The sequence below is a fragment of the Serinicoccus sediminis genome (assembly GCF_004153545.1).
Lineage (GTDB): Bacteria > Actinomycetota > Actinomycetes > Actinomycetales > Dermatophilaceae > Ornithinicoccus > Ornithinicoccus sediminis_A.
In genome coordinates this window covers 1-56,127 of record NZ_SDVA01000009.1, presented here as the reverse complement: position 1 = coordinate 56,127, position 56,127 = coordinate 1, and the positions used below count along the sequence as shown (strand labels likewise).

At 73.5% G+C, this 56,127-nt stretch carries 52 protein-coding genes, 2 tRNA genes and 1 other RNA gene (1 of these 55 only partly in view); 34 read left to right on the top strand and 21 right to left on the bottom strand.

Going from position 1 to position 56,127, the window contains the following annotated elements; all coding sequences use genetic code 11:
- The 4 genes from EUS26_RS09915 to EUS26_RS09900 all read right to left on the bottom strand — a co-directional run.
- Positions 1–778, bottom strand: partial view of a glutamate ABC transporter substrate-binding protein gene (locus EUS26_RS09915; RefSeq protein ID WP_130013656.1) — the 5' portion only. 98 nt of this gene lie to the left of the window's left edge; 778 of the gene's 876 nt are visible here — the first part of the coding sequence; it begins with the start codon at positions 776–778; its stop codon lies off the left edge, out of view.
- Between the two features lie 25 nt (positions 779–803).
- Positions 804–1,577: an amino acid ABC transporter ATP-binding protein gene (locus tag EUS26_RS09910; protein WP_130013654.1), complete on the bottom strand. Its 774-nt coding sequence runs from the start codon at positions 1,575–1,577 to the stop codon at positions 804–806.
- 115 nt (positions 1,578–1,692) lie between these two features.
- Positions 1,693–1,766: transfer RNA gene (locus EUS26_RS09905), tRNA-Ile, on the bottom strand.
- A gap of 33 nt (positions 1,767–1,799) precedes the next feature.
- Positions 1,800–2,219, bottom strand: a complete 420-nt coding sequence (locus EUS26_RS09900) for a CBS domain-containing protein (protein ID WP_130013652.1) — start codon at positions 2,217–2,219, stop codon at positions 1,800–1,802.
- A 226-nt stretch (positions 2,220–2,445) separates the two neighbouring features.
- Here EUS26_RS09900 and EUS26_RS09895 point away from each other — a divergent pair, with 226 nt between their 5' ends.
- Positions 2,446–2,961: a DUF3145 domain-containing protein gene (locus EUS26_RS09895; RefSeq protein WP_202865108.1), complete on the top strand. Its 516-nt coding sequence runs from the start codon at positions 2,446–2,448 to the stop codon at positions 2,959–2,961.
- A 46-nt stretch (positions 2,962–3,007) separates the two neighbouring features.
- Here the strand turns inward: EUS26_RS09895 and EUS26_RS09890 are convergent, their stop codons facing one another.
- The 6 genes from EUS26_RS09890 to EUS26_RS09865 form a co-directional block, all read right to left on the bottom strand.
- Entirely contained in the window at positions 3,008–4,129 is a 1,122-nt protein-coding gene (locus tag EUS26_RS09890) for a glycosyltransferase (RefSeq protein WP_130013650.1), read from the bottom strand.
- 73 nt (positions 4,130–4,202) lie between these two features.
- Positions 4,203–5,462, bottom strand: coding sequence for a beta-ketoacyl-ACP synthase II (gene fabF, locus EUS26_RS09885; RefSeq protein ID WP_130013648.1), 1,260 nt, complete (start codon positions 5,460–5,462; stop codon positions 4,203–4,205).
- Between the two features lie 118 nt (positions 5,463–5,580).
- Positions 5,581–5,829, bottom strand: a complete 249-nt coding sequence (locus tag EUS26_RS09880; protein WP_130013646.1) for an acyl carrier protein — start codon at positions 5,827–5,829, stop codon at positions 5,581–5,583.
- Between the two features lie 86 nt (positions 5,830–5,915).
- The gene (locus EUS26_RS09875; RefSeq protein ID WP_130013644.1) at positions 5,916–6,947 is read right to left on the bottom strand and encodes a beta-ketoacyl-ACP synthase III; all 1,032 of its coding nucleotides are present in this window, start codon (positions 6,945–6,947) and stop codon (positions 5,916–5,918) included.
- Between the two features lie 58 nt (positions 6,948–7,005).
- Positions 7,006–7,935, bottom strand: a complete 930-nt coding sequence (locus tag EUS26_RS09870) for an ACP S-malonyltransferase (RefSeq protein WP_130013642.1) — start codon at positions 7,933–7,935, stop codon at positions 7,006–7,008.
- Positions 7,936–8,069: 134 nt separating this feature from the next.
- Positions 8,070–9,233 carry a PucR family transcriptional regulator gene (locus EUS26_RS09865; protein ID WP_238148902.1) on the bottom strand — a complete coding sequence of 388 codons (1,164 nt, stop codon included), beginning with the start codon at positions 9,231–9,233 and terminating at the stop codon, positions 8,070–8,072.
- 37 nt (positions 9,234–9,270) lie between these two features.
- On the opposite strand from EUS26_RS09865, the gene EUS26_RS09860 reads away from it, so the two are divergent.
- Entirely contained in the window at positions 9,271–10,326 is a 1,056-nt protein-coding gene (locus EUS26_RS09860; protein WP_130013640.1) for a glycerophosphodiester phosphodiesterase family protein, read from the top strand.
- A gap of 3 nt (positions 10,327–10,329) precedes the next feature.
- Here the strand turns inward: EUS26_RS09860 and aceE are convergent, their stop codons facing one another.
- Entirely contained in the window at positions 10,330–13,083 is a 2,754-nt protein-coding gene (aceE, locus tag EUS26_RS09855) for a pyruvate dehydrogenase (acetyl-transferring), homodimeric type (RefSeq protein ID WP_130013638.1), read from the bottom strand.
- A 124-nt stretch (positions 13,084–13,207) separates the two neighbouring features.
- Here aceE and EUS26_RS09850 point away from each other — a divergent pair, with 124 nt between their 5' ends.
- From EUS26_RS09850 to EUS26_RS09820, 7 genes are all read left to right on the top strand, one after another.
- Positions 13,208–13,657: a DUF3052 family protein gene (locus EUS26_RS09850; protein WP_238148901.1), complete on the top strand. Its 450-nt coding sequence runs from the start codon at positions 13,208–13,210 to the stop codon at positions 13,655–13,657.
- Positions 13,654–14,136: a peroxiredoxin gene (locus EUS26_RS09845; protein WP_130013636.1), complete on the top strand. Its 483-nt coding sequence runs from the start codon at positions 13,654–13,656 to the stop codon at positions 14,134–14,136. The genes EUS26_RS09850 and EUS26_RS09845 overlap by 4 nt, the downstream gene beginning before the upstream one ends.
- Positions 14,137–14,155: 19 nt before the next feature.
- Positions 14,156–14,228, top strand: a tRNA-Val gene (locus tag EUS26_RS09840).
- 1 nt (position 14,229) lies between these two features.
- Positions 14,230–15,129: a Nif3-like dinuclear metal center hexameric protein gene (locus EUS26_RS09835; protein ID WP_130013634.1), complete on the top strand. Its 900-nt coding sequence runs from the start codon at positions 14,230–14,232 to the stop codon at positions 15,127–15,129.
- Positions 15,126–15,863: a zinc ribbon domain-containing protein gene (locus EUS26_RS09830; protein WP_130013632.1), complete on the top strand. Its 738-nt coding sequence runs from the start codon at positions 15,126–15,128 to the stop codon at positions 15,861–15,863. The genes EUS26_RS09835 and EUS26_RS09830 overlap by 4 nt, the downstream gene beginning before the upstream one ends.
- Positions 15,860–16,603 (top strand): histidine phosphatase family protein, encoded by a 744-nt coding sequence (locus EUS26_RS09825; protein WP_165368575.1) that lies wholly within the window; start codon positions 15,860–15,862, stop codon positions 16,601–16,603. The genes EUS26_RS09830 and EUS26_RS09825 overlap by 4 nt, the downstream gene beginning before the upstream one ends.
- Positions 16,604–16,613: 10 nt before the next feature.
- Positions 16,614–17,540: a class I SAM-dependent methyltransferase gene (locus EUS26_RS09820; RefSeq protein WP_238148900.1), complete on the top strand. Its 927-nt coding sequence runs from the start codon at positions 16,614–16,616 to the stop codon at positions 17,538–17,540.
- A 27-nt stretch (positions 17,541–17,567) separates the two neighbouring features.
- On the opposite strand, the gene EUS26_RS09815 is transcribed toward EUS26_RS09820, so the two are convergent.
- Positions 17,568–18,320, bottom strand: coding sequence for a YaaA family protein (locus tag EUS26_RS09815; RefSeq protein WP_130013628.1), 753 nt, complete (start codon positions 18,318–18,320; stop codon positions 17,568–17,570).
- Between the two features lie 48 nt (positions 18,321–18,368).
- Between EUS26_RS09815 and EUS26_RS09810 the strand changes: the two genes are divergently transcribed.
- From EUS26_RS09810 to EUS26_RS16950, 3 genes are read left to right on the top strand one after another with little or no spacing between them, the layout of a single operon-like run.
- The gene (locus tag EUS26_RS09810; protein ID WP_130013626.1) at positions 18,369–19,835 is read left to right on the top strand and encodes an RNB domain-containing ribonuclease; all 1,467 of its coding nucleotides are present in this window, start codon (positions 18,369–18,371) and stop codon (positions 19,833–19,835) included.
- Positions 19,832–20,659, top strand: a complete 828-nt coding sequence (locus EUS26_RS09805) for an HAD family hydrolase (RefSeq protein ID WP_130013624.1) — start codon at positions 19,832–19,834, stop codon at positions 20,657–20,659. The genes EUS26_RS09810 and EUS26_RS09805 overlap by 4 nt, the downstream gene beginning before the upstream one ends.
- Positions 20,660–20,671: 12 nt before the next feature.
- The gene (locus EUS26_RS16950) at positions 20,672–20,815 is read left to right on the top strand and encodes a hypothetical protein (RefSeq protein ID WP_165368574.1); all 144 of its coding nucleotides are present in this window, start codon (positions 20,672–20,674) and stop codon (positions 20,813–20,815) included.
- Positions 20,816–20,861: 46 nt separating this feature from the next.
- Here EUS26_RS16950 and rnpB read toward each other — a convergent pair.
- Positions 20,862–21,246: RNase P RNA component class A (gene rnpB / locus EUS26_RS09800), an RNA gene on the bottom strand.
- 52 nt (positions 21,247–21,298) lie between these two features.
- On the opposite strand from rnpB, the gene EUS26_RS09795 reads away from it, so the two are divergent.
- Positions 21,299–22,393, top strand: coding sequence for a VIT1/CCC1 transporter family protein (locus tag EUS26_RS09795; protein WP_130013622.1), 1,095 nt, complete (start codon positions 21,299–21,301; stop codon positions 22,391–22,393).
- Between the two features lie 106 nt (positions 22,394–22,499).
- Here the strand turns inward: EUS26_RS09795 and EUS26_RS09790 are convergent, their stop codons facing one another.
- Complete coding sequence (locus tag EUS26_RS09790) at positions 22,500–23,171, bottom strand: MBL fold metallo-hydrolase (RefSeq protein WP_130013620.1); 672 nt, start codon at positions 23,169–23,171, stop codon at positions 22,500–22,502.
- Between the two features lie 38 nt (positions 23,172–23,209).
- Here EUS26_RS09790 and EUS26_RS09785 point away from each other — a divergent pair, with 38 nt between their 5' ends.
- Positions 23,210–24,667: a GuaB1 family IMP dehydrogenase-related protein gene (locus EUS26_RS09785; RefSeq protein WP_130013618.1), complete on the top strand. Its 1,458-nt coding sequence runs from the start codon at positions 23,210–23,212 to the stop codon at positions 24,665–24,667.
- Positions 24,668–24,883: 216 nt separating this feature from the next.
- Here EUS26_RS09785 and EUS26_RS16945 read toward each other — a convergent pair whose 3' ends face one another.
- From EUS26_RS16945 to map, 3 genes are all read right to left on the bottom strand, one after another.
- The gene (locus tag EUS26_RS16945; protein ID WP_165368573.1) at positions 24,884–25,837 is read right to left on the bottom strand and encodes a type IV toxin-antitoxin system AbiEi family antitoxin domain-containing protein; all 954 of its coding nucleotides are present in this window, start codon (positions 25,835–25,837) and stop codon (positions 24,884–24,886) included.
- Between the two features lie 256 nt (positions 25,838–26,093).
- Positions 26,094–26,855, bottom strand: coding sequence for a polyphosphate--glucose phosphotransferase (gene ppgK / locus EUS26_RS09770; protein WP_130013612.1), 762 nt, complete (start codon positions 26,853–26,855; stop codon positions 26,094–26,096).
- 79 nt (positions 26,856–26,934) lie between these two features.
- Positions 26,935–27,795, bottom strand: coding sequence for a type I methionyl aminopeptidase (gene map / locus EUS26_RS09765; RefSeq protein ID WP_130013610.1), 861 nt, complete (start codon positions 27,793–27,795; stop codon positions 26,935–26,937).
- Positions 27,796–27,861: 66 nt separating this feature from the next.
- Between map and EUS26_RS09760 the strand changes: the two genes are divergently transcribed.
- Positions 27,862–28,071, top strand: coding sequence for a methionine aminopeptidase (locus tag EUS26_RS09760; protein ID WP_130013608.1), 210 nt, complete (start codon positions 27,862–27,864; stop codon positions 28,069–28,071).
- 58 nt (positions 28,072–28,129) lie between these two features.
- Here the strand turns inward: EUS26_RS09760 and EUS26_RS09755 are convergent, their stop codons facing one another.
- Complete coding sequence (locus tag EUS26_RS09755) at positions 28,130–29,131, bottom strand: TIGR03557 family F420-dependent LLM class oxidoreductase (protein WP_130013606.1); 1,002 nt, start codon at positions 29,129–29,131, stop codon at positions 28,130–28,132.
- 57 nt (positions 29,132–29,188) lie between these two features.
- Between EUS26_RS09755 and EUS26_RS09750 the strand changes: the two genes are divergently transcribed.
- Genes EUS26_RS09750 through EUS26_RS09730 form a run of 6 tightly spaced genes read left to right on the top strand, consistent with a single transcriptional unit; the run spans position 29,189 to position 36,407 of the window.
- Entirely contained in the window at positions 29,189–29,536 is a 348-nt protein-coding gene (locus EUS26_RS09750) for an MGMT family protein (protein ID WP_130013604.1), read from the top strand.
- 4 nt (positions 29,537–29,540) lie between these two features.
- Positions 29,541–30,869 carry a glutamine synthetase family protein gene (locus EUS26_RS09745; protein ID WP_130013602.1) on the top strand — a complete coding sequence of 443 codons (1,329 nt, stop codon included), beginning with the start codon at positions 29,541–29,543 and terminating at the stop codon, positions 30,867–30,869.
- A 13-nt stretch (positions 30,870–30,882) separates the two neighbouring features.
- A complete protein-coding gene (locus EUS26_RS09740) occupies positions 30,883–34,290 on the top strand; it encodes a bifunctional [glutamine synthetase] adenylyltransferase/[glutamine synthetase]-adenylyl-L-tyrosine phosphorylase (RefSeq protein ID WP_272947959.1) in 3,408 nt (1,135 codons plus the stop codon).
- A gap of 10 nt (positions 34,291–34,300) precedes the next feature.
- The gene (locus EUS26_RS16940) at positions 34,301–34,945 is read left to right on the top strand and encodes a hypothetical protein (protein WP_165368572.1); all 645 of its coding nucleotides are present in this window, start codon (positions 34,301–34,303) and stop codon (positions 34,943–34,945) included.
- Positions 34,946–34,971: 26 nt separating this feature from the next.
- Positions 34,972–35,649 (top strand): 1-(5-phosphoribosyl)-5-[(5-phosphoribosylamino)methylideneamino]imidazole-4-carboxamide isomerase, encoded by a 678-nt coding sequence (locus EUS26_RS16935; RefSeq protein WP_238148899.1) that lies wholly within the window; start codon positions 34,972–34,974, stop codon positions 35,647–35,649.
- Positions 35,646–36,407, top strand: coding sequence for an SseB family protein (locus EUS26_RS09730; RefSeq protein WP_130013773.1), 762 nt, complete (start codon positions 35,646–35,648; stop codon positions 36,405–36,407). The genes EUS26_RS16935 and EUS26_RS09730 overlap by 4 nt, the downstream gene beginning before the upstream one ends.
- Positions 36,408–36,533: 126 nt before the next feature.
- Here EUS26_RS09730 and EUS26_RS09725 read toward each other — a convergent pair whose 3' ends face one another.
- The gene (locus EUS26_RS09725; protein ID WP_130013598.1) at positions 36,534–38,102 is read right to left on the bottom strand and encodes a catalase; all 1,569 of its coding nucleotides are present in this window, start codon (positions 38,100–38,102) and stop codon (positions 36,534–36,536) included.
- Positions 38,099–38,578 carry a Fur family transcriptional regulator gene (locus tag EUS26_RS09720; protein ID WP_130013596.1) on the bottom strand — a complete coding sequence of 160 codons (480 nt, stop codon included), beginning with the start codon at positions 38,576–38,578 and terminating at the stop codon, positions 38,099–38,101. Before EUS26_RS09720 ends, EUS26_RS09725 begins: the two co-directional genes overlap by 4 nt.
- A gap of 282 nt (positions 38,579–38,860) precedes the next feature.
- On the opposite strand from EUS26_RS09720, the gene EUS26_RS09715 reads away from it, so the two are divergent.
- The 9 genes from EUS26_RS09715 (at position 38,861) to EUS26_RS09675 (ending at position 51,255) form a co-directional block, all read left to right on the top strand.
- A complete protein-coding gene (locus EUS26_RS09715; RefSeq protein ID WP_130013772.1) occupies positions 38,861–43,240 on the top strand; it encodes a S8 family serine peptidase in 4,380 nt (1,459 codons plus the stop codon).
- 293 nt (positions 43,241–43,533) lie between these two features.
- Complete coding sequence (infC, locus tag EUS26_RS09710; RefSeq protein ID WP_202865107.1) at positions 43,534–44,187, top strand: translation initiation factor IF-3; 654 nt, start codon at positions 43,534–43,536, stop codon at positions 44,185–44,187.
- Between the two features lie 102 nt (positions 44,188–44,289).
- Complete coding sequence (rpmI, locus tag EUS26_RS09705) at positions 44,290–44,484, top strand: 50S ribosomal protein L35 (protein ID WP_022925542.1); 195 nt, start codon at positions 44,290–44,292, stop codon at positions 44,482–44,484.
- Positions 44,485–44,537: 53 nt separating this feature from the next.
- Positions 44,538–44,924 carry a 50S ribosomal protein L20 gene (gene rplT, locus EUS26_RS09700; RefSeq protein WP_130013595.1) on the top strand — a complete coding sequence of 129 codons (387 nt, stop codon included), beginning with the start codon at positions 44,538–44,540 and terminating at the stop codon, positions 44,922–44,924.
- Between the two features lie 35 nt (positions 44,925–44,959).
- Positions 44,960–45,784 carry a TrmH family RNA methyltransferase gene (locus EUS26_RS09695; RefSeq protein WP_130013593.1) on the top strand — a complete coding sequence of 275 codons (825 nt, stop codon included), beginning with the start codon at positions 44,960–44,962 and terminating at the stop codon, positions 45,782–45,784.
- A 60-nt stretch (positions 45,785–45,844) separates the two neighbouring features.
- Entirely contained in the window at positions 45,845–47,011 is a 1,167-nt protein-coding gene (pheS, locus tag EUS26_RS09690) for a phenylalanine--tRNA ligase subunit alpha (protein WP_238148898.1), read from the top strand.
- Entirely contained in the window at positions 47,011–49,548 is a 2,538-nt protein-coding gene (pheT, locus tag EUS26_RS09685) for a phenylalanine--tRNA ligase subunit beta (protein ID WP_130013591.1), read from the top strand. The genes pheS and pheT overlap by 1 nt, the downstream gene beginning before the upstream one ends.
- Before the next feature lie 8 nt (positions 49,549–49,556).
- The gene (locus EUS26_RS09680) at positions 49,557–50,315 is read left to right on the top strand and encodes an SDR family oxidoreductase (RefSeq protein ID WP_238148897.1); all 759 of its coding nucleotides are present in this window, start codon (positions 49,557–49,559) and stop codon (positions 50,313–50,315) included.
- A gap of 1 nt (position 50,316) precedes the next feature.
- Positions 50,317–51,255 (top strand): aminoglycoside phosphotransferase family protein, encoded by a 939-nt coding sequence (locus tag EUS26_RS09675; protein WP_130013587.1) that lies wholly within the window; start codon positions 50,317–50,319, stop codon positions 51,253–51,255.
- A 25-nt stretch (positions 51,256–51,280) separates the two neighbouring features.
- Here EUS26_RS09675 and EUS26_RS09670 read toward each other — a convergent pair whose 3' ends face one another.
- Positions 51,281–51,679, bottom strand: coding sequence for an MmcQ/YjbR family DNA-binding protein (locus EUS26_RS09670; protein WP_130013585.1), 399 nt, complete (start codon positions 51,677–51,679; stop codon positions 51,281–51,283).
- Positions 51,680–51,768: 89 nt separating this feature from the next.
- On the opposite strand from EUS26_RS09670, the gene EUS26_RS09665 reads away from it, so the two are divergent.
- Genes EUS26_RS09665 through tyrS form a run of 4 tightly spaced genes read left to right on the top strand, consistent with a single transcriptional unit; the run spans position 51,769 to position 55,785 of the window.
- On the top strand, positions 51,769–52,272 hold the full coding sequence (locus tag EUS26_RS09665) for an arginine repressor (RefSeq protein ID WP_130013769.1): 504 nt from the start codon (positions 51,769–51,771) through the stop codon (positions 52,270–52,272).
- Between the two features lie 13 nt (positions 52,273–52,285).
- Entirely contained in the window at positions 52,286–53,707 is a 1,422-nt protein-coding gene (gene argH / locus EUS26_RS09660) for an argininosuccinate lyase (protein WP_130013583.1), read from the top strand.
- Positions 53,708–53,731: 24 nt separating this feature from the next.
- Positions 53,732–54,463, top strand: coding sequence for a DNA-3-methyladenine glycosylase (locus EUS26_RS09655; RefSeq protein WP_130013581.1), 732 nt, complete (start codon positions 53,732–53,734; stop codon positions 54,461–54,463).
- A 59-nt stretch (positions 54,464–54,522) separates the two neighbouring features.
- Entirely contained in the window at positions 54,523–55,785 is a 1,263-nt protein-coding gene (gene tyrS / locus EUS26_RS09650; RefSeq protein WP_130013579.1) for a tyrosine--tRNA ligase, read from the top strand.
- The last annotated feature ends 342 nt before the right edge of the window (positions 55,786–56,127 follow it).

Genomic DNA, 56,127 nt, shown 5'->3' with positions numbered 1-56,127 from the left:
CGTCCTCCCACAGCCCGTTGAGGATCTCGTTGATCTCCTCGCACTGGTCGGAGTCCTGCGGCAGACCGACGCCGTAGTTCTCCTCGGAGAAGGTGTTGCCGACGACCCGGAACTGGCCGGCGTACTCGTCCTGCGCGGCGAAGCCGGCGAGGATCGTGTCGTCGGTCGTGAGGGCGCCGATCTGGCCGGAGGCCATGGCCTCCATGCACTCGGAGTAGCTGCCGTACTCCTGCAGCGCCACGCCGTACTCCTCGTTGACCCGGGCGGCCGAGGTCGACCCGGTCACCGAGCACAGGATGGCGTCGCCCATGGAGTCCGGGCCCTCGATGTCGCTGTCGGTCGGCACCAGGAGGTCCTGGCCGGCGACGAAGTACGGACCGGCGAACTGCACCCGCTCCTTGCGCTCGTCGGTGATCGAGTAGGTGGCGAAGATCATGTCGACCTGGTCGGACTCCAGCAGGTCCTCGCGCTGCGCGGAGATCGCCTCCTTCCACTCGATCTGGTTCTCGGTGTAGCCCAGCTCCTCGGCGACGGCCTTGGCGACGTCGACGTCCATACCGGTCGGGTCGCCGCCCTCGTTGAGGCCGAGGCCCGGCTGGTCGAACTTGATGCCGATGGTGACGGTCTCGCCGTCGGTGCCGCCCTCAGCCGCACTCTCCTCGCTGGACTCGCCCCCGCCGCCGGCGTCGGCCTCGCCCCCGTCGTCACCGCCGCAGGCGGCGAGGGTCAGGGTGGTGGCGGCCGCGAGCGCGACGATCCGGAAGGTGGTGGAACGCATGGGGATCTCCTTGTGTCGTTGCTGGTCAGTGGGTCAGAAGCTTGCCGAGGAAGTCCTTGGCACGGTCGGACTGCGGGTTGGTGAAGAACTCCTCCGGGGTGTTCTCCTCGACGATCGCTCCGTCGGACATGAAGACCACGCGGTCGGCGGCCTTGCGGGCGAACCCCATCTCATGGGTGACGACGATCATCGTCATCCCGCTCTTGGCCAGGCTGGTCATGACGTCGAGGACCTCGTTGATCATCTCCGGGTCCAGGGCCGAGGTCGGCTCGTCGAAGAGCATGACCGTCGGGTCCATCGCCAGGGACCGCGCGATCGCGACACGCTGCTGCTGGCCGCCGGAGAGCTGGGCGGGGTACTTCTCGGCCTGGTGGTCGACGCCCACCCGCCGGAGCAGCTCCATGGCGCGCTCCTTGGCCTCGGGCGCCTTCTTCCTGCGGACCTTGATCGGCCCCATGGTGACGTTCTCGAGGATCGTCTTGTGGCTGAAGAGGTTGAAGCTCTGGAAGACCATGCCGACGTCGGCCCGCAGCCGGGCCAGCGCCTTGCCCTCGCTGGGCAGCTCGTCGCCGTGGATGGTGATGGTCCCGGACTCGTAGGACTCGAGCCGGTTGATGGTGCGGCACAGGGTCGACTTGCCGGACCCCGACGGGCCGATGACGACGACCACCTCGCCCTCGTGCACGGTGAGGTTGATGTCCTTGAGGACGTGCAGGTCGCCGAAGTGCTTGTTGACGTCCTCCAGCACGACCAGCGGCGCGCCCAGGTCGGTGCCGGGCGACTCACGGGTGTCGGTCATGTCGCGCACCCTAGACGCGTATGCCGTGACGCGGCAGCGACTCGCGGTGGTTGTCACCGCATTGTGACCTTCGGCAGGCCACCCGTCCGCCGGGGCGCCCCGGCTGGTGGGGGAGTGGGCCAGGCGGGGCTTGAACCCGCGACCGACGGATTATGAGTCCGCTGCTCTGACCGGCTGAGCTACTGGCCCGCGGGGGCCGAGTCTAGTGAGGCCCTGCGGCGCTCACTGCCGCAGGTAGGACTCCAGGTGGTCCCGCTCGGCCTCGAGGGCGTCCAGCCTGGCCTTGACCACGTCGCCGATGGAGATGATGCCCAGCAGCCGGCCGTCCTCGACGACCGGCAGGTGGCGGAAACGGCCCTGCGTCATCGTGGTCGCCAGGTGGGTGAGGTCGTCGTCCATGGTGCAGGTCTGCACCGAGGTCGTCATGAGCTCGTGGAGCGCGGCCCCGCTCCCGGCGCCGCCGCGCAGGTGGTGGACGACGTCGCGCTCGGAGACGATGCCGGCCACGTCCTCCCCGTCGAGCACCACGACGGCACCGATCTTCTGGTCGTCGAGCACCTCGAGCAGCTCGGCGAGCGTGGCCGTGGCGGGCAGGGTGGCGACCGTGCTGCCCTTCTTCTTGATGAGGTCGGCGACGCGCATGGCGCGAAACTAGCAGACCGCCTGACGCCGCGTCACGCAGTTCGCCGGGGGTCCCGGGCGCCGACGACCGCGACCTGTGGGGCCGGTGGGACGCAGAAAGTTCACCGTGGCACTTGCTCCCTGCGGGACGAGAGAGCACAATGTGTCGCAGCACGCGGCAAACCGCGGTCGCCTGAGCGGGTCGAGGTCGTTGGGGAAGACGTCCCTCACCACACAGGAGGCCAGGATGTCCGTCGTCATGCCACGAGTCATGACTCGCGGGGTGGTGTTCATTCACTCCACCCCGACTGCGTTGTGCCCGCACATCGCCTGGGCGCTGGAGGGTGTCCTCGACACCCGGGTGTCCCTCGACTGGGTCGGTCAGCCGGCCGAGCCGGGCACGATGCGCACCGAGTTCGCCTGGACCGGCGAGGCCGGCACGGGTGCCACGATCGCCAGCGCCATGCGCGGCTGGGACGGCCTGCGGTACGAGGTCGTCGAGGAAGCCAGCCGCGGGAGCGACGGCGTCCGGTGGACGCACACGCCGGGTCTCGGGATCCACACCGCACGCCTGTCGGCGAACGGCGACGTCGTCGTCAACGAGGACCGGCTGCGGCAGATCATGGAGTCCGCGGCCGGGTCGGCCGCCACCCTGACGGTCGAGCTGGACCGCGCCCTCGGTGCGGCCTGGGACGCCGAGCTCGAGATCTACCGTCACGCCGGGGAGGGCGCCCCGGCCACCTGGTTGCACAAGGTCGGCTGACGCGGGGCCCGCCCCCGGTCGCCTGTGAGACCGGGGTGGGGCAGCGTCACGTCTCTCGTGCCTGTGCTCGTGCCGCGACGCGCTCGTGCACGTCGAGCATCCGTCGTGCGCTCACCGGCCAGCTGAACCCCTCGGCGGCGGCACGCGCCCGCGCCCGGGCCGAGCGCCGGTCGAGCAGCTCCTCCACGCCGTCGGCGAAGGCGGCCGGGGTCGAGGCGCGCACCACACCGCCGTCACCGACCACCTCCTGCAGGGCTCCCTCGTCGCAGCAGACGACCGGTATGCCGCAGGCCAGCAGCTCCAGCGCCGCCAGCCCGAAGGTCTCCAACGGGCCGGGGGAGAGGGCCAGGTCCGCGCGCCCCAGCTCGACGGCGAGCTCGTGGCGGTCGGTGACGTAGGAGTGGAAGGTCACGGGGAGGTTCTGCGCCCGCCGCACCAGGTCCTCCAGCATGGGACCGGACCCGAAGACGGTGAGCTCGACGTCGCGCCCCCGACGGACCAGCTCGCGGACCGTCTCGATGGACAGCGCCGGGTTCTTCTCCGGGGACAGGCGGCTGCAGTGCGCGATCCGCAGGGGGCCGTCCGCCCCCGGCGCGGGCCCGTCGGCCAGGTCCCGGGTCGGCACGAAGGTCTCCAGGTCGACGCCTAGCGGCACGACGTCCGCGGGGAGCCCGTTGCGGTGGAACTCCTGCGCGGCGAACGCGCTCGGGCAGACGATGGCGTCGTAGTCGGCGGCGCTGAGCCGGTTGATGAGGTCGGCCGCCCAGTGCGAGGGCCGCTCGGGGACCGGGGTGCGCCGGACCAGGATGCCCGTCATGTTCTCGTGGCTGATCATGACCGACCCGATGCCGCGCCGCCGCGCCCAGCGGCCCATCCACCGCGTCGTCGAGCGGTCGGACACCTCGATGACGTCCGGCGCGATGGCGTCCATGAGCCGGGACAGCCCGACCCGGCTCCACATGAGCGAGTAGCCGGTGCCGGGCACCGGGGTCGCGGGGACCCGGTAGACCAGGCCCTGGCTCTCCTCGGTGATCTCCTGGCCGGGACCGGGGATGATGAGCGAGGCCCGGTGGCCCGCCTCCTGGTAGAGCTCGCCCCAGTGCCGCAGCGCCGTCTTGATGCCGCCCGACGTGGGGCTGACGAAGTTGGCGACGCGCAGGATGTGCATGGGGCGCGAGCCTAACGTGGCCGGTCGTGCTCGCCGCGGACCCGCCGGGCGGCGGGCCACGGTGCGACCGGGCTCAGGAGGCCGAGGTGAAGGTCAGCGCGACGTTGACCCCGCCGAAGCCGAAGGCGTTGTTGACCGCGGCGAGCTGGCCCTCGGGGAGCGCCCGCGGGCCTCCGGTGACGACGTCGAGGTCGATCTCCGGGTCCTGCTCCTGCAGGTTGATGGTCGGCGGCACCTGACGGTGGTGCAGCGCGAGCACGGTGAGCAGCGCCTCCAGCGCGCCGGCGGCCCCGAGCAGGTGGCCGGTCATGGACTTGGTGGCGGTCACCGCGATGTCGCCGGTGTGGTCGCCGAAGGCGCGGTGGATGGCCTTGGTCTCGGCGACGTCGCCCACCGGGGTGGAGGTGGCGTGCGCGTTGATGTGCGCGATGTCGTCGGTCGCGAGCCCGGCGTCGGCGATGGCCTCCTCCATGGCCCGCGCGGCCCCCGCGCCCTCCGGCTCGCCCGCGGTGATGTGGTAGGCGTCCGAGGACATCCCGAGGCCGTCGAGGTAGGCGTAGATACGGGCCCCGCGCGCCCGTGCGTGCTCCTCGGCCTCGAGGACCATGATGCCGGCGCCCTCACCCATGACGAAGCCGTCGCGGGCCACGTCGTAGGGGCGCGAGGCCCCCTGCGGGTCGTCGTTGCGGTCCGAGAGCGCGGTCATCGCGGCGAAGGCGGCGATGCAGACCGGGTGGATGGCGGCCTCGGTGCCGCCGGCGACGACGACGTCGGCGCGGCCGTTGCGGATCATGGTGAGGGCCTGCCCCATACCCTCCGCGCCCGAGGCGCACGCGCTGACCGGGCAGTGCGCACCGGCGCGGGCGCCGAGGTCCAGCGAGACGGCGGCGGCGGGACCGTTGGGCATGAGCATCGGGACGGTGAGGGGGAAGACCCGCCGGGGGCCCTTCTCCTTGAGGGTGTCCCACTGGCTCAGCAGCGTGTGCACGCCACCGATGCCGGATCCGATGGCGACGCCCAGCCGCTCGGGCTCGACCTCCGGCGCCCCCGCGTCGGCCCAGGCCTCGCGCGCGGCGATGAGCGCGTACTGGCCCGAGGGGTCGTTGCGGCGTACCTCGACCTTCTTGAGGACCTCGAGGGGATCGGTGTGGATCGGCGCGGCGAAGGTCACCGGCAGCTCGTGCTCGGCGACCCAGTCGTGCTCCAACGTCCGGACACCGCTGCGGCCGGCCACGATCGCCTCCCACGTCTGCGGCGCCGTGCCCCCGACGGGGGTGGTGGCGCCGAGGCCGGTCACGACGACGCGGCGGGCGGTCTGGGTGGTGTCGGTCATGGGTGGCGGCCTCCTGGGACGGGACGGGCGTGGTCAGGTCGTCGACATCAGGGTATGTCGTCGGGCTGGGGCCCGGCCCGGTGCGTCACGGTCTGCGCGGCACCGGGCCGGAGCGGGGTCAGCCCTGGTGGTTGGCGATGTAGGACACCGCGTCCTTGACGTGGGTGAGGTTCTTGACCTCGTCGTCCGGGATGCGGACGCCGAACTTGTCCTCGGCGTTGACGACGATCGTCATCATCGACAGGGAGTCGATGTCGAGGTCCTCGGTGAAGGACTTGTCCATCTGGACCTCCTCGGCCTCCAGCCCGGTCTCCTCGTTGACGATCTCGGCCAGACCCTCGAGGATCTCCTGCTCGCTCAGTGCCATGGTGCGTTCTTCTCCTAGCGTGGACAACAGATGGTCGACCCGGGATCGTGCTCGCCCGCCGGGTCACGGGAGTCATGCTGCCGCAGTCAGGGCATCTCGACGACCTGGGCCGCGTAGACCAGCCCGGCCCCGAACCCGATCTGCAGCGCGAGCCCGCCGTGGGGCACCTCGCCCTCCTCGAGCATGCGGCTCATCGCCAGCGGGATCGAGGCGGCGGAGGTGTTGCCGGTCTGCGCGATGTCGCGCGCGACCGGCACGTGCTCGGGCAGCTCGAGGGCCTTCACCATCGCGTCGGTGATGCGCATGTTGGCCTGGTGGGGCACGAAGGCGTCGAGGTCGGCCGGCGTGAGGCCGGCGGCCTCGACGGCCCGGCGGGCCACCGGCGCCATCGAGAAGACGGCCCACCGGAAGACGGTCTGGCCCTGCATCGTGAAGGCCGGCCAGTCGAGCCCCTCGGTGCGGCCCGGGTCCTCCATGGCGGGGCGCAGGTCGGTCCAGGACTCACGCTGGGTGATGGCGTCGGCCCGCTCGCCCAGGCTGCCCCAGATGGTCGGGCCGATGCCCGGCCGGTCCGCGACGCCCACGACCGCGGCCCCCGCGCCGTCGCCGAAGATGAAGGCCGATCCGCGGTCGTGCTTGTCGGTGAAGTCCGAGAGCTTCTCCACACCGACGACCAGCACGGTGTCGACGCTCCCGGCGCGGATCATGTCGTTCGCCTGGGCGATGGCGTAGCAGTAGCCTGCGCACGCCGCCGAGATGTCGTAGGCCGCCGGGTCGGTCAGCCCCAGGCGGTCCGCCAGGACCGGCGCGGCGGCCGGTGTCTGGAAGGGGTGGGTGACGGTGGCCATGATGACCGCGTCGACCTGGCCGGTCTCGATCCCGGCACGCTCCAGGGCCTGCCGGGAGGCCGCCTCGGCCATGTCGACGACCGACTCGTCGTCCCGCGCGAACCGCCGGGTGACGATGCCCGAGCGCTGCTGGATCCACTCGTCGCTGGAGTCGATGAACTGGCAGATCTCCTCGTTGGTCACCACCCGTTCGGGGCGGTAGGCACCCAGGCCCAGGATCCGGGCATGGCGCAGCGTCGTGGGTGCCGAGAGGGCGGGTCGCGTGCTCACGGGCGGACCTCCTGGGGATGGGCGGGGCGGGATCGGGTCACGGGTGGTGCGGGACGGGTCAGGCGGCGCCGTGCTCACGGACCATGCGCGCGGCGGCCTCCAGGTCGCCCGGGGACCTCAGCGCCAGCGTCTCCACGCCGCGCAGCCCCCGCTTGGCGAGCCCGACGAGGGTGCCGGCCGGGGGGAGCTCGATGAGCCCGGTCACCCCCATGGACAGCAGCGCCTCCATGGTGAGGTCCCAGCGCACCGGGCCGGCGACCTGCGCGATGAGGCGGCGCAGGACCTCGCCGCCGTCGGCGACCACCTGGCCGTCGGCGTTGGACAGCAGCGGCACCCGCGGGTCCTGGGGGCGCAGCGACTCGGCGTGCCGGGTGAGTCGGTCGACCGCGGGCTGCATGTGGTGGGTGTGGAAGGCGCCGGCGACGGGCAGCGGGACGACCCGGGCGCGGGCCGGGGCGTCCTGACCGAGGGCGGACAGCTGGTCGAGGGTGCCGGCCGCCACGACCTGGCCGGAGCCGTTTATGTTGGCGGGGGTCAGGCCGTGTCGCTCCAGGGCCGCGGCGACCTCCTCGGGGTCGCCCCCCACCACGGCGGACATGCCGGTCGGGGTGAGCGCGGCCGCCTCGGCCATGCCCAGACCGCGCTCCCGCACGAAGCCCATCGCCTCGTCGGGCGCCAGCACCCCGGCGATCGCGGCCGCCGTGATCTCGCCCACCGAGTGGCCCGCGGTGGCGGACACGTGCTGCGGCACCTGGTCGTGGTCGAGCACCAGCGGGAGGGTGGCGAGGCCGGCGCTGACGATGAGCGGCTGGGCGACCGCGGTGTCCTTGATGGTGTCGGCGTCCGAGGTGGTGCCGTGCGTGACGAGGTCGAGCGAGGCGGCGGCGGCCAGTGCGTCCACCCGCTCGCGGACGGTCTCGTCCTCCAGCCAGGGGGCGAGGAAGCCGGGGGTCTGGGAGCCCTGTCCGGGCGCGACGATGACAAGCACGCCCCCTACTGTGCCGGTGAGACCCTCCAGGACGCGACTGCGCGACGCACGATAATGGCGGGTGTTCTTTGGAGGAACCCTCCAAACGGGACGGGTCGTGGACGGCGACGGACGGGGTATGTCGTGCGGTCCGGTCAGCGGCCCCCGCGCCACAGCCGGGGCCCGGTGCCCATCCGCCCCAGGGCCAGCGCGACCTGCAGCACCCAGGCGTCGCGCGGGTCGTGCGGGTCCAGCCCGACGACCTCGCCGACCCGGCGCAGGCGGTAGCGCACGGTGTTGGGGTGCAGGAAGAGCAACCGCGCGGTCGCCTCCAGCACCATGCCGTGGTCGAGATAGGCCTGGACCGTGTCGAGCAGCGCGGACGGGTGGTCGCGCAGTGGGGCGTAGACCCGGTCCACCAGCATGCGGCGCGCCGGACCCTCGCCGAGCAGGGACCGCTCGGGGAGCAGCTCGTCGGCGGCGACCGGCCGGGGCGCGTCGCCCCACGCCGGCGCGGCGTCCACCCCCGACAGCGCCGCCCGGGCCGAGCGCCCCGCGGCGAAGAGGTGGGGCACCCGGGGCCCGACGACCACCGGCCCGTCACCGAAGGAGTCGGCCAGCCGCTCGGCGTCCGCGAGCGGGTCGGTGCTGCCGCCGAGCACGCAGACGAGCCGGCGGTCGTGGGCGGCGCAGAGCGCCGCGCGGCCGAGCGTGCGGGCCACCGTCCGCAGCGCCTCGACGGCGGTGCCCGGGTCGCCCTCGGGCAGCAGCCCGGCCACGACCGTCACCTCGGTCACCTCGTCCCAACCCAGCTCCGCCGCCCGGGAGGCCATGGCGTCGTTGGCCTCGCCCCGGACGACCGCGTGCACGACGAGGGTCTCCAGGCGGGTGTCCCAGCCGCCGCGGTGGTCGGCCGAGCGGGCGTAGACGTCGGCGGCCGCGAAGGCCAGGTCGCGGGAGTAGCGCAGCACGGCCTCCCGCAGCGCCGCGGTCTCGGCCTCGTCGACGAGCTCGGGCACCGACTCCTCGACGGTCGCGATCGCCGTCCGGGTCAGGTCGAGGGTCTGCCGCAGCGTGATGGTGGCCGCCAGGCTGGGCGGGGCGGCCGCGAAGATCTGGCCGGGCGGCGGACCGGGGTGGGCGCCCGCGGCATACCAGTCGAGCAGCGCGCCGATCCCGGCCTGCGCGACCAGCCGCACCCACGCGCGGTCCGCGGCCCCCAGCTCGCGGAACCACCCGTGCTCGGCCTCCATCCGCGCGCTCGCCCGCCCCGCCAGGTCGGCGGCGTGGCGGGCGAGGCTCGGCGTGGTCTCGGGCACGCCCGCGAGCCTAGTCGCCGGCTGGCAGGATCGAGGTATGCCGACCGCGTCCCCGCTCGTCCTCGCCCACCGGGGTGCCTCCGGCTCGCTGCCCGAGCACACCCTGGCCGCCTACGCGCTCGCCGCCCGGCAGGGCGCCGACTACCTCGAGCTCGACCTCGTGGCGACCCGTGACGGCACCCTCGTCGCCCGCCACGAGAACGACATCAGGGGCACCACGGACGTGGCCCGCCACCCCGGCCTCGCCGGCCGGCGGCGCCGGGCGCTGGTCGACGGCACCACGGTGGACGGGGTCTTCACCGAGGACCTCGACCTGGGGGAGCTGCGCACCCTGCGGGCCCGGGAGCGGCTGCCCCGGCTGCGCGGGACCGACCGGGACGGGGAGTGGCCGGTCCCCACCTTCCCCGAGATCATCGCGCTGCGGGCGGAGCTGAGTGAGGAGCTGGGGCGCGAGCTCGGGCTCTACGTCGAGCTCAAGCACCCCACTCACTTCGCCGCGGCCGGGCTGCCCCTGGAGGAGCGGATGCTCGCCGACCTGGAGGCCGCCGGCCTCACCGGCCCGGAGGCGCCCGTCTGGGTGCAGTGCTTCGAGCCGGGCAGCCTGCGACGGCTGCGCGAGGAGCTCGGCTGCCGGCTGCGCCAGGTGCTGCTCGCGACGGCACCGCAGGACGTCCCGGCCGACCTCGTCGCGGCGGGTGACCCGCGGACCTACGCCGAGCTGCTCTCGCCGGAGGGGCTGGCGGGGCTGGTGGGGTATGTCGACGGGCTCGGCCCCCGCAAGCAGATGGTGCTGCCGTGGTCCCCGGACGGGACGCTGGGGGAGCCGACCCCCCTGGTCGCGGACGCCCATGCCGCCGGCCTGGTGGTGCACGCCTGGACCTTCCGGGCGGAAAACGAGTTCCTGCCCCCGGCGCTGCGTCGGGACCCGGCCGGCCGGAGCGGAGACGCCGACGGCGGGGCGCCGCCCCCGCCCGCGACCCACGGCGACCTGGCCGCCGAGGTGCGTCAGCACCTGGAGGCCGGGGTGGACGGCATCTTCACCGACCACCCCGACCTCGTGGTGCAGGCCCTGCGGGCCGCCGACGGCGGTTGAGGCTCAGGCGTCCCCGCCGGTGGTGCCGGACGTGCCGGCGGTGACGTCGAGGAGGCGGTACTTCTTCATGGCGTCCAGCGGCACCTGCGGGTCCAGCTCACCGCGGTCGGCCAGCATCTGCAGCGCCTTGACCGCCATCGACGGACCGTCGATGTGGAAGAACCGGCGGGCGGCCGCCCGGGTGTCGGCGAAGCCGAAGCCGTCGGCGCCCAGGGCGAAGTAGTCCTCCGGGACCCACGGGGCGATCTGGTCCTGGACCGCCCGCATGTAGTCGCTGGTGGCGACGATGGGCCCGTCACCCTCGGACAGCCGCCGGGTGACGTAGGGGACCCGGCGCTCCTGCTCGGGGTGCAGGAAGGCGTCGTCGTCGCAGGCCATCGCCTCGCGGCGCAGCTCCGACCACGAGGTCACCGACCACACGTCCGAGCTCACGCCCCAGTCCTCCCGGAGCAGCTCGGCGGCCTCGAGGGCCCACGGCACGCCGACGCCGGAGCCCAGCAGCCGGACGTGCCGACCGTCCTGCTGCTCGCCCGTGGCGATCCGGTGCATCCCCTGGAGGATCCCCTCGACGTCCACGTCGTCCGGCTGCGCGGGCTGGCGCATCGGCTCGTTGTAGACGGTGAGGTAGTAGATGACGTTCTCCGGGTCCTCCCCGTACATCCGCTCGAGGGCGCGGGGGAGGATGTGCGCCATCTCGTAGGCGTACGCCGGGTCGTAGGCGACGACCGCCGGGTTCGTCGAGGCCAGCAGCGGTGAGTGGCCGTCGGCGTGCTGCAGCCCCTCGCCGGTGAGCGTGGTCCGCCCCGCCGTGGCGCCGATCATGAAGCCGCGCGCGAGCTGGTCCGCCGCGGCCCAGATGCTGTCACCCGTGCGCTGGAAGCCGAACATCGAGTAGAAGATGTAGAACGGCACCATGGGGGTCTGGTGGGTGTCGTAGGACGTCCCGGCCGCGCTGAACGCCCCGACCGAGCCGGCCTCGTTGATGCCGACGTGCAGGATCTGGCCCTGCTCGGACTCCTTGTAGGCGAGCATGAGGTCGGCGTCGACCGAGGTGTAGTTCTGCCCGTGGACGTTGTAGATCTTCGCCGTCGGGAAGAAGCTGTCCATGCCGAAGGTCCGGGCCTCGTCCGGGATGATCGGCACCACGTGCTTGCCGAACTCCTTGTCGCGCATCCACTCCTTGAAGATGCGCACGAGCGCCATCGTGGTGGCGACCTCCTGCTTGCCGGAGCCCTTCTTGGCCACGTCGTAGACCTTGGTGTCCGGCAGCTTCAGCGAGGTGCCGCCCGGCTGGCGCTTGGGCAGGTAGCCACCCAGGCTGCGGCGCCGCTCCTTGAGGTACTGGATGGCCGGGTCGTCCTCGCCGGGGTGGTAGTACGGCGGGGCGTAGGGGTCGGCCTCGAGCTGCTCGTCGGTGATGGGGATCTTGAGGCTGTCGCGGAACGCCTTGAGGTCGTCCAGCGTGAGCTTCTTCATCTGGTGGGTCGCGTTGCGCCCCGCGAAGCTCTTGCCCAGCGAGTAGCCCTTGATGGTGTGCGCGAGGATGACGGTCGGCTGGCCGGTGTGGTTCATCGCGGCCTGGTAGGCCGCGAACACCTTGCGGTAGTCGTGGCCGCCACGCTTGAGCTTCCACCAGATGTCCTCGTCGCTCCAGTCCTTGACCAGCTCCTTGGTGCGCGGGTCGCGCCCGAAGAAGTGGTCCCGGATCCACGCGCCGTCGTTGGCGCGGAAGGTCTGGAAGTCGCCGTCCGGGGTGGTGTTGAAGAGGTTGACCAGCGCGCCGGAGGTGTCCTGGGCGATGAGGTCGTCCCAGCCGCGGCCCCACAGCACCTTGACGACGTTCCACCCGGCCCCGCGGAAGAAGCTCTCCAGCTCCTGCACGATCTTGCCGTTGCCGCGCACCGGGCCGTCCAGCCGCTGCAGGTTGCAGTTGACGACGAAGGTGAGGTTGTCGAGCTCCTCGTTGGCGGCCACCTGCAGCAGGCCGCGCGACTCCGGCTCGTCCATCTCGCCGTCGCCGAGGAAGGCCCACACGTGCTGCTGGCTGGTGTCCTTGAGGCCGCGGTTGTGCAGGTACTTGTTGAACGACGCCTGGTAGATGGCGTTCATCGGCCCGATGCCCATCGACACGGTCGGGAACTGCCAGAAGTCCGGCATCGACCGGGGGTGCGGGTAGGACGGGACGGCCGTCACGTCGTCCTGCAGGCCCTTGCTCTTCTCCTGCCGGAAGCCGTCGAGCTCGGTCTCGCTGAGCCGGCCCTCGAGGTAGGCGCGCGCGTAGATGCCGGGGGAGGCGTGCCCCTGGAAGAAGACCTGGTCGCCGCCGCCCTCGTGGTCACGCCCACGCCAGAAGTGGTTGAAGCCGACCTCGGTCAGGGTGGCCTGCGAGGCATACGTCGAGATGTGCCCGCCGACCGCGATGTCCGGGTGCTGGGCGCGGTGCACCATGACCGCGGCGTTCCAGCGGATCCAGGCGCGGTAGCGGCGCTCCATGTCCTCGTCGCCGGGGAACCACGCCTCCTGCTCCGGGGAGATGGTGTTGATGTAGTCCGTGGTCGTCAGCGAGGGGATGCCGACCTGCGAGTCCCTGGCCCGCTCGAGCATGCGCAGCATGAGGTACCTGGCCCGCTGCCGTCCGCCGGTGCTGATCGCGGCGTCCAGCGAGTCCAGCCACTCCTGCGTCTCCTCGGGGTCCGTGTCGGGGACCTGGCTCGGCAGACCGTTCAGGATGGGGCCGGTGGAGCGCTCCTGAGCCATCAGGGTTGATCCTTCCTAGGGGGTGTCCGGATCAGTCTGTCACGTCCCTGACGCCGCGTCCGTGGTGGTGCGCCCCGGGGTCGCCTTTACGTCACCCGCTGCACTCTGCTTGTCTAGTCCCACCATGGACGGGCAGATGAGGACGGAGCAGCAGGACGTGACCACCGACGCGCCGGGGGAGGGTCCCCTCGCGGGGATGGTGCGCAAGCTCGGGCTGCGCGAGGGCCAGGTGGTGGTCGAGTACGGCTACGACGAGGACGTCGAGGAGGCCGTGCGCCAGGCCGCCGCCGCGGTCAGCGGGGCCCCGCTCGAGGAGGACGACTACGACGGCGTCGTGGACGTCGTGCTCCTGTGGTGGCGGGACGGGGAGGGTGACCTGGCCGACGAGCTCATGGACGCGCTGACCACCATGGAGGAGGGTGGCTGCATCGTGCTGCTGACCCCGGGGGCCGGGCGCGAGGACCGCGTGCCGGCTGCGGACGTCCAGGACGCCTGCACGACCTGCTCGATGACCGCCTCCGGCGCGGTCAACCTCGGCGAGTGGCTGGGCCAGCGCCTGGTGGGGCGCAAGTGAGCGGAGCTCGTCCGGCACCGCCGCAGGTGGGGCAGCAGGCTCCCGAGCTGGTGCTGACGGACCAGTCGGGGGAGCGGCACACCCTCTCCACCGTGGTCGCCGACCGGCACGCGCTGCTCGTCTTCTACCCCTTCGCCTTCTCCTCCATCTGCACCGGGGAGCTGCTGGAGATCCAGCTCAACATCGACGAGTTCGTCAACGACCGGGTGCAGGTGCTCGGCGTCTCCTGCGACCCGCCCCCGGCGCTGCGGGCGTGGGCGGCGACCGAGGGCTACCGGTTCCCGCTGCTGTCCGACTTCTGGCCGCACGGCGAGGTGTCGCGGTCCTACGGCGTCTTCGACGAGGACTCCGGTATGGCCGTGCGCGGCACCTTCCTCGTGGACCCGGCCATGACGGTGCGGTGGTCGCTGGTGCACGGCCCGGGCGAGGCGCGGCACATCGGTGCGCTGCACGAGGCGGTGCGCGACCTGCAAGAATGACGGCACACCACCACAACAGGGGCCTGTAGCTCAGCTGGTAGAGCGCCGCGTTTACACCGCGTAGGTCGTCGGTTCGAGCCCGGCCGGGCCCACGTGAACGCCAGCACGCAGCAGACCGGTGTCGCCCTGGCCGACGTCGTCCAGGTCCTGGAGGACCTCTACCCGCCCGCGACCGCCCAGTCCTGGGACCGCGTCGGGCTCGTCGCCGGCGACCCCGAGCAGCAGGTGCGCCGGGTGCTCCTCGCCGTCGACCCCACGCTCGACGTGGTCGCCGAGGCGGTGCGCACCGGTGCGGACCTCGTCGTCACGCACCACCCGCTGCTGCTGCGCGGCATCCACTCGGTGGCCACGACCTCGGCGAAGGGGGCCACGGTCACCGAGCTCGTCGTCAACGACGTCGCCCTCTACTGCGCCCACACCAACGCCGACGTCGCCGACCCCGGGGTCGGCCAGGCACTGGCCGCGGCCTGCGGCCTGGCCGCCACGCAGGCGCTCACCCTCGCCGAGGACCAGGAGCTGGGCCGGGTGGGTGAGCTGCCGACCCCGGTGACCCTGCGCGCCCTGGCCGAGCGGCTCGCCGACGCCCTGCCGCCCACCGCCGGTGGGGTGCGGGTGAGCGGCGACCCGGACGCCCTGGTGCAGCGGGTCGCGGTGCTCGGCGGGGCCGGCGACGGCGAGTTCGCGGCGGTGCGGCGCGCCGGGGCCGATGTCTACGTCACCTCCGACCTGCGGCACCACCCGGCCCTGGAGGCCCGGGAGGAGGCGCGGGCCGCGGCCCGCGCCGGGCGCCCGGCCACGCCCTACCTGGTCGACGCCGGCCACTACGCCAGCGAGTGGCTGTGGCTGCCCGGCCTGCGCGAGCTGCTCCTCAGCCGGCTCGACGTCGAGGTCGAGATCTCCTCCGTCCGCACCGACCCCTGGGACCTCGTCGTCGGCGCCCGGCCGGACGAGGACCCCACCACCGACCACCCCGTCGAAGGAGACCGCCCGTGAAGGCAAGCCCGCAGATGCAGGCCCGGTTGCTCGAGCTGCAGGAGCTGGACACCCGCATCTCCCAGCTCGAGCACCGGCTGCGATCGGTGCCCGAGCTCATCGACATCGCCCGGATGGAGCGGGAGCAGCCGGGCCTGGAGGCCGAGGTCGTGCGGACCAGCACCGAGGTCAGCGACCTGGAGCGAGAGGTGGCCCGGGCCGAGGCCGCCGTCCAGCTCGTCCGGGACCGCGCGGCCCGCGACCGGCAGCGGCTCGAGGCCGGCACCGGCAGCGCCAAGGACCTGCAGGGCCTGCAGCACGAGCTGGAGTCCCTCGCCCGGCGCCAGGGCGTCCTGGAGGACGAGGAGCTCGAGGTGATGGAGCGGGCCGAGCAGGCCGAGGCCGCCGAGCGGGAGGCGACCACCGCGCTGGAGCAGCACGAGGCACGGCTGGCCGAGCTGCGCGTGGCCCGGGACGAGAAGGTGGCCGCCATCGGCGCCGAGCGTGACGAGGTGGCCGCCGGCCGCGACGCCATCGTCGCGGACGTGTCCGACGAGCTGGTCGCGCTCTACGAGCGGATGCGGGCCCAGACCGGCTCGGGCGCCGCCCCCCTGCAGCAGCGGCGGTGCGGCGGGTGCCGGCTCGAGCTCAACGCGGTCGACCTCGGCAGGATCAGGGCCGCCGCCGAGGACGAGGTCGTGCGCTGCGAGGAGTGCGGTCGCATCCTGGTGCGGACGGCGGAGTCCGGGCTGTGACGCCCGGGCCCCGGGTGCGGGGCAGCGGCCCCGGTCCGGGCCCGGACGACGTCGACGCCACGACGGAGACCTACCTCTCGGACGAGGCGCTGCCGGTCCTCGAGGGCGCCGCCCGGCTGGTCCTGGTCCGGCACGGGGTCACCGACTTCACCCAGGCGCGCCGGATGGACGGGCGCGGCGGGGCCGACCCCGCGCTCAACGCCACCGGGCGGGCCCAGGCGCGAGCGGCCGCGCGGGCCGTGGCCGAGCTCGTCGCGCGGTCCGACCCCGGCCCGCTCCGCGTCGTGTCCTCCTCCCTGGCCCGGGCGCAGGAGACGGGGGAGCTGCTCGCCCGGCACCTCGGGGTGCGCCGTGAGGAGGACCGGGACTGGGACGAGCAGGGCTTCGGCGACTGGGACGGCCGGTCGATGCCGGACCTCTTCAGGGAGGCGCCGGACGACCTCGCCCGGCTGCGGACCGACCGGGACTACGCTCGGCCCGGTGGGGAGTCGCGGCGCGAGCTGGACGCCCGGGTCGGTGCCGCGCTGGGCCGGGCAGTCGCCTCCGGCGGGACCGTCGTCGTCGCGACCCACCGGGTCGTCATCATGTCCGTCCTGTGCCGCGTCCTGGGGGTCGACCACGACCGGGGCTGGAGCATCGCGACCGGGCCGGCGTCGCTGAGCGCCGTCGAGATGTGGCCCGACGGCGGGGTACAGGTGAGCTTCGTCAACGACACCCATCACCTGCGGGGGCTGGCCTAGGGTCGAGGGCATGAGCACGGTGCCGGAGGACCTCACGCCCATGGAGCGCGCCCGGGTGGGTGCGGACGAGGGGTATGCCCTCAACCGCGACAACTGGGACGGCCGCGCGCAGGTGCACGCCGCCAGTGCCCACTACGACCTGGAGGGCTGGGTGGCCGACCCCACCCGGGTCGGCTCCGTCATCCGGCGCGACCTGCAGATCCTCGCCCCGCACCTGCCGGAGGCGCTGCGGGACGGGGGTGACGGCATACCCCGCCTCGACGGGCTGGACGTGTGCCACCTGCAGTGCCACCTCGGGACCGACACCCTGGGCCTGGCGCGGCGCGGCGCCACCTGCACCGGCGTCGACCTGTCGCCCGAGTCGCTGCGGGTCGCCCGGGACCTCGCGACCCGCGCCGGTGCGGACATCCGCTACGTCGAGGCCAACGTGCTGGACGCGGCGGCGGCCGTGGGGGCGACCTTCGACCACGTGCACACCTCGATCGGGACGATCTGCTGGCTGCAGGACCTCGCCACCTGGGGCCGGCAGGTCGCCGCGCTGCTGCGCCCCGGTGGCACCTTCCTCCTGCGGGACAGCCACCCCATGCTCAACGTCATGGGCGACACCGACGCGGGCACGATGACCCCGGCCTACGCCTACTTCCCGCTGCCGCCGGGGGAGAGCTTCACCTACGTCGACGGCACGACCTACACCGACGGCGATGTCGCGCCCATCACCCAGCCGCGCAACGTCGAGTGGTCGCACTCGCTGAGCGAGATCCTCGGCGCGCTGATCGACGCCGGGCTACGGCTGGAGCACGTCGGGGAGCACCAGGACCTGCCCTGGCCGGCGCACCCCTCGATGACGCCGGAGGGAGAGGACTGGGTGCTGCCCGAGCCGTGGCGCTCGCAGGTGCCGGTGGCGCTGAGCGTGGTGGCACGCCGGCCCGAGCGCTGAGCCGCCCGCCTCCCGGGAGGGGTCCGGTCAGGAGGGCAGGGCGTCCAGGACCCAGGGCGACCCGGGCCGGCGGGGCTCCTGGAGCTCGACGTCGACGGTGCCCGCCAGCACCTCCGCCAGCGCGTCCGGGCGCCGGGGGTCGGCCGGCTCCTCGCACAGGGCGCGCGCCACGAGACCGCGGGTGTGCTTGGCCATGTGCGTGGCGCCGGGCACCCGCACGTGCACCCAGCGACGGGCCAGCGCCGAGCCGGCGTCGGGGGCCCACGCCGCGGCATACGTGCTGGATCGGCAGTCGACGACGAGCCCGCGCCCGGCCGCCTCGGTGAGCACCGGGTCCAGGTGCGACCTCCAGAAGCCCCCCAGGGGCCCCACCCCGGGCAGGTTGACGGCCATGGAGAGACGGTAGGGCGCGAGCCGGTCCGTCATCCGGACGACGCCGTAGAGCGCGGAGACCACCCTCAGCCGCGACGTCGCCCGCCGCGACGCCGCGGGCCCGAGCGACGCGAGGTCGAGAGCGTCGTAGAGCACGCCGGAGTAGAGGTCGCGGGCCGGCAGGGTCGGCGCCGTGCGCAGCCGGGTGTTGCGCGCGATCTCCTCGGTCAGGGTGGGGCTGACCCCGAGGACCCGCGCGGCCTCGGGCCCGGCGCTGACCTGGGCCAACGCGGAGGCCACCTGCTCGCGCGGACCGGTCAGGGCGGGCGCGGACAGGGTTTCCGGGCGCAGGGCGGAGCCGCGGGTGCGGGTCCGCTTGGACTCGGACGGCGGGAGCAGGATGAGCACCGCGTCAGGGTAGGGCAGGTGTCGGTGCCCCGACGTAGGGTGGGCGCCATGGTGGAGCGAGCGACGAGCCTGGCCTGCGACCCGACCACGTCAGGGACCGGCCGGCTGCTCGCCCGGGCGTTCCAGCAGGCCCGCGACGAGCTCGAGGTCCGGCAGGTCTTCCCCGACGCCGCCCTGGCCGAGGTGGAGCAGGGGATCGCCGCCCCGGACCTGCCGGAGCGGGACGAGACCGGGGTCGGGTTCGTCACCGTCGACCCGCCGGGCTCGATGGACCTCGACCAGGCCCTGCACCTGGAGCGTGCCGGCTCCGGCTACCGGGTCCGCTACGCCATCGCCGACGTCCCCGCCTTCCTCGTCGAGGGCGGCGCGCTGGACGCCGAGACCCGGTTGCGCGGGCAGACGGTCTACTGCCCCGACACCCGCGTGCCGCTCCACCCGCCGGCCTTGAGCGAGGAGGCGGCGAGCCTGCTCCCGGACGCGGTGCGACCGGCATACGTCTGGGACATCCGGCTGGCCGCCGACGGCTCCCGCGAGTCGGCCGAGCTCTACCGCGCCATGGTCCGCTCCCGCCGCCGCTACACCTACGACGAGGTCCAGGACCTCGTCGACGGCGGGGACGCGGAGGAGACCCTGCAGCTGCTCAGGGAGGTCGGTGAGCTGAGGGTGGCGCGCGAGGTCGCGCGGGGCGGGGCCAGCCTGCCCATGCCCGAGCAGGAGGTGGGGGTCAGCACCGAGGGGGGCTGCGACTACACCCTGAGGCTGCGGCCGATGCTTCCGGCGGAGGACTGGAACGCGCAGATCTCACTGCTCACCGGCATGGTCGCCGCCCGGATGATGCTCGACGGCCGGGTCGGCATCCTGCGGACGATGCCGGAGCCGGGGGAGGGCGCGGTGGCACGCTTCCGGCGCGAGGTGGAGGCGCTGGGCGCCCACTGGCCGGAGGGTATGCCGTACGGCGAGTTCCTCCGCACGCTCGACCGGTCCGACACCCGGCACCTCGCGATCGTCAACGCCGCCACCTCCCTCTTCCGGGGCGCCGGCTACACCGCCTTCGACGGCGAGCCGCCGCCGGAGGACGAGCAGGTGCAGGCCGCCATCGCCGCGCCCTACGCCCACGTCACCGCGCCCCTGCGCCGCCTGGTCGACCGCTTCGGCCTGGCGGTCTGCGAGGCGCTGTGCGCCGGGCGGGAGGTGCCGGCCTGGGCCCGGGAGGCGCTGCCGGGGCTGCCGGAGGTCATGGAGGAGACCGGGCGGCGGGCCAGGGCGGTCGACCGGGCGTGCCTGACGGCGGTCGAGGCGGCGGTGCTCAGCGACCGGGTCGGTCAGGACTTCGCGGCGGTCGTCGTCGACGGCGTCGACGGCGGGCGCGTGCTGGTGCAGCTGGTCGACCCGCCCGTGAGCGACGTGGCGACCGGCACCGCCCCGCTGGGCAGCGCCGTGACCGTCCGCGTGGAGCGCGCCGACATCCTGGCGGGCGAGGTGGACCTGCGGGTCGTCGGGCAGGAGGGGCGATGAGGCCCGGAGCCGACCGGCAGCAGGTGCGGGTCGTGGCCTCGGACTGCGACGGCACCCTCCTGCGCACGGACGGCACGGTCTCCGACCGCACCCGGGCGGTGCTGGCCCGGTGCACCTCCGCCGGGGTGCGGGTGGTGCTGGTGACCGCACGCCCGCCCCGGTGGATGGACGAGCTGAGCGACCTGGGGGTGGAGGCGGTCGCCCTGTGCGGCAACGGCGCCTTCACCTACGACGTCGCGCGCCGCGAGATCCTCAGCCACCGGCTCATGCCCGCCGAGCTCGTCGGCGCCTTGCTCACCGAGCTGAAGCAGGCCATGCCCGAGTCCGCCCTGGCGACCGAGTCGGTGCGGGGCTTCGCCCGGGAGCCGCACTTCCGACGGCACAACGACCGGACCGACGGCCAGTGGCTGGTCGGCGGCATCGACGAGCTCGCGCGGGAGCCGGCCGGCAAGATCCTCGTCCGGCACCTCGACTGGAGCACCGAGCAGATCAGCGCCCGGGTGGCAGAGGTGGTGGGGGAGCGGGCCGAGGTGGCCAACTCCGGCGCCGTCCAGCTCGGCGAGGTCACCGGTCGAGGGGTCACCAAGGCGCTGGCGCTGCTCACCTGGTGCGCCGAGCAGGACCCCCCGGTCGCGCCGCACGAGGTGTGGGCGTTCGGGGACATGCTCAACGACATACCGATGCTGGAGTGGGCGGGGCGCGCCCACGCCGTCGCCAACGCGCACCCCGAGGTGCTGGCCCTCGCCGACGAGGTGGTGCCGAGCAACGACGAGGACGGTGTCGCCGCCACCCTGACCGCGCTGCTCGACGCCCGTGGGATGTGACAGGATCGTGGTATGACGAACTCGAAGACCTCCACCCCGGCCAGCGCCCAGCGAGGTAGTTTCGGCCGCGGCCTCACGTGGCTGATGGTCGGCCTGCTCATCGTCACCGCGATCTTCGTGCTCGTCGACCTCGCGACGGGCGCGCTGCACCTCTGAGGCCACCATCGGGGTGCCCCCGGCATCCCGGGTGCACCCGCGGGGGTGGATGAGCCGGCCGGTACGCCGGGTTCTGTCCCCTCGCGCCGTCACCGGCCCTGCGAGGGTGGCGACCATCCATCTCGGGCGTGCGTCGCCGCACGCCTCCAGCGACCTACCCGTGCGCTCGGGCGGGCAGCCCTCGGACGCGCACTGTCTGGTCTTGCTCCAGGTGGGGTTTACCGAGCCACGCCAGTCACCTGGCGTGCTGGTGGTCTCTTACACCACCGTTTCACCCTCACCCACCGCCGGGGCGGTGGGCGGTCTGCTCTCTGTGGCACTGTCCCGCGGGTCACCCCGGGTGGCTGTTAGCCACCACCGTGCCCTGTGGAGCCCGGACGTTCCTCGGCGGGTCACCCGAGGGTGCCCGACGCGGCCGCCTGGCCGACTCATCCACGTCGAGCAGGATAGCGGCCCGAGGCGCGGAGCGTAGACTCCACCCACGTGACGACGACGGAACCCCGCCCGACCGACGTCCGCCGGTGGCGACGCCACCTGGCCGACGAGCACGCCAACATCCAGACCTTCCGCGACCTGGCGGCCCGGCGGCAGGGGGAGGAGCGGGCCATCCTCACCGGGCTCGCCGACGCCGAGCAGCGGCACGCCCAGCACTGGGAGACCCTGCTGGGCGACCGGGCCACCCCCGCCCCCCGCGCCACCCTGGCGCACCGGGTGCAGACCTGGCTGGCCCGGCGTTTCGGGATGGTCTTCGTCCTCGCCCTGCTCCAGCGGTCCAAGTCGGACAACCAGTACGCCGGCGAGCACGACGCCGCGTCCTCGATGGCGGCCGACGAGCAGGTGCACGAGGAGGTGCTGCGGGGGCTGGCAGCGCGGGGGCGGCTGCAGCTGTCCGGCAACTTCCGCGCCGCCGTCTTCGGCGCCAACGACGGCCTGGTGTCCAACCTGGCGCTCATCATGGGCATGGCCGGCACCGGCGTGTCGGGCGCGGTCGTCCTGGCGGCGGGCATGGCCGGGCTGCTGGCCGGGGCGCTGTCGATGGGGGCGGGGGAGTACATCTCGGTGCGCTCGGCCCGCGAGCTCCTCGCCGCCTCGCAGCCGGCCCAGGGCACCCACGACGCGCTGCGGGCGCTGGACCTGCAGAGCAACGAGCTGGAGCTCGTCTACCGCGCCCGCGGCATGGACCACGACCAGGCCCGGTCGCGCGCCGCCGTGGTCCTCGGCCAGATGCAGCACGGTGGTCCCGCACCCGACGACGCGGTGCCGATGGCGGCCACCGACGCGGACGAGCAGGACGCCGTCCTCAACCCCTGGGGAGCCGCTCTCGCGAGCTTCGGCTTCTTCGCCTCCGGCGCGCTCATCCCGGTGCTGCCCTACCTGCTCGGTCTCACCGGGTATGCCGCAGCGGGCGTGGCGATGCTGCTGGTCGGGATGGCGCTGCTCGTGACCGGCGGGGTGGTGGGGCTGCTGTCCGGCGCCTCACCCGTGGGTCGTGGCGTGCGCCAGCTGCTCATCGGCTACGGCGCCGCGGTCGCGACCTACCTGCTCGGTCTGGCCTTCGGCGCGGCCGGGATCGGCTGACCCGACGCGTCCGGAGTGGCCTGACCGCGCGTCCTGTGCGTGCTGACTAGGCGTCCTGTGCGTGCTGACCGCGCGTCCTGTGCGTGCTGACCGCGCGTCCTGTGCGTCAGAAGGTCGTCGGGCCGGCGTCGCGCAGGTCGTGCACCTGCACGCCGTCGTCGGCGCCGAAGTCGCCGATGTGCTGGACGTACATCCCGCGGCCGCGGTCGTTGAGCAGCCCGTCGTGGATCGGGATGATGCCCTGCGCCGGCGCGAGCCGCCGGACGAGGGCGATGGCCTCGGCGACCTTGCCCCAGGGCGCGCTCACCGGGACGCCGAGCAGGTCGACCGCGCCGGGCTCGCCGTCGAGGGCGTCTCCGGGGTGGTAGAGCACCGGCTCACCCTCGGCCTGCACGACGACACCGGTGTTGCCGACGCGCGGCACGTAGGGGTGGATGTCGGCGTGCTGCTCCCCGACCCCGGTCAGCCGCACCCGGCTGCCGCCGGACCCCAGGTCCACGTGCCCGCCGGGGCGCAGGGTCTCGACGCGGGCGGCATACCCGAACGCGGCGACCTTCTCCGCGCTCTGCGCCTCCATGAGCACCCGGGCCCCCGGGTTCGCGGCGAGGAGCGGCTCGGTGCGCTCGGGGTCGAGGTGGTCGGGGTGCTGGTGCGTCACGACGACGGCGGTGAGGTCGGTCACGTCCTCGAAGGAGGAGAAGGTGCCCGGGTCGATGAGCACGCGCTGGTCGGCCACCTCGACGAGGAGACAGGCATGTCCGAGGTGGGTGATCTGCATACCGCCACCCTAGGCGCCGCCCCGTAGCCTTGTCCCTCGTGGAGTTCCTCAACGGCACCGAGCCGGTGCACGACCTGACCTACAACGACGTCTTCATGGTGCCGTCCCGCTCGTCGGTGACCTCGCGGCTGGACGTCGACCTGTCGACGGCGGACGGCACGGGCACGACCCTGCCCCTCGTGGTCGCCAACATGACCGCGGTGGCCGGTCGCCGGATGGCCGAGACCGTGGCCCGCCGGGGCGGTGTCGCCGTCCTGCCGCAGGACATCCCGCTGCCCCAGGTGCGCTCGACCATCGGGGCGGTCAAGGCCAGCCACCCGCTCTACGAGACCCCCATCACGATCGAGCCGGGCGCCCCCGTCGCGCAGCTGCTGTCGGTGATGTCCAAGCGCGCGCACCAGGCCGCGGTCGTGGTGGAGGACGGCTCCCCGGTCGGGATCGTCCTGGAGTCCGACACCGAGGGCGTCGACCGCTTCTCCTCGGTGCGCGACGTCATGCAACCCCCGCGCGTCGTCCTCGACGCCGGTGTCGAGCCCCGGACCGCCTTCGACCTGCTCGAGGAGACCCGCGCGGGCATGGCACCGGTCGTCGTCGACGGGCGTCTGGCCGGCGTGCTGACCCGCACCGGGATCGTGCGGTCCGGGATCTACGCGCCGGCGCTGGACGCCCAGGGGAGGCTGCGGGTCGGCGCCGCCGTCGGCATCAACGGTGATGTGGCCGGCCGGGCGTCCGAGCTGCTGGACGCCGGGGCGGACGTCCTCGTCGTCGACACCGCCCACGGGCACCAGGACAAGATGGTCGACGTGCTGCCGGCGGTGGTCGGGGCGCGTGACGAGCACGAGGCGGCCACCGGGGTGCGGGTCGCGGTCGCGGCGGGCAACGTCGTCTCGCGGACCGGGACGCTGGACCTGGTGGAGGCGGGTGCCGACATCGTCAAGGTCGGTGTCGGCCCGGGGGCCATGTGCACGACGCGGATGATGACCGGGGTGGGCCGACCGCAGTTCTCGGCGGTGCTCGAGTGCTCGGACGCCGCCCGTGAGGTGGGGGCGCACGTCTGGGCCGACGGCGGGGTGAAGTACCCCCGGGACGTGGCCCTGGCGCTGGCCGCCGGTGCCGGCTCGGTCATGGTGGGGTCGTGGTTCGCCGGGACCCTGGAGTCGCCGGGCGACCTCATCCGGGACGCCGACGGCCGGCTCTACAAGGAGTCCTTCGGTATGGCGTCCGCCCGCGCGGTCCGCCACCGCACCCGGGAGATGTCGGCCTTCGACCGGGCCCGGGCGGGGCTGTTCGAGGAGGGCATCTCCTCGGGCCGGATGTTCGTCGACCCGGCCCGGCCCGGCGTGGAGGACCTCATCGACCAGATCGTCTCCGGGGTGCGCTCCGCGTTCACCTACGCCGGGGCCCGCACGATCGGCGAGTTCCACACCCGCGCCGTCGTCGGGCTGCAGGGCGCCGCCGGGTACGACGAGGGGCGCCCACGGGACACCTCCTGGTGAGCGGTGCGGGGGCCTCGGGCCCATCGCGGCCGGCACCCGCGGCATACCTCCTCCTGGCCCCGAGCGTCACCCGGCCATACTGTCGGTCGGTTCGTCAGCTCTCGTCCTCCGGGTCATCCTTCAGCCCCGTCGAGGGGGACGAGTGATGACCACGAGGACGAGGGCCGACGTGGCGGCTGACGGACAGTCGGCCGAGCCACGGCCCGCGCCGGGTGCTCAGGAGGCCCGGGCGGCGATGAGGTGCGGGTGGGCGCTCCGGGCGGCCCGCGCGACCACCCCGGACACCACGGCGGGCTGCGTGAGGCAGTCCCAGGTGAGCCGCCCGACCCCGTAGCCGAGCGCCCGGATCCGGTCCTCCCGGTACTTCTCGGCAGCCAGGGCCTGCCGGCCGTCGTGCCCGGCGTACTTCAGCCGCCCGTCGAACTCCAGCACCACCCCGAGCTCGGGCAGGTAGAAGTCCACCCGAGCCACGAGGACATCGCCGTCGCGGACGACGTGCTGCGGGATGACGGTGAGACCCAGGTCGAGGAGGATCAGCCTCAGGAGCGACTCACCCGGGGACTCGCTGCGGCCGTCGGCCCGTGCCACGGCCAGCCTCGCTCCGACGACCTGGGGGACGTGCGCCCACGCGTCAAGCTGCGCGACGAGACCCTCGGGGGAGACCAGACCGCGGTGCAGGGCGGCATCCGCGGCTGCCACGGCCGGCCCGAGTGGCACTTGCAGCGCGGTGCCGACCACCGCCGCCGCGGCCACGACGACCGGGAGGCCCTCGAGCCTGGTGATCCGCTCCTCGCCGGGGTACAGGTGCACGGTGTAGCCGGAGCGCCGGCGGCTGGTCCCGACCGGGCGGGCGTGGCACACGTGCAAACGATCGAGAGGCACCTGCGGCACCGGCAGCCCCCAGAGCAACGCCGCCGACAGGTGACTGGCGACCCAGTCCTCGGGTCGGCTGCGCACGAGCGCCTGGACCCGGAGCACATGTCGCCCGGCGTCGTGGGGCTCGCGCTCCAGCGCGCTGGTCTGCACGTAGGCTCCTCGGCCCACCCGGGTCAGGACTTTGCGGGCCACGAGCAACCGGAGCACCTCCCGCGAGATGCCGATGGAGGCGGCCTCGGTGGTGGTGATGGCGAAGTGATGGGTGTGGAGGAAGCCCTCCAGGGCCGGCGTCATGACCATCAGGCTGGCACGTCTGCGCGGGGGGCGGAGGCGTGCGACCGACATCTGTGGACAATGACGGCTGGCGGCGCGGACCCTCGTCCGGCAGGTCAACCAGCAGCCCCCTCGACGAGGACGAAGGCTGACGAGCCGGACGAGGGATGACGACCCGGACGAGGGATGACGAGCCGGACGAAGGCTGACGGGCCGGACGCGCCGGACGGGCCGGACGCGGCGGGCGCGCCGGGGCGGCATACCCCGTGGCCCGGCGTCAGCCGAGGTGCTTGGCCTGCCAGGCCGCGCCGATGATGCCGGCGTCGTTCTTGAGCATGGCGGGCACGATGGGGGCCCGGGTGTGCAGCAGGGGGAGGTACTTGTCCGCCTTCTTGGACACCCCGCCGCCGACGATGATGAGGTCGGGCCACAGGAGGTCCTCGACGTGGGAGTAGTAGCGCTGCAGCCGCTCGGCCCACTCCTCCCAGGACAGGTCTTCGTTCTCCCGGGCGCTGCTCGCCGCCCTGGTCTCGGCGTCGTGGCCGTCCAGCTCCAGGTGGCCCAGCTCGGTGTTGGGCAGCAGCTCGCCGTCCATGAACAGCGCGGTGCCGATCCCGGTGCCGAGCGTGGTCAGCAGCACCACGCCGTCGTTGCCGCGGCCGGCGCCGTAGTGCATCTCCGCGACGCCGGCGGCGTCGGCGTCGTTCATGACGTGCACCCGGCGGCCCACGGCCTTGCCGAAGAGGTTGTCGGCGTCGGTGCCGATCCACGACGGGTCGATGTTGGCGGCCGTCCGGACCGTCCCGTGGTGGACCACGGCGGGCACGGTGATGCCGAGCGGGGCGTCCTTGTCGAGGTCGCCGTCGAACTTCTCGACGATCTCGGCCACCACCTCCGCCACGGCGTCCGGCGTCGACTCCTCCGGCGTGGGGATGCGCTGGCGGTCGGTGGCGAACTCACCGGCCTTCAGATCGACCGGCGCCCCCTTGATGCCGCTGCCGCCGATGTCGATCCCGAGGACGTCGTGCTTCTTGCCCATGCTTCCTCCCACGTGGTGACGGACCCCCGAGTATGCCGTGCCCCCGGACCGCGCGACACGTGGACCGGCAGCGGCGGGGTCAGGGGAGGGTGAGGATCTCCGCCCCGTCGTCGGTGATGAGCAGGGTGTGCTCGAACTGCGCCGAGGGGCGGCCGTCCGCGGTGAGCACCGTCCAGCCGTCCTCCCACTCCGTCCACTCGGGGGTGCCGAGGTTGAGCATCGGCTCGATGGTGAACGTCATACCGGGCTCGATGAGCGTGGCGTAGTCCGGCGCCGCGTCGTAGTGCGGGACGACGAGGCCGGAGTGGAACGCCTCACCGACCCCGTGGCCGGTGTAGTCGCGCACGACGCCGTAGCCGAACCGGCTCGCGTAGCTCTCGATGACCCGGCCGATGACGTTGATCTCCCGCCCCGGGCGGGCCGCCCTGATGGCCCGCGCCAGCGCCTCCTGCGTGCGCTCGACGAGCAGCCGGGTCTCCTCGGCCACCTCGCCGCAGAGGAACGTCGCGTTGTTGTCGCCGTGCACGCCGCCGACGTAGGCCGTGATGTCGATGTTGCAGATGTCGCCCTCGCGCAGCTCCCGGTCGTCCGGGATGCCGTGGCAGATGACCTCGTTGACCGAGGTGCACAGCGACTTGGGGAACCCCCGGTAGCCCAGGGTCGAGGGGTAGGCGCCGTGGTCGAGCAGGAACTCGTGGCCGGCCCGGTCGATGGCGTCGGTGGTCACGCCCGGTCGCACCATCTCGCCGCACAGCGCCAGCGCCTGGGCGGCCAACCGACCGGCGTGCCGCATCGCCTCGATGGTCTCCGCGTCCTTGACCTCGGAGCCGCTGAACGGCGTCGGGGCCGGCCGGTCGACGTACTCGGGGCGGGCGATCGAGGCGGGCACCGGGAGGCGCGGGCTGACACGTCCGGGGGCGATCGGGGCGAGGGTGGGCATAGGGTCCATCGTAGGTGCCGTGCCTCCCGCCGGAGGCATGCCGTCGAGAGCACGTGGAGGCGAGCGATGCAGTACTGGTACAACACCAAGAGCGGCCAGGTCGAGTCCGAGGTGGACGACAAGCGGGCCCGCAGCGCCGACCTGCTCGGCCCCTACGGCAGCGAGGACGAGGCCTCGCGCGCCCTCGAGATCGCCCGGGAGAAGACCGAGCGCTGGGACGAGGAGGAGCGCGAGGACGACAACTGGGACAACAACCCGTTCAACGACAAGGGCTGACGCGCGCGGGGCCGTGGGCCCGGGTCACCGGCCGCGGGAGCCCGGGCCGGGGCAGACCTCAGCGGTGCAGCTGCGGCAGCACCTCGCGGCCGAAGACCTCGAGCCACTCCTGCTGGTTGCGCCCGACGTTGTGCAGGTAGACCCGGTCGAAGCCGAGGTCGAGCAGGCTCTGGATGTGCTGACGGTGTACGTCCGGGTCGGAGGAGATGACCATCCGGCCCTCGAAGTCCTCCGGGCGCACGAGCTGGGCCATGGCGGCGAAGTCGTGCGGTGAGCGGATGTCGGCCTTCCCGAACTTCATCCCCCCGTTGGGCCACTCGCGCACCGCGTTGTCCAGCGCCTCCTCGTCGGTCGGGGCCCACGACAGGTGCAGCTGCAGGACCTTGGGCATGGTGTCGGGGTCCTTGCCCGCCTCCCGGGCCCCGTCGGCGAACTTCCCCAGCAGCATCTCGATCTTCTCCGGCGGTGCACCGACGGTGATGATGCCGTCGGCGTGCCGGCCCGTCTTCTTCGCGTTGACCGGCCCGGCCGTGGCGACGAGGATCGGCGGCGGCGCGTCGGGCATGGTCCACAGCCGGGTGGTCTCCATCCGGAAGAACTCCCCGGCGAACTTCGTGTCCTTCCCGGCCACCGACGCCTCGAAGAGCTGCGTGATGAGGTCCACGGCCTCGAACATCCGGCGCGAGCGCTCACCGGCCTCCGGCCAGTAGCCGCCGAGCACGTGCTCGTTGAGCGCCTCTCCGGCGCCGACCCCGAGCCAGGTGCGCCCGGCATACATCGCCTCCAGCGTGGCCGCCGCCTGCGCGACCACGGCGGGGTGCCAGCGGAAGCTCGGGCACACCACACCGGGGCCGAGGTCGCCGGTGGTGCGCTCGCCGACCGCGGTGAGGACGTTCCAGACGAAGGCCGACTGGCCCTGCGAGGGCACCCACGGCGCGAAGTGGTCGGCGGCCATGCAGCCGGAGAACCCGTGCTCCTCGGCGGCCGCGGTGAGCGCCACCGCCTCGGAGGGGTGGAACTGCTCCAGCATCGCGGCATACCCGACCGTGAGTTCGCTCATGCTCTTCAGCGTATGCCTCGTCCCCGGCGCCCGCAGCGCCCCGGTAGCGTCTCCGGGATGGACGAGGTGCTGGTCGAGCGGGTGCTCCGCGCCGTCGAGCAGGTGCCGGCCGGCCGGGTGGTGAGCTACGGCGACCTGGCCACCCTCGTCGGCATCGGCCCGCGCCAGGTCGGCTCGATCCTCAAGCACTGGGGGGACAACGTCACCTGGTGGCGGGTGACGAGCCACGCGGGCGACTTCCACGCCGACCTGCTCGCCCGGGCCCGGCCGCACTGGGACGAGGAGGGGATCCGGGTCAAGCCCAACGGTCGGGGCTGCCGCATCGCGGACCACCGGGCGGACCTGGGCGCGCTCGCCGCCGACTACGCCCGGGCCACGGCGGACCTCGACGATGCGGCAGGATGAGGCCATGAACCGCCAGCAGGAGTATGTCCTCCGCACCATCGAGGAGAGGGACATCCGGTTCGTCCGGCTCTGGTTCACCGACCTCATGGGCACCCTGAAGTCGGTGGCGGTCGCCCCCGCCGAGCTGGAGCAGGCGTTCACCGAGGGGATCGGCATCGACGGCAGCGTCATCGAGGGCTTCACCCGGGTCTACGAGGCCGACATGATCGTGCAGCCCGATGCCGACACCTTCCAGGTGCTGCCGTGGCGCGACCGGACGGCCCGGATGTTCTGCGACATCAACATGCCGGACGGCACCCCTGCGGCGACCGACTCGCGCAACATCCTGCGCCGCACCCTGGACACCGCCGCCGAGCAGGGGTTCACCTTCTACACCCACCCCGAGATCGAGTTCTACCTCTTCAAGGAGCCCTACGAGCGCGGCCGGGGCCCGGTCCCGGTCGACCAGGCCGGCTACTTCGACCACGTCGCCCGCGGCGACGGCCACGACTTCCGCCGGGCGGCGATCGAGATGCTCGAGCAGATGGGCATCTCGGTCGAGTTCAGCCACCACGAGGGCGGGCCGGGCCAGCAGGAGATCGACCTGCGCTACGCCGACGCGCTGTCGATGGCGGACAACATCATGACCTTCCGCACGGTGGTGCGGGAGGTCGCGCTGCACGAGAAGGCGTTCGCCACCTTCATGCCCAAGCCGCTCGCCGAGCACCCCGGGTCCGGCATGCACACCCACGTCTCGCTCTTCGAGGGCGACACCAACGCGTTCTACGAGCCGGGGGCCGACTACGAGCTCTCCCAGACCGGGCGTCGCTTCATGGCCGGGGTCCTCGCGCACAGCCGGGAGATCTGCGCGGTCACCAACCAGTTCGTCAACTCCTACAAGCGGCTCTGGGGCGGCGGTGAGGCACCGGCGCACGTGTGCTGGGGCCACAACAACCGCTCCGCGCTGGCTCGCGTGCCGATGTTCTCCGTCGGCCGGGGGCACTCCCGGCGGGTCGAGGTGCGCTCCATCGACGCCGCCTGCAACCCCTACCTCACCTACGCGCTGGTGCTCGCCTCCGGGCTGCGGGGCATCAAGGAGGGCTACGACCTGCCGGCGGAGGCCGAGGACGACGTGTGGATGCTCACCGACGCCGAGCGGCGCGCCATGGGCATCGACCCGCTCCCGCAGAGCCTGGGCGAGGCGGTGGCGGTGATGGAGGGTTCCGAGCTCGCCGCCGAGGTGCTGGGGGAGCAGGTCTTCGACTTCTACCTGCGCAACAAGTGGCAGGAGTGGGGCGAGTACCGGTCCCAGGTGACGCAGTTCGAGCTGGACCGCTACCTCCTGCACCTCTGAGCGAGGGTATGCCGTGCCGTCACCCGAGACCTCCCGCGCGGGCGCCGCGACGCCCGGACGTCGGCGTGCGGGCGGTCGCCCCGAGGGGGACCGGCTGGGTGCGGCTCAGCTGGCCCGCGGCGGGTTCCAGGACAGCGGCCGGGCGGCCCGGCTGCTCGCCGAGGTGCTGGAGCGGATGGAGGCCGCAGAGGACGACGAGGCGGGTGCGACCGCCGGCACCGACGCCGACGACGCCACCGACCGGACGGACGACCAGCAGGAGGGCACGGCCGCCGACACCGAGGCAGACGTCTCCGCCGGCACCGCCCCTGGCCCCCGCGCCGAGGTGGACGTGCCCGGCCTGGTGGCGGACCTGGGGGCGGGCGCCGACCCGGACGCGGCGCTGCTCCTGCTCGTGCGGCTGCTCGACCCGCGGTCGACGGGCGCGGACGGGACCCGCTGCGACGAGGCCACGCTCCCGGTCGTGGCCGCCGGCGGGGAGCCGCGGCGTCGGCTGCTGACCCTGCTGGGCGGGTCTGTCGCCCTGGGTGAGGGCCTCCTGCGGCACCCCGAGCACGTCCCCGACGTCGCCGAGGGTCGCTCTCCCGAGCCGTGGACCCTCGTCGAGGCGGTGCGCGGGCTGACAGGCCGGGCGGGCGCGGACGCCCTGCGGGTGGCCTACCGGCGCCAGCTGCTGCGGGTCGCGACGGCCGACCTGTGCTCCCCGGACCCGGTCCGGCTCATGCCGGCGGTCGGCGGGGCACTGGCCGACCTCGCGGCGGCCGCGCTCGAGGGGGCCCTGCTGCTCGCCCGGGCCGAGGTGGAGGACGAGGAGAGCTGCGCCCTGACCGTCGTCGCCATGGGCAAGACCGGGGGGCGCGAGCTCAACTACCTCTCCGACGTCGACGTCATCTTCCTCGCCGCGCCGCAGGCCGGGGCGGAGGAGGCGGAGGCCGTCGCGGTCGGTGCCCGGCTCGCCTCGGCGGTCATGCGCATCTGCGGGGACGCCACGGCGGAGGGCACCCTCTGGCAGGTGGACGCCGCGCTGCGGCCCGAGGGCAAGAACGGTCCGCTGGTCCGCTCCCTCGAGTCCCACCGCGAGTACTACCAGCGCTGGGCCAAGACCTGGGAGTTCCAGGCCCTGCTCAAGGCGCGGGTGGTGGCCGGCGACGGCGACCTCGGCCGCCGGTGGCTGGAGCTGGTCGAGCCGCTCGTCTGGGAGGCCGCCGGGCGGGAGAACTTCGTCGGCGAGGTGCAGTCGATGCGGCGCCGGGTCGAGCAGCACGTGCGCCGTGACGAGGTCGACCGGCAGATCAAGCTCGGCCCGGGTGGCCTGCGGGACATCGAGTTCAGCGTGCAGCTGCTGCAGCTCGTGCACGGGAGGGCCGACCCGGCGCTGCGCTCGCGGACGACGCTGGAGGCGCTCGCCGCGCTCCGCGACGGGGGCTACGTCGGGCGGGAGGACGCGCACGCGCTGGACGAGGCATACCGGCTGCTGCGGTGCCTGGAGCACCGGGTGCAGCTGCACCGGATGAAGCGCACCCACCTCATGCCGACCGCGGAGGGCGAGCTGCGCCGGCTCGGCCGCGCCCTGGGGGAGCGCGGCGACGCCGACCGCGCGGTCATGCAGCGGTGGAAGCAGGTGCGTCGGGAGGTCCGGCGTCTGCACGAGCGGCTCTTCTACCGCCCCCTGCTGTCCGCGGTGGCCAGACTCTCCTACGACGAGGCGCGGCTGTCGCCCGAGGCCGCCCGCGAGCGGCTGGCCGCCCTCGGCTTCCGCGACCCGGCCGGCGCCATGCGACACCTCGAGGCGCTGACCGACGGGGTCAGCCGCCGGGCGACGATCCAGCGGCACCTGCTGCCGGTCATGCTGTCCTGGTTCGCCGACGGTGCCGACCCCGACGCCGGGCTGCTGGCCTTCCGCCGGATCAGCGACGCGCTCGGCACCACGCACTGGTACCTCGGGATGCTGCGGGACGAGGGCAGCGCCGCGCAGCGCCTGGCGCGGGTGCTGTCCTCCAGCCGGTATGCCGTGGACCTGCTCATCCGCAGCCCCGAGACGGTCGCCCTGCTGGGGGACGAGGGGGAGCTGGTCGTGCCGGACAAGCAGGCGCTGGTGGCCCGGATGACGGCCGCCGCCAGGCGGCAGGAGAGCGCGGAGGAGGCCTTCGCCTCCGTGCGCTCGGTCCGCGCCCGCGAGCTGGTGCGCATCGTGCTGGGCGACCTGGCCGCCGGGTGGGACGGGCCGCAGGTGCGGCAGGCGCTCAGCGACCTCACCGACGCCTACCTGGAGGGGGCGCTGGGGGTCGCGACCCGCCGGGTGCTGGAGCGCCGCGGCGAGGACGCGGCAGCGGCCCTGCTGCTCGTGGGGATGGGACGGCTCGGCGGGCGCGAGGTCGGCTACGCCAGCGACGCCGACGTCATGTACGTCTACGACCCGCTCCCGGGGGCGACGCCGGAGCTCGCCGCCGAGCAGGCCACCGACATCGTCGCCGAGCTGCGCAAGGGACTCACCGGAGCCGGCCCGGACCCGGTGCTGGAGCTGGACGCCGGCCTGCGCCCCGAGGGCAAGGCCGGCCCGCTCGTGCGCAGCCTGGAGGCGTACCGCACCTACTACGAGCGGTGGTCGGCCGGCTGGGAGTCACAGGCCCTGCTCCGCGCCCGCCCGGTCGCCGGGGACCCCCGGCTGGGCGAGGCCTTCAGCGAGATGATCCGTCCGCTGCGCTGGCCCGACGGCGGCATCGGGGACGACGCTGTCCGGCAGATCCGCAAGCTCAAGGCCCGGATGGAGGCCGAGCGGCTGCCCCGCGGCGCGGACCCGAGGACCCACCTCAAGCTCGGCATGGGAGGGCTCTCGGACGTGGAGTGGGTGGCCCAGCTGCTGCAGCTCCAGCACGCGCACGACCACCCGGGGCTGCGCACCACGAGCACGATCGACGCGCTGCGCGCCGCCGGGGAGGCCGGGCTGCTCTCCGAGCAGGACCAGGAGCCGCTGGTGCACGCCTGGTGCGTCGCCTCCCAGCTGCGCGACGCGGGCATCGTCTGGCGCGGGCGACCGGTGGACAGCGTGCCCAGCGACCTGCGCGACGCCGAGGGCATGTCCCGGGTCATGCGTCGCGGCCCGGGCACCGGCACCTCGCTGGCGCAGGACTGGCGGCGCACCGCCCGGCACGCGCGGGAGGTCGTCGAGCGGCTGCTCTACGGCAACAAGCCGCCCGGGACGGGCGGCGACGGCGAGACCCTGCGCCGCGCCACCGGCGCGCCCCACCGGGGTCGCCCGGACGCCCCGTCCCGCGACCGGCACACCGACGGCTTCGGCCGCCCGCGTGCGGCCTCGCCGCCGCGCGACGCCGGGCACTTCCCGCCGCCCCGCCGCGACCCGTTCGGCCGCGAGGCACGAGGTCGACGTGGCGAGGGCGGGAGCGGCCCCGCCGGTCCGTAGGATGAGCCGGGTGAGCTCCCCCGACGACCCGACGACGTCCGGACGCTCCCAGGGGCTGCTCCTCGCGGCCGGGCCCCGGCACGAGGTGGACGCCTGGGTGGCGGCCAGCATCGTCCCCGTCTCGGTCGTCCCGCTCCAGGGCTGGGTGGGTGTGGTGACCCGCGGTCCTTCCCGCGCCGGTGCCCCCTACGAGGACGGGGGGCTGGTCAGCGCCTGCCGCGCCCTCTCCGCCAAGGCGGCACCCGGGCTGGGCTTCTTCGAGGTCGACGGGCGCGCCCTGGTCACCCTGCACCAGCCGGGCCGGCGCCGCCGGGTGCGCTGGGTGGTGTGGGAGCCGGATCGAGGACTGCTGCGGCCGCCGGGGCTGGATCTCGCCGGGCCCGCCGAGATCGTCGCCCTGGCCGGCGCGGCGCCGACGGTCCGGGACGAGCTCGTCGACCTGCTCCACGAGACCAGGGTGCGGCCGGCGCGCATGCTCCAGGCCGTGATGGCCACCCTGGGGCTGCCGGGGACCCGCCTGGTCGAGGACCCGGCGCACGCGGACACGGTGCCGGGTGCGGTCCGTCGGCAGCCGGACCCCCAGCAGGTCGGGTGGTTCCAGGACGCCGTCCAGGACTCGGTGCGGCTGCGTCGAGAGCTGGGCGTCCTGTCGTGACGGCGGGGCTCACCCTCCTGCCGGCGGTGGATGTGGCCGCGGGTCGCGCGGCACAGGTCCCCGGCGACGGCCCGGCGCACCCCGCCCACGTGGCCCAGTCCCTCGTGGCCGAGGGGGCCCGTCTCCTGCACCTCGTCGACCTGGACCGGGCCTTCGGCCGCGGCGGGGCCCCGGGCCTCATGGCCGGGCTGGTGGCTGGGCTGCCGGTGCCGGTGCAGCTCTCCGGGGGGATCGCCGGTCCGGCCGACGTGGTGTGGGCGGCGGGGACCCGGGCGAGCCGGGTGGTGCTGGCCAGCTTGGCCCTGGCCGACCCCGACCTGGTCGAGGAGGCGGCGAGCCGGTTGGGGGACCGCCTCGTCGTCGCGGTCGACGTGCGCGGGGGCGAGGTCGTCGCCCGCGGCACGTCCGTGCGCCTCGGGCCGGTCGAGGAGGTGGTGCGGCGCCACCCGGTGCTCCGGGACGGCAGGACGCGGGTCCTGGTGGCCGACGCCTCCCGCGACGGCCGTCGCACGGGCGCCGACGTGGCCCTCTTCAGCGCGGTGGCCCGGCTCGTGGGGTCGGCGGTGACCGCGTCGGGCGGGGTGGGCACGCTCGACGACCTGCGGGCGCTGCGCGACTGCCCGGACGTCGACGAGGTGGTGCTGGGCGCGGCGCTGCACGAGGGCGCGTTCACCCTGCCGCAGGCCCTGGAGGTATGCCGATGACCCACCGCTTCTCCGAGCACCGACCCCAGCAGGGCGCCGACACCGCAGGGGTGCCGTGGGCCGGCCGCACGCTCACCGGGACCGGCTTCGACGGCGACACCGGGGACGCCGACGCCGCGCTCGCGGCGCTGCTGGCCGGCGACCGGCCCGACCCGGTCCAGGTCGTGGCTGCGGTCGCCGAGGCGCGCCTCGTCGTGCCGATCGTCGCGGTGGCGGCCGAGGTGGACGAGAGCTCCGGCCTCCCTGCCGACGCCCGCAGCGACATGGCGTCGGTCACCCTGGTGGCCCCGGACGGCAGCAGCCGGGCGCTGCCCGCCTTCACGAGCACCCAGGCGCTCGCCGCGTGGGACCCCGCCGCCCGTCCGGTCCCGGTCACCGCGCAGCGGGCGGCCCAGGCCGCCCTCCAGGAGGGGTGCGACGTCATCCCGCTGGACCTCCCCCCGGCACCCGGCGCGGCCGCCTGGACGCTCACCGGCTCCATGGTGCGGGCGCTCGCGACCGGGCGCCCCTGGTCGCCGGCGCACCGCGACGACCGGGTGGTGGCCGCCCTTGCGGCGGCGGTCGACGCGGAGGAGGCGGTCCGGGAGCACCGTCTCGGTGGCGACGCGGGAGAGCTGGTCGTCGAGCTGGCGCTGCGCCCGGGTCTGACCGGTCCCGAGGTGGAGGGCGTCGTGGCGCGGATCGGCCGGGGGATCGCGGCGGAGCCCGGGGTGCGCGAGCGCGTCGACGCGGTCGCGTTCCGGCTGCATACCGCCTGACTCACCGCCTGACCCGCAGCCACGGCACCGCGCCCGACGCGAGGCCGTGGACAGACGGGAGCGCCCCACCCGCCGCATGCCGCGGGTGGGGCGCTCCGTCGTCGGCACCGTCGCCGGTGCTCCGGCTCAGCGGTGGCTGCCGACGAGGTCCGAGCGGGACTCGCCCAGGGACTCGACCTGCGGCGTGCCGCCGTCGCTCTCCCTGACCTCGGCCTCGGTGGCGATCTGCTCGATCCGCTCACCCACGCCCTGGTGGATGTTCCGCCAGTACTCGTAGACCCGCTGCCGGATCTGCGGGTCGCAGGCGCCCATCATGCCGCCGACGGTCTGCGCCAGGCGCTCGCGCTGCGCGTCGTCGTAGACCTCGCCCACCAGCAGGGCGGCCTGCCCGGTGTCGCTGTCGTCCTCGCGCAGGTCGTAGGCCTGGCGCACCAGCTCGCCGTCGGCCTCCCAGCCGTTCTCCACCGGCCCGGTGCGGTCCGACCAGGGCCGCCCGTAGGAGTTGGTGGTGTAGGTGGGCTGGCTGCCCGAGTGCAGGTAGGCCATGGGCCCGTCGAACTGGTAGGTGTTGACCTGCACCTTGGGCTGGTTGACCGGAAGGTGGGTGAAGTTGGCCCCGATGCGGTGCCGCTGCGCGTCCGGGTAGGAGAACACCCGGGCCAGCAGCATCTTGTCGGGGGAGACCCCGGTCCCGACCACCTGGTTGGACGGCGAGAACGCGACCTGCTCGATCTGGGCGAACCAGTTCTCCGGGTTGCGGTTCAGCGTCATCCGGCCGACCTTGTGGAGGGGGTAGTCCGAGTGCGGCCACACCTTGGTGAGGTCGAACGGGTTGTAGCGGTAGGTCTTGGCCTCGTCGTACGGCATGACCTGCACGAACAGCGTCCAGCTCGGGTGGTCGCCGCGGTCGATCGCCTCGAAGAGGTCGCGGCGGTGGTAGTCCGCGTCGGAGCCGGCGAGCCGGTCGGCCTCCTCGTTGCTGATGTTGTGGACCCCCTGGTCGCTGTGCCAGTGGTACTTCACCCAGAAACGCTCCCCGTCGGCGTTGACCCACATGTAGGTGTGCGAGGAGTAGCCGTTCATCTCCCGCCACGTGCGCGGCAGCCCGCGGTCACCCATGAGGTAGCTGACCTGGTGGGACGACTCCGGGTTGGCCGTCCAGAAGTCCCACTGCATGTTGGGGTCGCGCAGACCGCTGTCGGGGGTGCGGCGCTGGGACCGGATGAAGTTGGGGAACTTCAGCGGGTCGCGCACGAAGAAGATCGGCGTGTTGTTGCCGACGATGTCGAGGTTGCCCTCGTCGGTGTACATCCGCACCGAGAAGCCGCGCACGTCCCGCCAGGTGTCGGGCGAGCCCTGCTCGCCGGCGACCGTGGAGAAACGAGCGATGACCTCGCTGCTCGCGCCCGGCTGGAAGATCCCGGCCTTGGTCCAGGCCGAGACGTCCTCGAGGGTCTCGAAGGTGCCGAACGCGCCGGAGCCCTTGGCATGGGGCAGCCGCTCCGGCACCTTCTCGCGGTCGAAGTGGGCCAGCGCCTCGACCAGGCTGACGTCGTGCAGCATGAGCGGGCCGTTGGGCCCGACCGAGAGGCTGTTGCGGTCGGAGTCGTGGGGGGCGCCGTTGCTCGTCGTGCCGCCGGTGGGCTCGGGGCCCTGGCCGGAGTGCTCGGCGTTCACGTATCCGGGGTAGGTCATACCTGCTCCTTCGGGTGGGTGGATGGGACGTCGGTGGTCGGGGAAGGTACCGCCTCGCGGCACCCGGGGCACAGGCCCCAGTAGATGACCTCGGCCTCGTCGACCTCGAAGCCCAGGGCGCTGGCGCCGGACGGGTCGAGGCACGGGGCGGAGCCGAGGGCGCAGGGGACGTCCACGATGGTGTCGCAGCCGCGGCACACGACGTGGTGGTGGTTGTCGCCGAGATCCAGCTCGTAGCGCGCGACCGCGTGGGCCGGCTCGACGCGCCGGACGAGGTGCGACTCGGTGAGCGCGCGGAGCACGTCGTAGACCCCCTGGACGGAGACCCCCCGGTGCTGCTCGCGGGTGAGTCGGACCACGTCCGCCGCCTCCAGGTGCGGGTGCGACTCCAGCGTCCTCAGCACCGCCAGCCGCGGGGCGGTCACCCGCAGCCCGGCCGCCGCGAGGGCGTCGGCGGACGCGGGCGACGAGGTCATACCGACACCTGATCACGAAAACTTGAACGACTCAAGTTGCCGCCCCGGTGCGCGCTCCGGCTCGTGCCGCAGGTCAGCGTCCGGCAAAGGTTTGGTCTGCACCTCACCAAGTTCGTTGCCGCGACGGCAACGGCGTCCCTAGGGTCGAACGGGAGGCGGCGCGGTGCTCCGCCCAGGGTGGACATGGGGATGGTGGTAGGTCGTGGGACGGCCATGACGGACCTGCTGGACGACGACGGCACCCCTGTCGCGTCGACGAACGTACCGCTCAAGGAAGTAGGCATGTCGATGCATTCACCATCCTCACGGCGCTGGTGGGCCACCCTGGCCACCGGCGCCTTGCTCGTCCCGGGGGCCGCGACGCTCCCGGCCTCCGCGGAGCCGCTGGCTGCCGGCCCGGAGGAGAAGATCGAGGCAGCGCTCGACGCCGCCCTCGAGGACGACGGCCGCTCCGACGTCTGGGTCCGGTTCGCCGCGCGGCCCGACCTCGAGCAGTTCTCCTCGATCACCGACTGGGACAAGCGCGGGCAGGCGGTCGCGGACGCGTTGCAGGCGTCCGCGGCCGACAGCCAGGCCGACCTGCGGCAGGAGCTGGACGAGGCGGGGGTGGAGTACCGCAGCTTCTGGGCGACCAACTCCATCCGGGTCGACGCCGCCGACCTCGACCTGGTGACGTCGATGGCGTCCGAGCAGGGCGTCGAGGGCATCTACGCCCCGATGGAGATCGAGCTGCCGCCCCTCAAGGTGGAGGAGCCGCAGATGGCCCCGGCCGCCGTCGAGTGGGGGGTCGACGACGTCAACGCGCCCGAGGTGTGGAACGACCTCGGCATCCGGGGCGAGGGCGTCGTCGTCGCCACCATCGACTCGGGTGCGCAGTACGACCACCCGGCCCTGGTGAACTCCTACCGCGGCAACAACGGCGACGGCACCTTCGACCACGACTACAACTGGTTCGACGCCGCCGGCACCTCGCCGGACGCCCCGGCCGACAGCGACGGGCACGGCACGCACGTCACCGGCACCATGGTCGGGGACGACGGCGGGGACAACCAGGTCGGGGTGGCCCCCGGGGCCACCTGGATCGCCGCCAACGGCTGCTGCCCCAGCGACGCCGCGCTCATCGCCTCCGGCGAGTGGATGCTGGAGCCCACCGACCTCGAGGGTGAGAACCCCGACGTCTCCAAGCGGCCGCACATCATCAACAACAGCTGGGGCACCACCGCCCCCTCGACCGCCCCCTTCATGGAGGACATCATCGAGGCCTGGGCGGCCAGCGGCCAGTTCGGCGTCTTCGCCAACGGCAACTCGGGTCCCTCGTGCCAGAGCTCGGGTTCACCCGGCAGCCGCATCGTGGCCTACAGCGTCGGCAACTACAACATCAACCACACCATCTCCGGGACCTCCGGTCGTGGCGCGGGCCAGGACGGGGAGATCAAGCCCAACATCTCCGCCCCGGGCAGCGCGGTGCGCTCCTCGGTCCCCGGGAACGGGTATGCCGTCTACAGCGGCACCTCGATGGCCAGCCCGCACGTCGCGGGCGCGGTGGCGCTGGCCTGGTCCGGCGCCCCGGCGCTCGTCGGTGATGTCGAGGGCACCCGCAACCTGCTCAACGGGACGGCGATCGACACCGAGGACCTGCAGTGCGGCGGCACCGCGGAGGACAACAACGTCTTCGGCGAGGGTCGGCTGGACGCCCTCGAGCTGGTGACCTCCTCGCCCATCGGGGACGCGGGCACGCTGGAGGGCACCGTCACGGACGCCAGCAGCGGGGACCCGCTCGCCGACGCCTCCGTCGTCATCGAGGGCGCCACCGAGCGCGAGCTGCTCACCGGTGAGGCGGGCGGCTACTCGGCGACCCTGTCCTCGGGTGACTACGACCTCACCATGAGCAAGTTCGGGTATGCCACCGAGACCGCGAGCGCCACCGTCGAGCCAGGTGGGACGACCACCGTCGACGCGGCGCTCGAGCCGGTCCCGAGCGGGACCGTCACGGGCACCGTGACCGACGGGTCGGGCTACGGCTTCCCGCTCTACGCCCGCGTGAGCGCCGAGGGGACCCCCGCCGCGGCCTACACCGACCCCGAGACCGGCGAGTTCTCGCTGGACCTGCCCGAGGGCGAGACCTTCGAGCTCACGGTGCAGGCGCAGTACCCCGGCTACGTCTCCACGACGGTCGAGGCCACGGCCGGAGGCGGGCCGCTGGACGTCTCGGTGCCGGTGGATGCCGCCACCTGCACGGCGCCCGGCTACGCCTACGTCGTCGACGGGGTGACCGAGAGCTTCGACGAGGCATCCGCGCCCGAGGGCTGGGAGGTCGTCGACGAGGCCGGGACCGGTGAGGTCTGGCAGTTCGACGACCCCGGTGAGCGCGGCAACCTCACCGGTGGTGAGGGCGGCTTCGCGGTCGTCGACTCCGACTTCTACGGGTCGGGCGGCAGCCAGGACACCTACCTCGTGAGCCCGTCCGTCGACATGAGCGACCTGTCCGAGCCCGTCGTCGGCTTCCAGCAGGACTTCTACGCCCTGGGCGCGGACCTGGCCGACGTCGAGCTCAGCACCGACGGTGGCGAGACCTGGACGACCGTCCTGAGCCAGGACAACTCCGTCCGCGGGCCCGCGGAGCAGGTCGTGCAGCTGCCCGACGCGGCGGGTGAGTCCGACGTCAGGGTGGCCTTCCACTACCACCAGGCCTCGTACGCGTGGTGGTGGCAGGTCGACGACGTCTTCCTGGGCAACCGGGCCTGCTCGCCCACCGGCGAGGGCGGCTACGTGGTCGGCAACGTCTACGGTGAGGAGGACGGCGAGGGTGTCGTCGGCGCGACCGTCACCAACGTGGACGCGCCGGAGGAGTCCGGCACGACGATGGCGACCCCGTCGGACGACAACCTGGACGACGGCTTCTACTGGCTGTTCTCGGCCTCCCCGGGGACGCATCCGTTCGAGGCCTCGGCCCGCGGGTTCGCGTCCACGACGCAGGACGTCACCGTCACCGCGTCCGACGCGGTGCGCGCCGACTTCGTCCTCGGTTCCGGCTTCGTCGTCGTGGACGAGAGCGAGATCGAGGTGTACCAGCCGCTCGGGTCGACGCGGAACCACCGGTTCTGGGTGAACAACACCGGGTCCGGCGCCGCCGAGGTGACCCTGACCGAGCAGGCCGGCGAGTTCGAGATCCTGCGCGTCGACGGCTCCACCGAGCGGATGGGTGCGAGCTACGAGGGTGACGGCGGTGAGGTCGTCACGCTCGACGTGGAGACCTCGCTGGCGGCCGGGACCACCGGTAGGTTCGGCAGCACCGGTGCGGCCGACCCCGTCCGGGTGGCCGCCGACCCGTGGACCCCGCTGGGCAACTACCCGCGGGTGGCCATGGACAACCGCGTGGTGAACCTCGACGGCGACTGGTACACGCTGGGCGGCACGACCGGCTCGGCGGCCTTCGCCGACGTCAACCGCTACGACCCCGCCGCCATGGAGTGGGTCGAGGCGGCCGCTCTCCCGGAGGCGGCCTCTGCGGTCACCGCCGGTGCGGTCGACGGCCGGATCGTGGTCACGGGTGGCTGGGTGGACGGGGGCGTCTCGAGCGCCACCCACACCTACGACCCCGGGACCGACTCCTGGTCCTCGGCGGCGGAGGCACCGGAGGCCCGGTCGGCCGCCGGGACCGCGGTCCTGGACGGGATGCTCTACTCGGTGGGCGGCTGCACGACGGCCGAGTGCACGCCGATGAGCGACACGGTCATGGCCTACGACGCGGCCGACGACAGCTGGCAGCAGCTGGCCGACTACCCGGTCGCGGCCGCCTTCGTCGTCTGCGGCGGGGTGGACGGTCAGGTGCTGTGCTCGGGTGGCAACCCGGGCTCCGGCGGGATCGCCGACACCTACGCCTACGACCCGGGCAGCGACAGCTGGACCGAGCTGCCCGACGCCCCGGCCGACCACTGGGCCGCCCAGGCCTCTGGCGCCGACGGCCAGCTGGTCGTCAACGGTGGGGTCCAGGGTGGTGCCGTCACCAACGCGAGCTTCGCGCTCGACGGTGCGTCCGGCGAGTGGTCGGAGATCCCGGCCAGCAGCGCCGCCGTCTACCGCGGCGGCATGGCCTGCGGTATCGCCAAGGTCGGTGGCTCCACCGGCGGCTTCACCCCGATCGACGTGGCCGAGCAGCTGCCCGGCTACGACGACTGCGGGTCGAGCGCGGCGGACGTCGACTGGCTGACCGTGGAGCCGATGGAGTTCACCCTCGAGCCGGGTGAGCGGGTCCGGGTCACCGTCACCACCGACGCCGACGTCGCCCAGCCGGGCGACTACACCGCCGGCATCGGGATCCGGACGAACACCCCGCAGGACCTCGAGCCGATCGACGTGACGATGCATGTCACGCCGCCACGCACCTGGGGCAAGCTGCAGGGCAGCGTCGAGGGCATCCAGTGCGACACCTCCAGGACCGGCCTCGGAGGTGCCGTCGTGGACCTCACGCCGAACCGCGGGGACGACCCCGGGTACAGCCTGATCACCGAGGACGACGGGTCCTACGCGTACTGGGTGATCACCGGTCGGTACCAGGCGATCGTCGCCAAGGACGGGTACCGTCCGACGGTGGACGACGTCCGGGTTCCGCGGGGCAGGATCGTGACGGAGGACTACGCCCTCCGCAGGATCGGGTGCTGAGGTGAGCTGACGCCGGGTCGACGCACCTGCGCCGGCCCGGCGGCGGCACGGCATACCGGCCCGTCCCGAGACCGCTCGGGGCGGGCCGCCGCCGTCTGCTAGACTGATGGGTGACCAGTCGGGCGTCTCGGACGTCCGACGTGCAAGAGGGGCCCTGGCCCCCACCCGCGTCGACCACAGGTCGCCGGGTCTCGGTCTCGGGCGGTGTTCGCACCGCTCGAGCGTGATGCCCCCGCCCGGCGGGTGGTGTCGCCGTGGGCCTCTTGCGCACCTGGTGCCAGGAGGCCTTTCTGGTGCCCGGGGTCGTCAGGACACGACGACGAAGGAGCAGGCACATCAGCGAGCCTCGCATCAACGACCGCATCCGCGTCCCGGAAGTGCGGTTGGTGGGCCCCAACGGGGAACAGGTCGGCATCGTGCGCGTCGAGGACGCGCTGCGGCTGGCGGCCGAGGCCGACCTCGACCTGGTCGAGGTGGCCCCGATGGCGCGCCCTCCGGTCGCCAAGCTCATGGACTACGGCAAGTACAAGTACGAAGCCGCCATGAAGGCCAGGGAAGCCCGCAAGAACCAGGTCAACACGGTCATCAAGGAGATCAAGCTCCGGCCGAAGATCGACGACCACGACTACGGCACCAAGAAGGGTCACGTCGTGCGGTTCCTCAAGGCGGGCGACAAGGTCAAGGTCACGATCATGTTCCGTGGCCGCGAGCAGTCCCGCCCCGAGCTGGGCTTCCGGCTGCTGCAGCGGCTCGCCGAGGACGTCGTCGAGCTGGGCCACGTCGAGAGCGCGCCCAAGCAGGACGGCCGCAACATGGTCATGGTGCTCGGTCCCACCGCCAAGAAGGCGCAGGTGCGTCAGGCCAAGCGCCGCGACGCCGAGCGTGCCCAGGACGAGCAGGACGCCCCGGCCGCCGACGGCGCCACCCTGGCGGGCGACACCCCCTGAGCCACCGGCCCGGCCCACCCCCTGGGGCCGCGGTCACGGCCTACCCCACAGAACCACGCCCGGCACCCCGGGCAGGACGATGACGACGAAGGAGATCGGCTCATGCCGAAGATGAAGACCCACAGCGGCGCCAAGAAGCGGTTCCGCGTGACGGGCTCCGGCAAGATCATGCACCAGCGTGCACGCCACGTGCACAAGTTCCAGGAGCGCACCAGCCAGGCCGCGCGTCGGCTCGTGAACGACAAGGAGGTCGCGCCCAGCGACGTCCGCAAGGTCAAGAAGATGCTCGGTCTCTGACCGGGCACCTCCCCCTCGAACTCACCCCCAAGCACTAGTCAAGGAGTACTCACGTGGCACGCGTGAAGCGGGCGGTCAACGCCCACAAGAAGCGCCGGGTCGTCCTGGAGCGCGCCAGCGGTTACCGCGGGCAGCGCAGCCGGCTCTACCGCAAGGCCAAGGAGCAGGTCACCCACAGCCTGGTCTACAGCTACAACGACCGTCGCGCCCGCAAGGGCGACTTCCGTCGCCTGTGGATCCAGCGCATCAACGCCGGCGCCCGCGCCCACGGCATGACCTACAACCGGTTCATCCAGGGCCTCAAGGCCGCCGGTGTCGAGGTCGACCGCCGCATGCTGGCCGAGCTGGCCGTCCACGACGAGGCCGCCTTCGCCTCGCTGGTCGAGCTCTCCCGCGCCAACGTGCCCGCCGCCGGCACCGCGGCCGAGTCCGCGGCCTGAGCCGCCGCACGACGACCGCACCGACGCCCCAGCGCATGAGCGCCCCCGACCGGCCGCTGCTGAGCAACGCTCGCAGCGGACGGGTCCGGGAGGTCTCCGCGCTGGGGCGTCGTGCTGCCCGGGAGCGCTCCGGCCGGTTCCTCGTCGAGGGTCCGCAGGCCGTGCGCGAGCTGCTCCGGTATGCCGGGGCGCAGGCCCGGGCGCTCTACGTCACCGAGGGCGCGGGGGAGCGGCACGCCGAGCTCGTCGACGCGGCCCGCGAGGCGGACGTGCCGACCTGGACGTGCACCGACGAGGTGCTGTCGGCGATGGCCGACACCGGCTCGCCGCAAGGCGTGCTGGCGGTCGCCGACCACGTCGACGTGCCGCTGGGCGAGGCGCTGGACGCGGTCGGCCCGACGGGCTTCGCCGTCGTGCTCACGCACGTCCGGGACCCTGGCAACGCCGGCACCGTGCTGCGGGGGGCGAGCGCCTTCGGGGCCGCCGCGGTGCTGGTCAGCGCCGCCTCGGTCGACGTGCACAACCCCAAGGTGGTGCGCTCCACCGTGGGTGCCCTCTTCCACCTGCCGGTGAGCGTGGGGACGCCGGTCGCCGAGCTGCTCGCCGCCTGCCGGGAGCGCGGCATCCGGCTGCTCGCGGCCGACGGCACGGGAGAGGTGACGCTGCCGGAGGCCGACCTGGCCGGCCGGCACGCCTGGGTGCTCGGCAACGAGGCGTGGGGGATGCCGACCGAGGTGCTCGAGGCCTGCGACGAGGCGGTCTCGATCCCCATCGGGCGGGCCGAGTCGCTCAACCTCGCGATGGCCGCGACCGTCTGCCTGCACGCGTCCGCGGCCGCCGGCCGCCAGGGACGGCGCTGAGCGCTCCCGTCGGGGAAACCCGGTCGAGGGGGAGGCCCGGGCGCACCTAGACTTGCGCAGGTGTCCAAGGCCAACAGTCACGACAGTCCAGCCGGTATGCCGTCGGCCCCCGACGCGGGCGGGTCGCCGCAGCACCCCGACGAGGTGCCGTCGCCGACCGCCGCGCCCGAGCTCAGCCAGGAAGGCGTCGACGGGCACGTCGAGGCGGCCCTGGCCGCCATCGGTGGCGCCGGCGACCTGGACGAGCTGAAGGAGGCCCGGCTCGCCCACGCCGGCGACCGGTCCCCGCTCGCCCTGGCCAACCGCGCCATCGGCGCACTCCCGGGACCGGAGAAGGCCGCCGCCGGCAAGCTCGTCGGCCAGGCGCGGGGGAGGGTCAACCAGGCGCTGGCCCGGCGGCAGCAGGAGCTGGAGGCCGAGCGGGACGAGCGCATCCTGGTCGAGGAGGCCATGGACCTCACCGTGGCCCCCGGCCGCCGCCCCCTGGGCCGGCGGCACGTGCTGACCGTCACCGCCGAGCGGATGGCCGACGCCATGGTCGCCCTGGGGTGGGAGGTCGCCGAGGGGCCGCAGGTCGAGGCCGAGTGGTTCAACTTCGACGCCCTCAACTTCGACAAGGACCACCCGGCCCGGCAGATGCAGGACACCTTCTTCGTCGACCCGGCCAAGGCGGGGCTGGTGCTGCGCACCCACACCTCGCCGGTGCAGGCGCGCTCGCTGCTGGACCGCGGGGTGCCGCTCTACGTCGCCGTGCCGGGCAAGACCTTCCGCACCGACGAGCTGGACGCCACGCATACCCCGGTGTTCCACCAGCTCGAGGGCCTGGCCATCGACGAGGGCCTGACCATGGCCCACCTCAAGGGCACCCTGGACCGGCTCGCCGAGGCGATGTTCGGGCCGGGCACGGTCAGCCGGCTGCGGCCCGCCTACTTCCCGTTCACCGAGCCCAGCGCGGAGATGGACTTCCGCTGCTTCGTGTGCCGTGGGGAGGCGACGGCGCCGCCGTGCCGCACCTGTGGCGGGACCGGCTGGATCGAGTGGGGGGGCTGCGGCATGGTCAACCACAACGTCCTGCGCGCCTGCGGCGTCGACCCCGAGCGCTACCAGGGGTTCGCCTTCGGCATGGGGGTGGAGCGGACGGCCATGTTCCGCCACGGCATCGCGGACATGCGCGAGCTCATCGAGGGAGACGTGCGCTTCAACGCGCAGTTCGGGATGGAGATCTGATGCGGGTACCGGTCGACTGGCTGGGCGAGTACGTCACCCTGCCCGAGGGCGTCACCGGCGAGCAGATCGCCGCCGACCTCGTGGCCGTCGGGCTCGAGGAGGAGGGGCTGCACACGAGCGGCGTCGGTGGCCCCCTCGTCGTGGGCCGGGTGCTCGAGATGAGCCCCGAGGAGCAGCGCAACGGCAAGACGATCAACTGGTGCCAGGTCGACGTCGGCGACGCGAACGGCACCGGAGAGCCGCAGGGCATCGTCTGCGGCGCACACAACTTCACCGTCGGCGACCTCGTGGCGGTCATCCTGCCGGGGGGCACGCTGCCGACACCGCAGGGGCCGCTGACCATCAGCGCACGCAAGACCTACGGGCACGTGTCGGCCGGCATGATCTGCTCGGTCCGCGAGCTGGGCATCGGCGAGGACCACGACGGCATCCTCGTGCTGCCGCGGCTCCTGCCGGCCGAGGTCGTGGCGCGGCTCGCCCCGGGAGACGACCTCATCACCGTGCTCGGCCTGGACCGGGAGACGGTCGAGGTCAACGTCACCCCCGACCGCGGCTACTGCTTCTCCCTCCGCGGCATCGCCCGGGAGTACTCGCACGCCACGGGCGCCGCCTACACCGACCCCGCCTCGCTCGCGGTCGACGCCGGCGACGGTGAGGGGTATGCCGTGCGGCTGGCCGACGAGAGCCCGGTCGAGGGGGTGCCGGGCTGCGACCGCTACCTGGCCCGGGTGGTGCGCGGCATCGACCTCACCCGGACCACCCCGGAGTGGATGGCGCGCCGTCTCACCGAGGCGGGTATGCGTCCGCTCGGGCTGGCGGTGGACGTCACGAACTACGTCATGCTGGCGCTGGGGCAGCCGCTGCACGCCTTCGACCTGGCCACCCTCACCGGCCCGGTCGTCGTGCGCCGCGCCCGTCCGGGGGAGCGACTCACCACCCTCGACGACGTCGACCGCGCCCTCGACCCCGAGGACCTGCTCATCACCGACGGCGGCGAGCGGGTGCTCGCGCTGGCCGGGGTCATGGGCGGCGAGGACGGAGAGGTGACCCCCGGCGTGACCACCGACGTGCTCATCGAGTCGGCCCACTTCGACGCCCGCTCGGTGGGACGCACCTCCCGACGTCACAAGCTGTCCAGCGAGGCGGCCCGGCGTTTCGAGCGGGGGGTGGACCCGGGCGTCACCGCGGCGGCAGCCCAGCTCGCGGTGGACCTGCTCGTCGAGCACGGGGGCGGGACCGCCGACCCCGCGGTGACCGACGTGGACCAGCGTCCGGAGCGGTCCACCATCGACCTCGACCTGACGATGGCCACCCGCTACGTCGGCGTGAACTACGACCTCGCCCGGGTGCGCGAGATCCTGGAGCTCATCGGGTGCGAGCTCACCGACGGGGAGTCCGCACGCCTGGTCACCGTCCGGCCGCCCAGCTGGCGGCCTGACCTCACCGACGCCCCGGGGCTGGTCGAGGAGGTCGCCCGGATCGACGGCTACGACAAGATCCCCTCGGTCGTCCCTCGGGCGGTCGGCGGGCGCGGCCTGACCCACGGCCAGCGCGCGCGACGGGCGGTGGCCACGGCCCTCGCGGGTCAGGGGCTCCAGGAGGTCCTCACCTACCCCTTCGTGGGCGCCGCCCGCTTCGACGAGCTCGGTCTGGACGACGCGGACCCGCACCGGCACGCGGTGCGCCTGGCCAACCCCCTGTCCGACGAGGCCCCGCTCATGCGGACGGCCCTGCTCCAGACGCTGCCCGAGGCGCTGCGCCGCAACGTCTCCCGCGGCACCCGGGACGTGGCGCTCTTCGAGATCGACAGCGTGACCCGGCCCGAGGGCGAGGTCATGGCACCCGTGCCCGGCGTCGGTGAGCAGCCCGACGACGAGGTGCTGGCGCAGATCCGCTCGGCGGTCCCCGCGCAGCCCTGGCACGTGGCGATCATGGCGGCCGGCCAGGCCGACCGGGCCGGCTGGTGGGGCAGGGGTCGCCCGGTCGACGTCGTCGACGTCGTCGGATGGGCGCACGCCGTCGCGGACGCCCTGGGCGTGGAGGTGCGCCGCCGGCAGGGTGCCCGCGCCCCGTTCCACCCGGGCCGCTGCGTCGAGCTGACGCTGCCGGACGGCACCCGGGTGGGCTGGGCCGGCGAGCTGCACCCGAAGGTCGTGCAACGGCTGGGTCTGCCGCTGCGGACCAGCGCCGCCGAGCTCGACCTCGACGTGCTCGTCACGGCCAGCGACCACCGCACCCAGGCGAGCCCGCTGTCCACCCACCCGCTGGCGACGTCCGACGTCGCGCTGGAGGTCCCTCGCGGGGTGCGGTTCAGCGCCGTCGAGGAGTCCCTGCGTGCCGGGGCGGGGGCCCTGCTGGAGAGCCTGGAGCTGTTCGACGTCTACGCCGGTGACCAGGTGGCGCAGGACCGCCACTCCCTGGCCTTCCGGATGCACTTCCGGGCGCCGGACCGCACGTTGACGACGCAGGAGGTCAACGAGGCCCGTGATGCCGCCGTCGGACGGGCGGCGCAGGAGCACGGCGCGGTGCAGCGATGAGCGCGGGGGTGGCCCTGGTCACCGGCGCGTCGCGTGGGATCGGCGCGCTCGCCGTCGAGGCGCTGCTCAGTGCCGGGTGGCGGGTCGTGGGCGTGTCCCGCTCGGGCACCGTCGCCGACGGCGCCGAGGGTCTGCCGTGCGACGTCACCGACGCGGAGCAGGTCGCCGCTGTCGTGGCCGAGGTCGTCGACCGGCACGGCAGCATCGACGTGCTCGTCAACAACGCCGGCCTCATCGAGGCCGAGGTCCCGCTGTGGGAGGCGGACGTCGACGAGTGGTGGCAGGTCATGGTCACCAACGTGCGGGGCCCGTTCCTCATGACCCGCGCCGTGGTGCCGCACATGATCGCGGCGGGCCGAGGCCGGGTGGTCAACATCAACTCCGGGTCGGGCACCAAGGAGCGCGGTGACCTCACCGCGTACTGCGGCTCGAAGTCCGCGCTGGCCCGCATCACCGGCGGGGTCGCCCAGGCCGGGGCCGAGCACGGAGTGCTGGCCTTCGACCTGGCCCCCGGGGTCGTGGAGACCGACATGACGCACTCGATGCAGATGCACGAGGGCCGCACCGAGTGGACCGCGCCAGAAGACGTGACCGACCTGCTCCTGGCCCTCGCCGGGGGCGAGCTGGACGGCTTCTCCGGCCGCATGGTGCGCGCGGGCGCCGACGACCTCGACACCCTGCGCGACTGGTCGGCGCGAGGTCTGCCCGACGGGGCGCGCATGCTCCGGCTGCGGCCGTGGGGCGAGGACGACCCGCTGGCTCCCTGACGTGGGCGAGTTCGGCGACCGCCTCGGCTGGGCCGACCTGCCACCCGCGGTGCACGACTGGGCGAGGCACGTCCTCGGCGAGCCCGTCGTCGAGGCGGTCTCCCAGCCGGGCGGCTTCTCACCGGGCTCGGCCGACCGGGTCCGCACCGACGGCGGCAGCCGGGCCTTCGTCAAGGCGGTCGGCCCGCACCCCAACCCGGACTCGGCCGGTCTGCACCGCCGGGAGGCCGAGGTGCTCCGCAGCCTCGCCGCCGACGGGCTCGACGTCGCCCCGGCCCTGCTCGCGGTCCTCGACGAGGACGGGTGGGTCGCGGTCATGACCGAGGTGGTCGACGGCCGTCACCCGCACGCACCATGGACCACCGACGAGCTGGCAGCCGCCCTGGACGCCCTGGGAGAGGTCGCCCAGCACCCCGCGCCCCGCTCCTGGCCGGAGCTGCCGACGGAGCTGGCCGAGCCCTTCGACTGCTGGGCACGGGTCGTCGAGGCGCCCCCTGCCGGTCTCGACCCGTGGCTGGCGGCCCGCCTCCCGGAGCTGCACGAGCTGTCCCTGCGCACCCTCGCCCGGCTCTCGGGGGACGCCGTCGTGCACACGGACGTGCGGGCCGACAACCTGCTGGTCGAGCCGGGCGGCCGGGTCAGGGTCGTCGACTGGCCGTGGGCCAGCCGCGGCGCGGCCTGGTTCGACGCCACCTCGCTCCTGGTCGACGTCCGGGCGGTCGGAGAGCTGGACCCCACGCGGCACCTGCCCGCGCTGGCCGCACTGGGCGCCACCACGGAGGACGTGCTGGGGGGCGTCGCGGGGCTGTGCGGCTACCTCGTCGACGCGGCCCGGCGGCCACCGGCGCCGGGCCTGCCGACCCTGCGCGCCTTCCAGCGGTCCCGGGGCGAGGCGGCGGTGCGGCTCGTGCAGGAGCTGTGGGACGGCACCGGCTCCTGAGCCTGCTGGCGCGACCGGGTCCGGGTCACCCCGGCCGTGCGTCCAGCTCGGCGACCAGGGCACGGGGGGCGGTCGCGCGGTAGGACTCCTCGACGAGCTCGGCGACCTCGACCCAGTCGCTGCCGACGTCGAGGTCGACGCCCACCCAGCCGGCGGCGCCGAGGTAGGCCGGCCGGAAGCACCGGGGCTGCTCGAGCAGGGCCCTCACCTCGTCGGGGGGCGGCTTCACGACCACCGAGTCCGGGTGCTGGACGAACGCCCCGTCGACCTTCACCGAGGCGCCGACGTAGGCGAACACCTTCTGGGTGAAGAACGCCGGGTGGCCGTGGCTGGTCTTCTCAGCGGACCCGGGCAGCGCCATACAGACCTCCCGCAGCGTCGCCAGCACCGGGCTGTGCGGGTCCACCATGAGCGGGTGAGCCATGGGGGGCACACTAGCGCGGTCCGGCGACGCGCGCTGGATGCATAATCATGCACGCGTCGGTATACTCCTGCAGCGTGACCTCGATCCCCATGACCCGTGCCGCGCGGCACCAGCGGATCAGCGACCTGCTGGAGCGCCACGCGGTCGGCTCACAGGGGCAGCTGCTCGACCTGCTGTCCGAGGACGGCATCTCGGTCACCCAGGCCACCCTCTCCCGCGACCTCGTCGAGCTCGACGCCGTCAAGGTGCGTCGCGGCCGCCAGCTGGTGTACGCCGTGCCTGGCGAGGGCGGCGACCACACCCCCCGCCCGGCCCAGGACCAGGGCGAGGTGAGCCACCGGCTCGCACGCCTCTGCCAGGAGCTCCTGGTCAGCGCCCGCTCGGTCGGCAACCAGGTGGTGCTGCGCACCCCGCCCGGGGCCGCGCAGTTCCTGGCCTCCGCGATCGACCGCAGCGACGCCGAGGACATCCTCGGCACCATCGCCGGCGACGACACCATCCTGGTCATCACCACCGACCCGGCCGGCGGCCCGGACACGGCCCAGCGGCTGCTCACGCTCGCGGCCGAGCCCGAGTCGCGTGACGGCACCTGACAGACTGGGCCCCATGACCGTGAGCCTGTGGGGAGGTCGCTTCACCGGCGGCCCCAGCGACGCCTTGGCCGCCCTGAGCAAGAGCACGCACTTCGACTGGAGGTTGGCGCCCTACGACCTCGCCGGGTCGCGCGCGCACGCCCGGGTCCTGCACCGCGCCGGCCTGCTCTCCGACGAGGACCTCGAGGCCATGCTCGCGGCCCTGGGCCGGCTGCGCGCGGACCTCGCCTCGGGTGAGTTCGTGGCGCTGGAGACCGACGAGGACGTCCACACCGCCCTGGAGCGCGGCCTCATCGAGCGGGCCGGGCCCGAGGTGGGCGGCCGGCTGCGGGCCGGGCGCTCGCGCAACGACCAGGTCGCCGCCCAGTTCCGCATGTACCTGCGTGACCAGGCCCGGCTGCTCGGCGCCAAGGTCCTCGAGGTCGTGCAGGCGCTCGTCGACCAGGCCGCGGCGCACCCCGAGGTCGCCATGCCGGGGCGGACCCACCTGCAGCACGCGCAGCCGGTGCTCCTGGCCCACCACCTGCAGGCCCACGCGTGGGCGCTGATCCGGGACGTCGAGCGGCTGGTCGACTGGGACCGCAGGTCGGCCGTCTCCCCCTACGGCTCGGGCGCCCTCGCCGGGTCGTCGCTGGGGCTCGACCCGCAGTCCGTCGCGCACGACCTCGGTATGCCGCACGCCGTGGAGAACTCCATCGACGGCACCGCCTCGCGCGACTTCGCCGCAGAGTTCTCCTTCGTCATGGCGATGACGGCGGTCGACCTGTCCCGCATCGCCGAGGAGGTCATCCTCTGGGCCACCGCGGAGTTCGGCTTCGTCACCCTGGACGACGCCTTCTCCACCGGCTCGAGCATCATGCCGCAGAAGAAGAACCCCGACGTCGCCGAGCTCACCCGGGGGAAGGCCGGCAGGCTCATCGGTGACCTCGCCGGGCTGCTCGCCACCCTCAAGGGGCTGCCGCTGGCCTACAACCGCGACCTGCAGGAGGACAAGGAGCCGGTCTTCGACGCGGTGGACACCCTCGAGGTGCTGCTGCCCGCCGTCTCCGGGATGGTCGCGACGCTGACCTTCCACCCCGACCGGCTGGAGGAGCTGGCCCCGCGGGGGTTCTCGCTGGCCACCGATGTCGCGGAGTGGCTCGTCCGCGAGGGCGTGCCGTTCCGGGTGGCGCACGAGGTGGCGGGTGCCTGCGTCCGCTCCTGCGAGGAGCGGGGGATCGGCCTGGAGGACCTGGGCGACGAGGACCTCGCGGCGATCAGCGAGCACCTGCACCCGGGGGTGCGCTCGGTGCTCACCGTGGCCGGCTCGCTGGCCTCCCGCAACGCGCACGGCGGCACCGCCCCCGTCCGGGTGACCGAGCAGCGGGCGCACCTGCTCAAGCAGCTCGCGCGGCTGCGTCACTGGGTGCGGGAGATGCCCGCCGTCCGCGACTGAGTGCGCACCACGGGAGGGCCCGGCATGCGGACCGTCGACGGGGGCGGCCGCCCGGTGCAGCGGGCCGAGCTGGACGCCCCTGTCCTCGAGGTCGCCCCGTGGCTGCTGGGCTGCGTGCTCACGCACGACGGGGTGGCCGTGCGGCTCACCGAGGTGGAGGCCTACGCGGGCACCGACGACCCGGGCTCGCACGCCTACCGAGGACGGACGACCCGCACCGCGGTCATGTTCGGGCCCCCGGGCCACCTCTACGTCTACCTCAGCCACGGGCTGCACACCTGCGCGAACATCGTCACCGGGCCGGCGGGGACGGCCTCCGCGGTGCTGCTGCGCGCCGGCGAGGTGGTGGACGGCGCGGCGCTCGCCCGCACCCGTCGGGAACGTGCCCGGTCCGGCCCGGTCCGCGACCACGAGCTGGCGCGCGGCCCGGGCAACCTGGGACGTGCGCTCGGCCTGGACCGTGAGCACGACGGCATCGACGTGTGCCGCCGGACCTCACCCGTCGTGCTGCACGCGCCGTCGACCCGGGCGGGTGGGGGAGAGAGGGGCCCGGCTCGCCGCGTCCCGACGCAGGGGCTCAGGACCGGGCCGCGGGTCGGGGTGAGCGGCGAGGGAGGGTCGGGGGAGCGCTATCCCTGGCGGTTTTGGCTCCCCGACGAGCCGACGGTGTCGGCGTACCGGGCGGCGGCCTCCCGCCGCGACGCCCCCCGCAGGAAGCCGACCAGCGCCTCGGAGCCGGGCCGGCCGCGACAGTAGGCTGGCCCCGGGCGGCGAGGCGTACCTCGTCGCCGACCCCCGACCGGAAGGACCCCACGGTGACCCACATCCTCGACGAGCTCCAGTGGCGGGGCCTGGTGGCGCAGACCACCGACGAGGCCGCGCTGCGCGAGGCCCTCGACGACGGACCCCTCACCGTCTACTGCGGGTTCGACCCCACCGCCCCGTCCCTGCACTTCGGCAATCTGGTGCAGCTCATCGTGCTGCGCCACCTGCAACGGGCGGGTCACCGGGTCATCTGCCTCGTGGGCGGGTCGACCGGTCTCATCGGGGACCCCAAGGCGACCTCCGAGCGGGTGCTCAAGACCAAGGACGAGGCGGCCGCCAACGTCGGCCGCATCCAGGAGCTGGTCCGACCCTTCCTCGACGTCGAGGGGGACAACGCGGCGCTCATGGTCAACAACCTCGACTGGACGGCGCCGATGAGCGCCCTGGACTTCCTGCGCGACGTCGGTCAGCACTTCCGGGTCAACCAGATGATCCGCAAGGAGGCCATCGCGGCACGGCTGCAGAGCCAGGAGGGGATCTCCTACACCGAGTTCAGCTACCAGCTGCTGCAGGGGCTCGACTACCTGCACCTGTTCCGGGAGTACGGCTGCACCCTGCAGACCGGCGGGCAGGACCAGTGGGGCAACCTCACGGCGGGGGTGGACCTCATCCACCGGGTGGAAGGGGCCTCGGTGCAGGTGCTCACCACCCCGCTCATCACCGACGAGAACGGGATGAAGTACGGCAAGTCCGAGGGCAACGCCGTCTGGCTCTCGGCGGACATGACCTCGCCGTACGCCTTCTACCAGTACTGGATCAACGTGGCCGACGCCGAGACCGGCAAGCTGCTGCGCGTCTTCACCGACCGCGGGCCGGAGGAGGTGGCCGCGCTCGAGGAGTCGGCGCGGGAGCGACCCCACCTGCGCGAGGCCCAGCGTGCCCTGGCCGGCGACGTGACCACCCTCGTGCACGGGCCCGAGGCGACGGCCCAGGTCGAGGCGGCCAGCCAGGTGCTCTTCGGGCGGGGGGACCCGACCGCGCTGGAGGCCGGCACGCTGCGCGACGCGACCGCCGAGCTGCCCGGCGGGGCGGCGGACGTGGGCGACACGCTCATCGACGCCCTGGTCCGGACCGGCCTGGCCGACAGCAGGGGCGCGGCGCGCCGGCTGGTCGCCGACGGAGGCGTGAGCCTCAACAACACCAAGGTGGACGACGTCGAGCGGGTGCTGCAGGAGGAGGACTTCCTGCACGGCCAGGTGGCTCTGCTCAAGCGAGGACGCAAGAGCCTCGCTGCCGTCCGAAAAGCCCCCTGACCAGCGGATTTGTCGTTGCCCGTCGACGTCGCCTAGAGTTTCACCTCGCCGCACCGACAGGGAGGCACGGACACCGAGAGGTGGCCGGTCCCGGGTACGGCACCACGCACCAACAGCGTCCGAGCAGGGCTCGGACGGGATTTGACTCCCGGAAGCGCGGGTGCGTAACCTTGAAGAAAGCCCCGGACATCACGGCGCGGAAGCGCACGGATCATGGTGTGTGTCCGATTCTTGAGAACTCAACAGCGTGTTTGTTTTTTGATGCCATGTTTTGTTTGCCATGGCTGGTGCCCGCCCCCGGGTGCTGGTTGTGGTTTTTGTTGGGATCGTTATCTGTTCGGT

Bases quoted from the DNA above. Each gene is read 5' to 3' on its own strand.
- EUS26_RS09910 (WP_130013654.1), bottom strand. From the start codon at position 1,577: ATGACCGACACCCGTGAGTCGCCCGGCACCGACCTGGGCGCGCCGCTG.
- EUS26_RS09900 (WP_130013652.1), bottom strand. From the start codon at position 2,219: ATGCGCGTCGCCGACCTCATCAAGAAGAAGGGCAGCACGGTCGCCACC.
- EUS26_RS09895 (WP_202865108.1), top strand. From the start codon at position 2,446: ATGTCCGTCGTCATGCCACGAGTCATGACTCGCGGGGTGGTGTTCATT.
- EUS26_RS09890 (WP_130013650.1), bottom strand. From the start codon at position 4,129: ATGCACATCCTGCGCGTCGCCAACTTCGTCAGCCCCACGTCGGGCGGC.
- fabF (WP_130013648.1), bottom strand. From the start codon at position 5,462: ATGACCGACACCACCCAGACCGCCCGCCGCGTCGTCGTGACCGGCCTC.
- EUS26_RS09880 (WP_130013646.1), bottom strand. From the start codon at position 5,829: ATGGCACTGAGCGAGCAGGAGATCCTCGAGGGTCTGGCCGAGATCGTC.
- EUS26_RS09860 (WP_130013640.1), top strand. From the start codon at position 9,271: ATGCCGACCGCGTCCCCGCTCGTCCTCGCCCACCGGGGTGCCTCCGGC.
- aceE (WP_130013638.1), bottom strand. From the start codon at position 13,083: ATGGCTCAGGAGCGCTCCACCGGCCCCATCCTGAACGGTCTGCCGAGC.
- EUS26_RS09850 (WP_238148901.1), top strand. From the start codon at position 13,208: ATGGACGGGCAGATGAGGACGGAGCAGCAGGACGTGACCACCGACGCG.
- EUS26_RS09820 (WP_238148900.1), top strand. From the start codon at position 16,614: ATGAGCACGGTGCCGGAGGACCTCACGCCCATGGAGCGCGCCCGGGTG.
- EUS26_RS09810 (WP_130013626.1), top strand. From the start codon at position 18,369: ATGGTGGAGCGAGCGACGAGCCTGGCCTGCGACCCGACCACGTCAGGG.
- EUS26_RS09805 (WP_130013624.1), top strand. From the start codon at position 19,832: ATGAGGCCCGGAGCCGACCGGCAGCAGGTGCGGGTCGTGGCCTCGGAC.
- EUS26_RS16950 (WP_165368574.1), top strand. From the start codon at position 20,672: ATGACGAACTCGAAGACCTCCACCCCGGCCAGCGCCCAGCGAGGTAGT.
- EUS26_RS09790 (WP_130013620.1), bottom strand. From the start codon at position 23,171: ATGCAGATCACCCACCTCGGACATGCCTGTCTCCTCGTCGAGGTGGCC.
- EUS26_RS16945 (WP_165368573.1), bottom strand. From the start codon at position 25,837: ATGACGCCGGCCCTGGAGGGCTTCCTCCACACCCATCACTTCGCCATC.
- ppgK (WP_130013612.1), bottom strand. From the start codon at position 26,855: ATGGGCAAGAAGCACGACGTCCTCGGGATCGACATCGGCGGCAGCGGC.
- map (WP_130013610.1), bottom strand. From the start codon at position 27,795: ATGCCCACCCTCGCCCCGATCGCCCCCGGACGTGTCAGCCCGCGCCTC.
- EUS26_RS09760 (WP_130013608.1), top strand. From the start codon at position 27,862: ATGCAGTACTGGTACAACACCAAGAGCGGCCAGGTCGAGTCCGAGGTG.
- EUS26_RS09755 (WP_130013606.1), bottom strand. From the start codon at position 29,131: ATGAGCGAACTCACGGTCGGGTATGCCGCGATGCTGGAGCAGTTCCAC.
- EUS26_RS09750 (WP_130013604.1), top strand. From the start codon at position 29,189: ATGGACGAGGTGCTGGTCGAGCGGGTGCTCCGCGCCGTCGAGCAGGTG.
- EUS26_RS09745 (WP_130013602.1), top strand. From the start codon at position 29,541: ATGAACCGCCAGCAGGAGTATGTCCTCCGCACCATCGAGGAGAGGGAC.
- EUS26_RS09730 (WP_130013773.1), top strand. From the start codon at position 35,646: ATGACCCACCGCTTCTCCGAGCACCGACCCCAGCAGGGCGCCGACACC.
- EUS26_RS09725 (WP_130013598.1), bottom strand. From the start codon at position 38,102: ATGACCTACCCCGGATACGTGAACGCCGAGCACTCCGGCCAGGGCCCC.
- EUS26_RS09720 (WP_130013596.1), bottom strand. From the start codon at position 38,578: ATGACCTCGTCGCCCGCGTCCGCCGACGCCCTCGCGGCGGCCGGGCTG.
- EUS26_RS09715 (WP_130013772.1), top strand. From the start codon at position 38,861: ATGTCGATGCATTCACCATCCTCACGGCGCTGGTGGGCCACCCTGGCC.
- rpmI (WP_022925542.1), top strand. From the start codon at position 44,290: ATGCCGAAGATGAAGACCCACAGCGGCGCCAAGAAGCGGTTCCGCGTG.
- EUS26_RS09695 (WP_130013593.1), top strand. From the start codon at position 44,960: ATGAGCGCCCCCGACCGGCCGCTGCTGAGCAACGCTCGCAGCGGACGG.
- pheT (WP_130013591.1), top strand. From the start codon at position 47,011: ATGCGGGTACCGGTCGACTGGCTGGGCGAGTACGTCACCCTGCCCGAG.
- EUS26_RS09670 (WP_130013585.1), bottom strand. From the start codon at position 51,679: ATGGCTCACCCGCTCATGGTGGACCCGCACAGCCCGGTGCTGGCGACG.
- EUS26_RS09665 (WP_130013769.1), top strand. From the start codon at position 51,769: ATGACCCGTGCCGCGCGGCACCAGCGGATCAGCGACCTGCTGGAGCGC.
- argH (WP_130013583.1), top strand. From the start codon at position 52,286: ATGACCGTGAGCCTGTGGGGAGGTCGCTTCACCGGCGGCCCCAGCGAC.
- EUS26_RS09655 (WP_130013581.1), top strand. From the start codon at position 53,732: ATGCGGACCGTCGACGGGGGCGGCCGCCCGGTGCAGCGGGCCGAGCTG.